We start from the raw sequence: 57,671 nt of genomic DNA, 5'->3' as shown, positions 1-57,671 counted from the left end.
GAGCACGTACCCGGCCCCGCGGATCGTGCGGATCCGCTCGGGGCCGATCTTGCGCCGCAGGTAGGAGATGTAGACCTGGACGAGGTTGGGCGAGGCCGGCTCCGACCACACCTGGGTCGCCAGCTCCTCGTGGGACACCGTGGCGCCCGGCTCGGTGAGCAGCGCGGTGAGCAGGGAGAACTCGGTGGGCGACAACGACACCGGGTTGCCGTCCACGGTCACCTCGCCGAGCTCGGTGTCGACCACGAGCTCGCCGCGGCGGATCAGCGTGTGCCCCACCGCGCCGGTCAGGCGCAGCCGCAGCCGGATCCGCGCGGACAGCTCGTCGACCGAGAAGGGCCGCAGCACGTAGTCGTCCCGGTCGCTGCGCAGCTGCGCGATCACGGCGTTGCGGCGCTCACGCGGGGTGAGCACTACGACCGGCACGCTCGGTGACTCGGCGTGCACGGCCGCGAGGACGGCGGCGTGCTCGGGCCCGGGGAGGTCGACGTCGAGCACCAGGAGGGCGGGCGGCGCGGCGCGGATCACGTCGAGGACGGCGATGCCGTCGGCGGCGGGATCGGCGCGCATCCCCTCCGCGCGGAGGGAGCGCAGCACCGACGCCGACGCGGCGGTCGGGGGCAGCGCCACGAGGACGGGGGCGTACGGGGGCACGGACGCTCGTGCCGTCGCCTGCGACGGCACGAACACGGACGCACCCCCCGGGGGAGCAGCGGGGAGCATCGCGGACAAGCTTGGCGTGAAAGCCCCTCGATCACAATGTGTCAACGGTCCGAGCGGCGCGTGCCGACCCGACGAGCGGCCTTCCCTGAGAACCGCACTGCTCCGAACGGAGCAGAGCGAGCGGCGAACCCGGCGAGGACGACACGCTCCGGCGCCTCCGGACGACCTGTCGGCGCGCTGGGGCAACCCCGGCTCTCAGCTTCGCCCGGCGCCCCTCCGGTTCCTCCATATGGTCATCGATCATGCGACGGAAACCCTCCGCCGCGGAGGACCGGCTCGATCCCCGCGAGCTGGTCGCCCGACTCTCCGCGGAGCACGGCTCCCCCGCCGGCCGACCGGGCCGTCCGGCGCGTCGGCGGCACGCCGCCGGTGCCACGGCCACGATCCCGGCGCCGCGCTCCGCCGACGGCCCCAACGACCCCGACGGCCCCGACGACCCCGACGGCCTGGACGGCCTGGACGGCCTGGAGGACGCCGACACCGGAACCGGTGCCGACGATGTTCTCCACGGCGTCGCGCGCGAGCCCGCCCTGCTGACGCACACGACGTCGCTCGGGCTCGAACCCGCGGGTGCGGGGCCGCCGCCGATCAGCCCGATGACCGGCCTGCCCGTGGTCACGGCGGCCGAGATCATCGCCGGCCCCGCGGTGAGCGGGGCGGGCGCCACCGGCGACGGCACGGTCATCGAGCGGGACGCCCCCGAGCCCCGCGTCGCCCGCGGCCGCCGTCGGGCCCCGCGCTCGACCCTGCGCCGGTTCGCCCCCGTCACGGTCGGGGTCGCCACGGTCCTGGTCGCGGCCGCGGTCGCCCTGCTGCTGCGTCCGGTGTCCGAGGACGGGCCGGACCAGGCGGCGTCGCTGACCTCGTCCGACACCGCCCAGGGGACACCGGACCCGCCCTCGACCGGGGTGGCGGCCATCCCGGCCCCCGGCGCGCTGAGCCAGGCGGTGGACGCAGCGCGCGAACACGCGACGACCACGACGCGCCCGCCCGCCGCGCCGGCGAACCCGGCGGCCGGCACGGCCCGCGCGCGCGGCCCGGCGGCCGCGGGCGACGGTTCCACGGCGGCCGGCCGGCTCGGCTGGACCCCGACCGGCGGCGACGAGTTCTCCGGCGGCCTCGGCAAGTGGGGGCTCTACGACGGCGCGGGTCACGGCGGCAACGGCCGGCGCACCCCGGACGCGGTCTCCACCTCCGGCGGGATCCTCACCATCCGCGGCGACTCGAACGGCAACACCGGCGGCATGGCGTACAACGAGAGCCGGCAGTACGGCCGGTACGAGATGCGCGCGAAGTTCCCGGCCGGGGACTCCCAGTACCACCCGGTGCTGATCCTGTGGCCGAGCGACGTCGAGTGGCCCCGCGGCGGCGAGATCGACTTCGCCGAGACGGACAGCGCGTCGGACGGCGTGTCGTTCTTCCTGCACTACGGCGCGGACAACAACCAACGATCCGCCAGCCGGAAGATCGACATCACGCAGTGGCACAACTACGCCGTGGAGTGGACGCCGAACGGGATCACCGGCTACCTCGACGGGCAGCAGTGGTTCTCCAGCACCGATCCCGGCACGCTCCCGCCGGGGAAGATGCACCCCACCATCCAGCTCGACTACTTCCCGGACGGCGGCTCCCCGCGCCCGACCGAGATGCAGGTCGACTGGATGCGCATCTACTCCTGAACGAGGGACTGGTCCCCGCGCAGGAACCGCACGACGTCGTCGACGCGCGGCTCGAGCAGCGCCCACCCGTCGCGGAGCAGGTCCAGCGGCCGACCGTCGGCGAGCTGCCAGATCACGGCCGCGGCGGTGAGCGCCGCGAGGGTGACGAGCACGAGCAGCACGCGGCCGAAGCGGGCCCGACGCAGCCGCCGCCGGCGCCGGGCGGCGGACTCGGCCCAGGTCCGGGGGCCGGCGGCGCGGAGGGTCGCGCGGGTGGCGCGGGTGGCGCGGTGCGAGGGTCCGTGCGCCGGGCGGGGCGGCATCGGCCGGAGAGCCGGACGCCCGGCCGCAGGCACAACCGGGCGCTGCACGGGGATGCGGGCGGTCGGGACGTCGTCGGTCAGGGTGGAGCTCGGCGGCAGGCTCATGGGTCGGTCCATCCGGCGGCGGGTCGGTCATCCGTCTGTCGAGCAGATCTCGGTCCGCGTTAGCCGTGCGGTTGGGCCGAACGGGCGTTCCTGCCCGCCCGTTCCACCTACGGTGACGGGTTCGTCTCACCCGGTGTGACTGCGCTACCTGGGGTAGCGGATCAGCAGCGAGGCGTGCACGTCCTCCGGTCCGACGGCGGCGTACCCGTGCGGAGCGTCGGCGACCCACTCCAGATACCCGCCGGGCCCCGCGACGCCCGGCGCGTCGAGCCGGCCGGCGCGGAGCTCGCCGGTGAAGACCGTCGCGTGCTCGGTGACGCCGGGGTGGTGCGGCGGCGAGGTCTGCTCGGCACCGGCGGGGATCCGCATGCGGTACAGCTCGTAGGTCGCCGGGCCGTCGTCGAACACCCGCAGCAGCTCCATGTCGACGGCCGCCCCGCGGATGCGCGGGCTGCCGCCGCAGGAGACCAGGGCCGTCAGCGCCACCCCGAGCGCGGCGGCGACCGCGTGCAGGGTGTCCAGGGTGGGGTTGCGGGTGCCGGCCTCGAGCCCGGAGAGCGTGGCCTTGCCGACCGACGCCCGGCGGGCCAGCTCGGACAGCGACATCCCCTGCTCCGTCCGCAGGGCCCGTACCCGCGGACCGACGTGGGCCGCGCCGCCGGGGAGCGCGGGCCCGGGTTCACGTGGCGAGCTCGCGACCACGCGCGCGTCCGTCGGCCCGGAATCGCTTGCCGCCGTCGCGTCCACGTGGCTATCGTTCCACCCCGGCTGTCGTTCCGTAAACGGAACGGCCGGGAGGAGGCACAGTGCGCGGGATCGCCCGACCGGTGTTGGCCGGTGTGGTGACGGCGATCGTCGGCTTCGGCGGCTCCTTCACGGTGGTGCTCACCGGGCTCCGCGCGGCGGGCGCCTCGGAGGGGCAGGCGGCGTCCGGCCTGCTGGCGGTCGCGGTCGGCTCCGGGATCGTCGCGCTCGTGCTGGGGCTGCGGACCCGGATGCCGGTGAGCATCGCCTGGTCGACGCCCGGCGCCGCACTGCTGATCTCCTCCGGCGTGCCGGACGGCGGGTTCCCGGCGGCCGTCGGCGCCTTCCTGCTCTGCGGGGTGCTGATCGTCGTCGCCGGGCTGGTGCGGCCCCTCGGTCGGCTCATCGCCGCCATCCCCGGACCGATCGCGGCCGCGATGCTCGCCGGGGTGCTGCTCGACCTCTGCCTCGCGCCGGTCCGGGCCCTGCACGAGGTGCCGCTCCTGGCCGCGCCGTTGATCGTCGTCTGGGCGCTGGTGGCGCGGTTCGCCCGGCAGTGGGCGGTGCCGGCCGCGCTGGTCGTGGCGATCGCGGGGATCGCGCTCACCGGGCCGGGCCTCGGCGGGGTGGACCTCGCGCCCCGGCTGGAGTGGACCGCGCCGGTGTTCACGCCGTCGGCGCTGATCGGGATGGGGCTGCCGCTGTTCCTGGTCACGATGGCCTCGCAGAACGTGCCGGGCATGGCGGTGATGGCGCAGTACGGCTTCCTGCCGCGGTTGCGCGGGATCCTCGTCGCGACCGGGCTGGCCACACTGGGTGCCGCCCCCTTCGGCGGGCACGCGGTGAACCTCGCGGCGATCAGCGCGGCACTGGCCGCCGGGCCCGACGCCGATCCCGACCCCGACCGGCGCTGGATCGCCTCCGTGACGGCCGGGCTGGGCCTGGCGGTGCTGGGCCTCGGGGCGGGCCTGGCGACCGCGTTGCTGCTGCTCTCCCCGCCGGTGCTGGTGGAGGCGGTGGCGGGGCTGGCCCTGCTGGGCGCGCTCGCCGCCGCCGTCACCTCGGCCGTCGCGCAGCCGGAAGGACGGGAGGCGGCGATCGTGACGTTCGTGGTCACCGCCGCCGGGGTGTCGTTCCTCGGCTTGGGCTCGGCGTTCTGGGGCCTGCTCGCGGGCGGCGCGATGATGCTCCTGCACCGTCGCCGCACCCACCCAGTGAGCGGCAACAGCCCTTAGGGGGCGTCTAGAGCGGCACTTGCACTCACGACCCCTGCTGACCTGCGGTTCTCAGGTGAGCAGGGCCGCGAGCCGGGCGTCGGACTCCGCGAGGGCGGCGCGGTCGAAGGTCGACGAGCCGACCAGCAGCTCGTCGGCCCCGGTGCGGGTGACGAGCGCCTCGAGCCGGGCGACGACGGTCTCCTCGTCGCCCACGATCGTGCGCCGCAGTGCGCTCTCCACCGTGACCCGTTGTCGGTCGGTCAGCGGCCGGTGCGGGTCGGGCGGCTCCAGCGCCGGGAACTCGCCCGTGGTGCGCGCGGCCGCCAGCGCCCACGCCTCGGGCAGGGCGAGCCCGGGGTCGCCGACGAGGACGTCGAGCGAGACGACGACGTACGCCCGGCCGCCGGCCCGGTCCCGGTAGTCCGCGAGCGCGGCGGCGCCGGCCTCGGTGTCGTCGAGCACCGGCCCGCCGACGACGACCGGCAGGCCGAGGTCCCCGGCCACCGCCAGCCCCTTGCCCGTGGCCAGCACGAACAGCGGGACCGGCGCGTCGAGCCGCGGGCGGGCGGTGACGGGGCCGGCGCCGTCGAGAAAGGCCCGGAGCTCGTCGAGGTCCTCGCGGAAGGTGTCGGCCCCGTCCGTCCGCAGGGCCCGCCGGACAGGCGCGGTGAAGCCGAGCGAGCGCCCGACGCCGAGGTCGATCCGGCCGGGGTGCAGCGCGGCCAGCACCCCGACCTGCTCGGCGACGACGAGCGGCTGGTGGTTGGGCAGCATCACGCCGCCGGACCCCACCCGGATCCGCTCGGTCGCCGCCGCGACGGCGGCCATCAGCACGGTCGGCGCGCCGGAGCCGATGCCCGGGACGGCGTGGTGCTCGGCCACCCAGAACCGGTGGTAGCCGAGCTCCTCGGCCCGCCGCGCCCGCTCGACGGTGTGGCGGACCGCCGCGGAGTCCGGCTCACCCACCCGGGTCCGCGAGCGATCCAGCAGCGACAGACGCACGCCCTGTCCAACACGCAGCGAGTCGGCGGTATTCGGTCACCGAGATGCACATCCCGGTCGCTCCCCCGGATGCGCCGTTCGGTACCCGGAAGTGCCGACTCGCGGGGATCAGGTGAGGTTGCGGCGCTCCAGGAGCGGGCGGATCTCGGGGTCGCGGCCGCGGAAGGCGCGGTAGGCCTCCATCGCGTCGACGCTGCCGCCCCTGGACAGCAGCTCGCGGCGGAAGTGGTCGCCGTTCTCCCGGCGCAGTCCGCCGTTCTCCGCGAACCACTCGACGGTGTCCGCGTCGAGGACCTCGGACCAGATGTAGGAGTAGTAGCCGGCCGAGTACCCGCCCGCGAAGACGTGGTTGAAGTAGGTGCTGCGGTAGCGCGGCGGGACGAGCGGGTGCGCGATCCCGGCCTTGCGCAGCGCCTCCGCCTCGAAGGTGAGCACGTCCTCGACGGTGTCGTCGACGCTCAGCGTGTGCCAGGCCTGGTCCAGCAGCGAGGCCGCGAGGTACTCCGTGGTCCGAAAGCCCTCGCCGTAGGCGCGGCTGGCCAGCAGCTTCTCGAGCAGCTCGGGCGGCAGCGGCTCGCCGGTCCCGTGGTGCCGGGCGTACCGGCCCAGGATCTCCGGTCGCTCCAGCCACATCTCGTTGACCTGGGAGGGGAACTCGACGAAGTCCCGGGGCACGGACGTCCCGGAGAAGGTCGGGTACCGGACGGCCGAGAACAGCCCGTGGAGCGCGTGCCCGAACTCGTGGAAGAGGGTGCGGACCTCGTCGATCGTCAGCAGTGTGGGCTCGCCCTCGGCCGGCTTGGCGATGTTGAGCGTGTTCATCACGACGGGCCGGGTGCCGAGCAGCCCGGCCTGCGGGACGAGCGCGTTCATCCAGGCCCCGCCGCGCTTGGACGCGCGGGCGTGGTAGTCGCCGCCGTAGAGGCCGAGCGGGGTGCCGTCGGCGTCGAACACCTCCCAGTACCGGACGTCCGGGTGGTAGGTCGGCAGGTCGTGCCGCTCGTGGAACTGGATCCCGTAGAGCTCCTCGGCCGCGTGGAACACGCCGTGCACCAGCACCCGCTCCAGCTCCAGGTAGGGGCGCAGGACCGCGGCGTCGACCTCGTACCGCTCCCGCCGCACCCGCTCGGCGTAGAACGCCCAGTCCCACGGCTCGAGCGCGTGCCCGGCCGGGGCGGCGAGATCGCCGGCCTCCGCGTCGGCGTTGCGCATCGCGGGCGGGGCCAGGTCGGCGAGCATGGCGGCGACGGCGTCGACCGAGCCGGCCGTGTTGTCGTCGATCACGTAGGCGGCGTGGCTCGGGAAGCCCAGCAGCCGGGCCCGCTCGGCCCGCAGCGCCGCCAGCCGCAGCACGACCTCCCGGGTGTCGTTCCCGTCGCCCTGCGCACCGCGCCCGATCGACGCCTCGAAGATCTCGCGCCGCAGCTCGCGGTCCGTCAGCGACTCCAGTACGGGCTGTCCGGTCGGCAGCACGAGGGTGACCAGGAAGCCGCTGCCGTGCCCGCGGTCCTTCGCCGCGGCCGCCGCGGCCGAGATCGCGCTCGGCGACAGCCCGTCGAGCTTCGCGACGTCGTGGACGTGCACCGCGGCCGCGTTCGCCCCCGCGAGCAGGCGGGCGCTGAAGGTGGTGGACAGCGAGGACAGCTCGGCGTTGATCGCGCTGAGCCGCTCCTTGTCGGCCTCGCCCAGCTCCGCACCGGCCCGTACGGCGTCGCGGTGGTGGCGCTCGAGCAGCCGCAGCGACTCCGGGTCGAGGCCCAGTTCCTCCCGCTTCCCGTACAGCTCCGCGATGCGCCCGAAGAGCCGCGGGTCCAGGGCGATCGCGTCGGCGTGCGCGGCGAGCATCGGGGCGACGGCGGCGCGCACCTCCTCGATCCGCGGGGTGGTGTGGGCACCGGCGCGGCTGAAGAAGACGCGCGAGACCCGGTCGAGCGTGCGACCGGAGAGCTCCAGGGCCTCCACGGTGTTGGCGAAGGTCGGCGGGCCGGAGGCGAGGATCGCCTCCACCTCGGCGCGCTGCTCCGCCATCCCCGCCTCGAACGCCGGCAGGTAGTCCTCGTCGGTGATCGCCGCGAAGTCCGGGAGGCCGTAGGGCAGCTCGCTCGGCGCGAGGAAGGGGTTCGCCATCCCCTCACGCTAGCCCGGGCCGCCCGGGCGCGGCCGGTGATCCGCGCCCGGCCCCGGACCGCGCGCGGATCACCAGAGCGACTGGACCACCACGCCGTCGTGCAGGGTCGAGACCTTGTTGCGCTTGCTCCACTCCATGAAGGCCGGAAGGTCCACCCAGTCCTGGATCGCCAGCCGCCAGTGCTCGGGCACGCCGGCCGGGCCCTGGTAGATCTCGTGGAGGACGAAGATCGTGTTCCCGGTCGGGGACGAGTTCGGGTCGACCGGGTCGGACAGCTCGGGTCCCTTCGAGATCTTGTAGGAGAGCAGCGCCTCCTCGCCCTCCCGCGGGTGCCCGGTCATGAACTCCGCGTGGCTGGTGAAGATCCGGTCGCCCTCGGCGACCTCGTCCGGGCCGACCGTCCACATGACGACGATGTTCGTCCTGCCCGTCTCCGACATCGGTGTCCTCCTCGGGGTCGGCCCTGCCCCGGCGGCGGGACGTCCACCCGGGATACGCGACCCGGCCCGCGCGGGCACTACGTACTTGTGCGTACCGGCCCGGCCAGCAGGTCGGCCGCCCTTTCCCCGACCATCACCGCGGTGGCGGCGGGCCCGCGGCGGGGCACCGCCGGCAGCACAGAGGTGTCCGCCACCCGCAGGTTCGCGAACCCGTGCACGCGCAGGTCGGGGCTCACCACCCGGCCCAGCGCGGCGCTGCCGCAGAGGTGCACGGAGGTCGTCAGGACGTTCCGGATCCAGCCGTCGAGCCGCACGTCGTTGCCCAGCACCCAGCCCTCCGGGGCCGCACGGTCGAGGCCGGCGACCCGCAGCAGGTCCGCGGCGATCCGGACGGCCGCGCGCAGCCGTCGTCGATCGGCCTCGGTGCGCAGGTAGCGATAGTCGAGCAGCGGCGGCGCGAGCGGGTCGGCCGAGGTGATGGTGAGGTCGCCGTGGCTCTCGGGGCGCTGCAGCGCGCACATCAGGTGCAGGTCGCCGCCCTCGCCGAACGGCCGCGCGAAGAGCAGGACCTCCAGGTCGCCGGCCGGGTCGGAGCCGGAGTCGAGGTTCAGCGCGGCCTGCCCGGCGACGGCGTCGGGGTGCGGCGGCGGGCCCGGCCAGCGGAAGGGCAGGTAGACGCTCGGGTGGTCGGACCACCCCTGGCCGACCGGCAGCTCCGCACGCAGCGGCACACCGGCCTGCTCCAGCACCGGCGCGGGCCCGATCCCGCTGTGCAGCAGCAGGTGCGGCGAGCCCACGGCCCCGGCCGCCAGCACGACCTCGCCGGCCCGGATCGTCCCCGCCGTCGTCTCGACGCCCTGGGCGCGGTCGCCCGCCAGCAGCACCCGCAGCGCCCGGACCTCCGGCCGCACGGTCAGCGTCCGTACCTCCGGCGCCGCGCCCCAGGGGGGCGGGAGGTACGCGGTCGCGGTACTGATCCGCACGCCCTCGGCGGCGTTCGACGGGACGGGCCCCGCCCCGGGCGGCCCACCGGCGTTCTTGTCCGGCTCGGCGGGATAGCCCAGCGCGGAGCAGGCCGCGAGGAAGACCGGCGTGACCGGGGCCAGCAGGTGCCCCGCCGGCCGGCGCACCCGCAACGGCCCGGCCCTGCCGTGCACCTCCCCGCCGGCGTCGAGGTCGGACTCCGAGCGCCGGTAGTACGGGAGGACGTCGTCGTAGGACCAGCCGGGGACCGCCCAGTCCGCGAAGTCCCGGGGCACCGCCCGCACGAAGTACGAGCCGTTGATCGCCGACGAGCCGCCCACGACCCGGCCACGCGGCACCGAGACCATCCGCCCGCGCACCAGCCGTGCGGCGTACTCCCAGTTCAGCGGGTGTCCGGGCGCGGTCGCGGCGAGCGAGGCGGCACTCGTGACGTCCGGCAACCGGGAGGCCGGGCCCGCCTCCACCAGGCAGACCGAGCGGTCGCCGCGCTCGGCCAGCCGTCCGGCCAGCGCGCACCCGGCCGAGCCCGCGCCGACCACCACCACGTCGTACCCGGGGTCGGTCACGGTGCGAGGATGCCGCACGTGAGCCCCCGGGACAGCAGTGCCGCGCGCGACCTGGCCGACTTCGTCTCCGCCTCCCCCACCCCGTACCACGCGGTGGCCGAGTCGGTCCGGCGGTTGCGCGAGTCCGGGTTCACCGAGCAGGTCGAGACCGAGGAGTGGGATCCCGCGCCCGGCGGACGCTACCTCGTGCGGGACGGCACGCTGCTCGCCTGGCACGTCGGCGACGAGGCCCGCCCGGGCTCCCCGCTGCGGATCTTCGCCGCGCACACCGACTCCCCCACGCTGAAGGTCAAGCCGCGCCCGGACACCGGTGCGGCGGGCTGGCGGCAGGTCGCCGTGGAGGTCTACGGCGGCGCGCTCTGGAACTCCTGGCTGGACCGCGACCTCGGGCTGGCCGGCCGGCTGGCGCTGTTCGACGGGACCGTGGTGCCGGTGAACGTCGACCGGCCGCTGCTGCGGGTGCCGCAGCTGGCGATCCACCTGGACCGGCAGGTCAACCAGGGCCTCACCCTCGACGCCCAGCAGCACCTGCTGCCGGTGTGGGGCGTCGGGGACGTGCGGGAGGGCGACCTGCTCGAGTTCCTCGCCGCCGAGGCGGGGGTCGACCCGCGGCAGATCGCGGCGCACGACCTCGTGGTCCACGACCTCACCCCGCCGGCCCGGCTCGGTCGCGAGGGCGAGCTGCTCGCCTGCCCGCGGCTGGACAACCTGGCGTCGGTGCACGCGGGGCTGGCCGCGCTGCTCGCGGCCTCCCGCTCGAACACGGGGGTGATCCCGGTGTTCGTCGGCTTCGACCACGAGGAGATCGGCAGCGGCACGGCGACCGGCGCCGCGGGCCCACTGCTGGAGACCCTCCTGACCCGGCTCGCGGGCGGGTTCGACGCCCGGGCGCGCGCCTTCGCCGCGTCGCGCTGCCTCTCGGTGGACGTCACCCACGCGGCGCACCCCAACTACCCGGAGCGGTACGACCCGGGGCACCGGAGCATCCCCAACGGCGGGCCGGCCCTGAAGGTCAACGCCAACCAGCGCTACGCCACGGACGCCCCCGGGGCCGCCGCCTGGCACCGGGCCTGCCGCGGCGCCGGTGTTCCCGGCCAGTTCTTCGTCGGCAGGAACACCGTGCCCTGCGGCACGACGGTCGGGCCGATCGTGGCGACCCGGCTCGGCATCCGGACCGTCGACGTCGGCATCCCGGTGCTGTCCATGCACTCGGCCCGCGAGCTGTGCGGTGTCGACGACCCCGGCCACCTGGCCGCCGCGGGCGCCGCCTTCCTCTCGGACCCGTCATAACGGGCCAATCGGACTCCCGTCACGCTTCCGTTTGACGCCACACGCACCGCGCGTCACCGTCGGCTCGTCTATTCCGCGACGATGGGGAGCAGACGATGAGCGACGGTGCTGTCGGCGACCGGGCGGTCGACAACGACGCGGTCCAGCGGTCCCAGCGGCGGCGGGCGGTGGTCGCCTCGACCGTCGGCACGACGATCGAGTGGTACGACTTCTTCCTCTACGGGACGGCGGCCGCGCTCGTCTTCCCGAGGCTCTTCTTCCCGGGCGAGGACCCGTACGTCGGGATCCTGCTGGCCTTCGGGACCCAGTTCGCCGGGTTCGCCGCGCGGCCGATCGGCGCGGCGATCTTCGGGCACTACGGCGACCGGATCGGACGCAAGTCCACGCTGATCATCACGCTGCTGCTGATGGGGATCGGCACCGCGCTGATCGGCGTGCTGCCGACCTACGCCGCGATCGGCCTCGCCGCGCCGATCCTGCTGACACTCCTGCGGATCGTGCAGGGCATCGCGGTCGGCGGCGAGTGGGGCGGCTCGGTGCTGCTCGCCATGGAGTGGGGCCACGCCCGGCAGCGCGGGTTCATGGCCAGCTGGCCCCAGCTCGGCGTCCCGCTCGGCCTGCTGCTCTCCACCGGGCTGATGCAGCTCATGTCCGCGACCACCGGCCCGGCCTTCCTCACCTGGGGCTGGCGGGTGCCGTTCCTGGTGAGCGTGGCGCTCGTCGGCGTCGGGCTCTACGTCCGGCTCCGGGTCCTGGAGAGCCCCGAGTTCGCCGCGGTCAAGGCGAAGCAGACCGTGGTGCGGCTGCCGATCGTCGACGCCTTCCGCACGCAGTGGCGGGAGATCCTCAGCTCGGCCTTCGTGCGGCTCTCCGAGCAGGCGCCGTTCTACCTGTTCATCACGTTCGTGCTCAGCTACGGCACCCAGCAGCTGCAGCTCAACCGGGGTTCGCTGCTCAACGCCACTCTCGTCGCCGCTGCGGTCGGCCTGTTCAGCGTCCCCTTCTTCGGCTGGCTCTCGGACCGGATCGGCCGGCGGACCATGTACGGCATCGGCATCGTGTGCACCGCGCTGTTCGCCTTCCCGTACTTCGGCCTGCTGAACACCAAGGTCGGGGTGCTGGTGCTGCTGGCGATCGTGCTGTCGCTGGTCTTCCACGACATGCAGTACGGCCCGCAGGCCGCGCTGATCGCCGAGAGCTTCGGCACCAACATCCGCTACAGCGGCGCCGGCCTGGGCTACCAGCTGGCCTCGGTGATCGCGGGCGGGCCCGCCCCGCTGATCGCCGCGTACATCCTGAAGAACACCGGGTCCAGTACGGGGATCGCCTGGTACATCGTGATCTGCTGCGTCATCGCCATGGTCGCCCTGCTGGTCATGCCGCGCCGCGCCCTCCCGGACGACCGGTCGGTGCAGGCGGCCGTGACACAGGGGTAGGACCGGGCGAACCGGTCGGCCGGGGATACGGTCCGTGACCGTGACCGACGTCTGTTTCGAGACCGCCCGCGGCATGGCGGCGGCGCTGCGCCGCAGGGAGATCTCGGCGCGCGAGCTGGTCGCGGCCCACCTCGACCGGATCGGGTCGTGCAACGGCCCGGTCAACGCCGTCGTCACGCTGGTGGCGGAGAAGGCCCTCGCCGAGGCCGCCGCGGCCGACGAGCGGCTGGCGGCAGGTGAGCCGGTCGGGCCGCTGCACGGCATCCCCATGGCACACAAGGACACCCACGCCACCGCCGGGATCCGCACCACGAAGGGCTCGCCGATCCTCGCCGACGAGGTGCCGGCGGAGGACGAGCTCGTGATCGAGCGGATCCGGGCGGCCGGCGCCATCACGCTGGGCAAGACCAATGTGCCCGAGTTCGCGGCCGGCTCGCACACCTTCAACCCGCTCTTCGGTGCCACCCGCAACCCCTACGACCTCGGCCGCAGCGCGGGCGGCAGCTCCGGGGGCGCCGCCGCGGCGCTGGCCACGGGCATGCACCCGCTCGCCGACGGCAGCGACATGGGCGGCTCACTGCGCAACCCGGCCTCGTTCTGCAACGTCGTCGGGTTGCGGCCGGCGCCCGGACGCGTGCCGTCGTACCCCACCGAGCTCGCCTACTCCACGCTCGCCGTGCAGGGGCCGATGGCGCGCACGGTGTCGGACGTCGCGCTGCTGCTGTCCGTCATGGCCGGCCCGGACCCGCGTAGCCCGATCGCGATCGAGCAGCCGGGCTCGGTGTTCGACGTGCCGCTCGGCCGCGACCTCGCCGGGCTGCGGGTGGCGTGGTCCCCGGACCTGGGCGGGTCGATCCCGGTCGACGCGGCCGTGACGGCGGCGCTGGAGCCGCAGGTCCGGGTGCTCGAGGAGCTCGGCGCCACCGTCGAGCGCGCCGATCCCGACCTGCGGGGGGCCGACGAGGTGTTCCGCACCCTCCGGGCCTGGACCTTCGCGGTGTCGATGGGGCCGTTGCTGGGCCGGCACCGCGACCGGATGAAGGCCACGCTCGTCGGGAACATCGAGGAGGGCCGCCGGCTCACCGGCGCCGACGTCGCCCGCGCCGAGATCCTGCACTCCGCGCTGTTCCAGCGGATGCGGCGGTTCTACGAGCAGTACGACCTGCTCGCGTTGCCGGTCTCCCAGGTGCCCCCGTTCCCGGTGGAGATGGAGTACCCGACCGAGATCGCAGGCGTCGCGCAGGGCTCGTACCTGGACTGGATGCGGTCGGCCTACCTGATCTCGGCCTTCGGCAACCCGGCGATCTCCGTGCCAGGCGGCTTCACGCCCGACGGACTCCCGATCGGCCTGCAGCTGGTCGGCGCCCACCGCGGCGAGGCGGCGCTGCTGCACGCCGCGCACGCCTTCGAGCAGGCCACGCGGATCGGCGAGCGCCGGCCACCGCTGGTGTCCTGACGTGCGTCGCCCCCGGCGCCCGTGGGCGCCGGGGGCGGCGAGAGTCGCGTCAGCTCCCCCTGACGCGGTGGTCCGTCTGCTCCGACTCGAGGATCCAGGCGGCGAGGTCCGGGATCAGGGCGTCCCGCGTAAAGCGGTGGCCGAAATCGGCGTAGGCCATCAGCTCGCGGCTGACCAGCTCCCCCACCCGGCTCGGGAACAGCCGGCGGGCGCGCGCGGCCGCCGTCCTGATCTCGTGCTGCTCGGTGAAGGACATCCGCTCGGTGCCGTTCACCCGTCCGTCCTCCCTCGTGCCGTGCCGGACCAGCATGAACCCGAGATGGAGCCGGGACCAGGTGGGAAATGTGCGTACACAGGATTGGGGACGCGGGCGCTACGGTGACACCTCGATCCGAGGGGGCGACCATGCTCATCACGACCATGAACGACGTTCCGGGGCACCGGATCACGCAGGTCCACGGCGAGGTCTTCGGGCTCACGGTGCGCTCGCGCAACGTCGGCTCGCAGCTCGGCGCGGCCTTCAAGTCGCTCGCCGGGGGCGAGCTCAAGGGCATGACGAAGAACCTCGAGGCCAGCCGCGAGGAGGCGATCGACCGGCTCACCCGGGCCGCCGAGGCGCACGGGGCCAACGCGGTGGTCGCCATGCGCTTCGACACCACCGAGATGGGCGACACCTGGTCGGAGGTGTGCGCCTACGGCACCGCCTGCTCGGTCGAACCCGCCTGAAGCAGCTCGCGGACGGCGTCGGCGGCCTTGAGCGCCGAGCCGGTCAGCACGGCGACCACCCGCTCACCGGGGTGCAGGGCGCCGCGGGCCCGGAACGCGCGGACCGCGGGGATCACCTGCGCGCTCGTCGGCTCGGCGTAGAGACCCCGCCGGGCCAGGGCGAGCGTCGCCGGCCCGATCTCCTCCTCCGGCACGGCCACCACGGCACCGCCGGAGGCCCGGATCGCCGCCAGCACCTCGCGGTCCCGCACGGGCCGGACGATCGCCGTGCCCTCGGCGATCGTGCGGGACCACTCCGCGGGCGCGACGGCCTCCAGTCCCGCCGCGAACGCCGCCACGAGCGGGCTGCAGTGCTGCGGCTGCGCGACCAGCAACCGGGGAAGGCGGTCGATCGCACCGGCGGCGAGCAGCTCGGAGAAACCCAGGTGGCAGCCCAGGACGAGGCTGCCCGCGCCGCACGGGAGGACGACGGCGTCGGGCGCGGCGAAGCCCAGGTCCTCCCAGAGCTCGTAGGCCAGCAGTTTGGTGCCCTGCAGGAAGAAGGGGTGCCAGTTGTGGCTGGCGTAGAAGACCTCGGCCGAGCGGCGCACCGCCTCGTCGGCCGTCGCCTGCCGGGAGCCGGGGACCAGGTCCACGACGGCCCCGTGCGCGCGGCTCTGCTGGATCTTCGCGGGTGAGGTGGACTCGGGCGCGAGGATCGTGGCCACGATCCCGGCCGCGGCGGCGTAGGCGGCGACGGACGAGCCGCCGTTGCCGCTGCTGTCCTCGAGGATCGCGCGGACACCCTGGGCGCGCAGCAGCGAGACCATCACGGAACTGCCGCGGTCCTTGAAGCTCGCGGTGGGGTTGAACCACTCGAGCTTCAGGTCGAGGTCCAGGTCGTCGACGCGATACGGCACCAGGGGCGTGGTGCCCTCGCCCAGGCTCACCGGCTCCAGCGGGAGCGGCAGGGCCGTGGCGTAGCGCCACTGCGAGCGGACGGCCGGGTCCACCCGCTCCCGGGTGAGGCCCGGCGACGGCTCGACCATCAGCGGGGAGCCGTCGTCGCCGCGCCAGCGCGGCTCGTCGAGCGGGTAGCGGCGGCCGGACCTGTCGAGGAGCATCGCCGCCATCCTGGCTCATCGTTCCCGGAGGCACCGAGCACGGGAAACCGTCGGGGTGCGTCGTGGGGCTGCTCACCGAGGGCGGGTTCGCGGTGGACCCGCGAGTCGTCCGGGGGCCGGTCGAGCGGGAGCAGACACCGCAGGGGCCTCGAAGTGGCGCGAAACCTACCCGGCTCGTAGTGGCGCGGACCGGGTCGGGCAACATAACGTCGTACCCGGATCCACGACCTCAGGGGGCCGCATGTCATCGCAGGGTTCGGGCCGGCACACGGCCGCGGCGACGGTGGTGTCGGCCATCGTGGCCGTCGGGCTGCTCGCGCTGCTGCTGTTCGTCATCACCGGCTTCGAGCCTCCGCTCGGCGCCAGCACCATCGAGGTGATCGTCGGGCTGATCGGCTTCGGGGCCCTCTACTTCCTGCTGGCGAAGCTCGTCTTCCCGCAGTTCGAGAAGCTCTACGCCGAGCGCGAGGACCGGATCGAGGGCGGTCTCGCCCGCGCCGAGGAGACCCGCGCCCAGGCGCTGGAGCTCAAGGAGCGCTACGAGGAGCAGCTCGCCGAGGCCCGGGCCGAGGCCGCGCGGATCCGCGACGCCGCCCGCTCGGAGGGCGCCGAGGTCAAGGCCGAGCTTCGCGCGGAGGCCGAGCAGGAGGCCGCGGGCATCCGGGCCCGCGCCGCCGAGGAGATCGCCGGTCAGCGCTCCGCCGCCGCGCAGGCGCTGCACGCCGACCTGGGTGCGCTCTCCACGCAGATGGCCGAGCGGATCCTGGGCACCACGCTCTCGGACCGCGGCGCCTCCGCGATCGACCGGCACCTCGCCGAGCTCGAGGGCTCGCAGCGGTCCGCCACGAACTGAGCGCCCCCGACGGCACCGACGGTCCCCGCCGCGATCTCGCGGCGGGGATCTCGCGTTCTCAGGGGCTGCGCGCCGGCTGGGCAGCCGGTTCCCGTGCCGCGAGTCCCGCGACCGCGCAGGCCAGGAAGCAGAGCGCGCCGGCGGCCGTGGTCCAGTTCGCGGCGGCCAGGTCCAGCATCGAGCCGGTGCCGGGCACGACGTAGCCGGCGATCGCCGCGATCCCGAACAGGATGCAGCCGAGCAGGTTGACGCCGGGCTGCCACCACCCCGGCCCCCGCCGCAGCGGAAGCAGTCCCCGGCGGGCGGACGCCCGGTAGGCGACGACGCCGGAGACCAGGAAGCAGATCGAGCCCAGCGCGTCCGGACGCCACACCAGCCGGTCGTACAGGGGATCGTCGAGCGCGACCTGCAGGGCGCGGAAGGTCGTGACGTTGAACGACAGCGTCCCGACCAGCTGGATCACCGCGGTCCACCAGGCCGCGCGGCCGGCACCCCGCTCCTCCCGCCCCGGCACCGCCAGCACCGTCTGCAGCGCGCCGCCGGTGGTGAAGAAGATCGACGCGACGAAGAACGTGATCCCGTCCGCGGCCGGGCCGACCAGGTCGAGGTAGCCGGGGAAGGGGCCGAGGACGAACCCCACGGACCCGACGAGGAACGCCGCTGCCATCGCCCGCTCCAGCCTGCGCACACGACGTCCGCCGGATCCCGCCGTCATGCGTCCCATCCGAGCCCTCGCCGGCGGCCGCGGGATCACCCCCCGGAGAGGAGAGGGGCTGGCCGACTCGGCCTCGCGGGTGCCGTGCGCCTGCGGAGTGTCGCCCCGCCAGGATCACCGCGAGCGCCTGGACTCGCGGTCTCGCGCCGAGCTCACGGCGGTGGAACGTGGGGAGCCAGGGTGGCACTGCTCCGGGCCAGGAAGTGCCAGCCCACCCACCACCAGCACGCGAACAGCGCCATCCGGCCGGGGACCGTCGTCGCGATTGCGGAGACGAGCTCGCCGAAGGTCGGTGTCGCGGTGCCGGGACGCCTCGCGATCAGCTCCACGACGCCGGCCAGCACGAGGACGGCGAGGTACGCGCCGATCGTCGCGTTCCACCCGGTCATCGCCGGGCCAGCCAGTAGCCGCCGCAGATCCACGCGACGTAGCCGACGAGTCGGACCGTGCGGTCGACGAACTCCGGGCCCAGCAGGTAGCTGATGGTGGGGAAGTCCGGCCGGTAGCCGTAGAGCAGCGCACCGATCTCGAGCGCGAGGACGGCGACGACGAGCACGCCCCACGGGGTCGCCGACCGGACCGTGACCCGCCTGCGTCCGCCGACGCGCCCCAGGCGGCCGGACGCTGCGAGCACGGCCCCGACGACGCCGATCGCCGCGGTCACGGCCGTCGCCTGCCAGGTCAGTGTCGGGATCGGCGAGACCAGCACGGCGACCACGACCGCGACCACGAGCACTGCCGCCCGGGCGACGACGCGCGCCGCGGTCCTGGGTTCGCCGGGGGTCGACGCGGACCCGGGATCGGCGCGGACACGGCGCGGTCGCACTCCGCCACGATGCCGCCCATCCCGGGACTGGTCCAGGCCCGTCGGCGGCGCGCATCCAGCGGAAGCGGAGGGATTCGAACCCCCGGACACTCTCGTGTCTCTCGCTTTCAAGGCGAGTGCATTCGGCCGCTCTGCCACGCTTCCGTCGGGCAGCCTAGCGGCTGGCCCGCGAGGGCGGTCGCCGCTACGAGCCCTCCCGCAGGCCGGCGGCGACGCGCTCCATGAAGACGGCGGCCTGGGCCCGCTCCTCCGCGTCGAGCAGGTCGACGACGTACTTGCGCACGCCGGTGACGTGCGTGGGGGCCGCGGCGACGAGGCGCTCGTAGCCGTGCGGGGTGAGGCAGGCGAAGATCCCCCGCCCGTCGGACACGTCGCCGTCCCGACGGACGAGCCCCGCCTTCTCCATCCGCGAGATCTGGTGCGACAGCCGCGACTTCGACAGCGCGAGCATCTCGGCGAGGGCACTCATCCGCATCCGGTGACCCTCCTGTTCGGACAGCACCACGAGCACGCCGTAGTCGCCGTGGGAGAGGCCGTGGCCCTCCTGCAGGTCGCGGTTCAGCCGGTTCTCCAGCAGCGTGGAGGAGAGGATCCAGGCGCGCCAGAACCGCTGCTCGCCCTCGTCCAGCCACGGGGTGGTGGACACCTCCGGCTCGTCCGACGCGTGATCCGACACAGCCCCGCACCCTACTGGGGGCCCCGGCGGGGTGGTCCCGTGATCCACCGGGGGCCGTCGACGGGCCACGCACACACCGTCCCGTCGGCGGCGCTCGCGTCGTGTCGACCCGATCGCCCGGGTGTGGTGGGATCTCGTCGTCGGTCCGCGGGTCATCCGCCGGGCGTCGGAGGAGGAGCACGGATGCGGTTCGACGAGAACGCGGACCTGGACACGTCGACCATCGACGACCTGCGCGGCGGCGGTGGCGGCGGCGGGGTCGGCGGCCGGGTCGCCCTCGGCGGCGGCGGGCTCGGGATCGTCGGCCTGATCCTCTTCTTCGTGCTCTCCTCCCTGGGCGGGGGCGGCGGCACCTCGGGCGGCTTCGCCCTGCCGGGCGGGCTCTCCGCACTGCCCGCGGGCCAGACCGCGGACAACACCCAGATCGCCGAGAGCTGCCGCACGGGCGCCGACGCGAACTCCAACCTCGACTGCGAGGTGACCGCAGTGGTCAACTCGCTCGACGGCTACTGGTCCGACGCGTTCGCCCGCTCCGGCCAGACCTACACCGCCCCCCGTACCAACTTCTTCTCCGGCCAGGTCAGCACCGGTGGCTGCGGCAGCGCGACCTCCGACGTCGGCCCCTTCTACTGCCCGGGCGACTCCGAGGTCTACATCGACCTCACCTTCTTCCAGGAGCTCGAGCAGCGGTTCGGCGCCCAGGGCGGCCCCTTCGCCCGCGCCTACGTGATCGCGCACGAGTACGGCCACCACATCCAGAACCTGCTCGGCACCAACCGCCAGGTCCGCTCCGGCGACAGCGGCCCGACCTCGGGCTCCGTGCGGCTGGAGCTGCAGGCCGACTGCTACGCCGGGGTGTGGGGCAACCACGCCACCACCACCCCGACGGCCTCGGGCCGGCCACTGATCACGGACGTGACGGACGCCGACGTGGCCGCCGCCCTGGACACGGCCGCCCGGATCGGGGACGACTACATCCAGAGCAACCTGGGCGGCGGCCGCGTCGATCAGAGCCAGTTCACGCACGGCAGCTCCGCGCAGCGGGAGAAGTGGTTCACCACCGGCTACCGCACCGGCGACCCCGCCCGTTGCGACACGTTCAGCACCAACAACCTGGGCTGAGGCGACCTGGGCGACCTGGGCCGGGACGACCTGACCCGCAGCCGGCCTACTCCCGCTCGACGACCTCCAAGGCCTCGCAGTCGCACCGGGCGCCGAGCGCGTGCAGGCCGCCCTCCAGCGGGTCCCACGGGACGCGGTGGGCGCGGGCCCAGCGCCGCGCCTCGCGCAGGGACCCGTCACAGCTGCGGAGCGCCAGGCACGCCGCGAGCCGGGTGCGCAGCGCTTCGACGTGCCCGGCGCACATCCCCAGCACGACGCAGACGACGCGCTGCCAGGCCGAGGCCGGGCCGGGATCGGCGGAGGGGCCCGGGGCGGAGGACCGGTCGGGGTCTGGGTCACGGCCGTGAGTGGTCATGGCCGCGACGGTCGGTCCCGGCACCGACGCTCCCGGCGGCCCGGGCCGGCCCGCGGCGGAGTTGTCCACAGGATCAGGGGGCTGTGGACAGCTGCTCACCCCGCGCCGAGCAGTCCGGCAAGCTCCGGACCGTGCCCCTCGACCTCCACGTCCCAGCCCGGCCGCACGAACCGGTCCGGTGTCAGCCGCAGCCGCACGTTCTCCACCGGCTCCCCGCGCGGCGCGACGATCGAGATCCCGTCGCGCACGTAGCCGAGCTTCTCCGACACCCGCAGCGAGGCCACGTTGTCGGTGAAGGCGTCGGAGCGGGCGTGGCGGGCGCCGAGGTGGTCGAAGGCGTAGCCGAGGATCGCCGTGCGCATCTCGGTGCCGAACCCGCGGCCCTGGTGCGCCAGGCCCAGCCACGAGCCGGAGTCCACCTCGCGGCGCGCGGCGAACTGCGTGCCCGTCAGGCTCTGCACGCCGACCACCCGGCCCTCGTGGCGGACCAGGAAGTGGAGCGCCCACGCCTCCGGCGCGAACCGGGCGCGCTCCGCCCAGAAGTACTGCAGGGTGCCGCGGCCCATGTACCGGGGGTCGGCGTCCGTCCAGGGGACGAGGAAGGGCATCCGTTCCGGTGGGTGCACGCCCGCGTAGGCGACCTCGACCAGCTCGCGCAGGCCCGCGTCGTCGTCGGGGCGGAGCTCGAGCCGCGGGGTCCGCAGGACGAGGTCGCGCTGCGGCCAGTGCCGGACCGTGTCCACCATGGCGCACCAGCCTGCCGGACTGCGTCCGCGGCCACGACGGAATAGCGTCCAGGGCCATGTACGCGATCACGGTGGCGGAGCCGGGCGGCCCGGAGAACATGCGGTGGACCGAGGTCGAGGACCCGGAGCCGGGCCCGGGCGAGGTGCTGCTCGACGTCGTCGCCACGGCGGTCAACCGGGCGGATCTGCTGCAGCGGCAGGGGAACTACCCGCCGCCGCCCGGCGCGTCGGACATCCTCGGCCTGGAGTGCTCCGGCAGGATCGCCGCGCTCGGCGAGGGCGTGACGGGCTGGTCGGTGGGCGAGGAGGTGTGCGCCCTGCTGGCCGGGGGCGGGTACGCGCAGAAGGTCGTGGTGCCGGCGGCCCAGCTGCTGCCGCAGCCCGAGCGCGTGGACCTGGAGACGGCCGGCAGCCTCCCCGAGGTGGCCTGCACGGTGTGGTCCAACGTGGTGTCGCACGCGGCGCTCGCGCAGGGCGAGACCTTTCTCGTGCAGGGCGGCAGCAGCGGCATCGGCACGCACGCGATCCAGGTCGCGAAGGCGCTGGGCGCCCGGGTTGCCGCCACGGCCAACCCCGCCCGGTTCGACGTGTGCCGCGAGCTCGGCGCCGACATCGTGATCGACTACAACGGCGACGTGCCGGAGGAGCTGAAGAAGGCGACGGACGGCCACGGCGCGGACGTCATCCTCGACAACATGGGTGCCAAGGGGCTCAAGGCCAACCTGGCCGCCCTCGCGTTCGACGGCCGGCTGATGATCATCGGCATGCAGGGCGGGGTGAAGGCCGAGATCAACATCGGCGCGCTGCTGGCGAAACGGGGCAGCGTGTCGGCGATGGGCCTGCGCGGCCGCCCGGTCGAGGGCCCGCACGGCAAGGGCGAGGTCGTCCACGGTGTGCGCGAGCAGGTGTGGCCGATGATCGGCGACGGCCGGGTCAGGCCGATCGTGCACGCGCGCTTCCCCCTGTCCCAGGCCGCGGAGGCCCACCGCACGCTGGAGGCCGGCGGCGTGGTGGGCAAGCTGCTGCTGGTCGCCGAGTAGGCGGGCATGATGGGGGTCATGACGGCACCAGAGGACAACGACGGCCAGCAGCAGGTCATGGTGATCGGGCCGGACGGGCGCCCGGTCGGGATGGCCCGCGTGCCGCAGTCGGAGATCCGTCAGGCGAACGACGGCGAGGACGGCGAGCAGGGCGGTATCGGCAGCATGGTCGAGCAGCCGGCCAAGGTGATGCGGATCGGCACGATGATCAAGCAGCTGCTGGAGGAGGTTCGCGCCGCACCGCTCGACGAGGCCTCCCGCGCCCGGCTCCGCGAGATCCACGAGAACTCGATCAAGGAGCTCGAGGAGGGCCTCGCCCCGGAGCTGCGCGAGGAGCTGCACCGGCTCTCGCTCCCCTTCACCGACGACGTCACCCCGAGCGAGGGTGAGCTGCGCATCGCCCAGGCCCAGCTGGTGGGCTGGCTGGAGGGCCTGTTCCACGGCATCCAGACCGCACTGTTCGCCCAGCAGATGGCCGCGCGGGCGCAGCTGGAGCAGATGCGCCGCGGGCTCCCCCCGGGCATCGGCGGCCAGCTGCCGGGTCAGGTCCCGGAGCCCGGCGGGCGCGGCACCGGGCAGTACCTCTAGAAGCCGTGTCCGCGCAGGTCGCGGCCGGTGGCCCACCGCTCGCGGCCGGTGGCCCACCCGTCGGTACCCTCGTCGCGTGGCCCTGACCGTGGACGACAGCACCGCCGGACGGGCGCGCCCGGTGATCGCCGACGCGCCCGGCTCGCGGAGCTGGGCGCGCGCCTTCGGCGACCTGCGCCAGGGCTGGCAGCAGCGCGCCCTGTGGGGGCACCTGGGCTGGCAGGACATCAAGCAGCGCTACCGGCGCTCCGTCCTCGGCCCACTGTGGATCAGCATCAGCATGGGCGTGATCGCGCTGGGGCTGGGCCTGCTGTACTCGCTGCTGTTCCAGGTGCCGCTCGCGGAGTTCCTGCCGCACGTGGCCGTCGGGCTGCTGATCTGGAACTTCGTCTCCGGCTGCATCCTCGAGGGCAGCGAGGTCTTCATCGCCAACGAGGGACTGATCAAGTTCCTCCCGGCGCCGCTGTCCCTGCACGTCTATCGGCTGGTGTGGCGGCAGACGCTGTTCTTCCTGCACAACATGGTGATCTGGGCGATCCTGATGATCGTCTTCCCGCACCCGCTGGGCTGGTCGCTGCTGCTGGCGGTCCCCGCGTTCGCGCTGCTGGCGATCAACGGCGGGTGGATCGCGATCCTGTCCGGCATCCTCGCCACCCGGTTCCGGGACATCCCGCCGATCATCGGCAGCGTCGTCCAGCTGGTCTTCTACCTCACGCCGATCGTCTGGTCGGTGGACATCCTCGGCGACAACCCGGCGGTGCAGGAGCGCGCCCGGCTCGTCGAGCTCAACCCGGTCTTCCACTTCCTCGAGATCCTGCGCCGGCCGCTGCTGGGTCAGGAGACCGTGTGGCGGTACTGGTACGTGGTCCTGGTGATCACGGTGGTCGGCTGGGCCGTCGGCCTGGTCTGCATGCGCAACTACCGGGCCCGCGTGGCGTACTGGGTGTGAGATGAACGAGCCGAGCATCGACCTCGACGGCGCCTGCGTCGACTTCCCCATCTTCGACGCCAAGACGCGGTCGCTGAAGAAGTCCGTCCTCGGCCGCGCGGGCGGCCGGATCGGCACCGAGGCCAAGGTACCGATCATCGAGGCGCTGCGGGACATCACGATCGCGCTGCGCCGAGGCGACCGGGTCGCGCTCGTCGGGCACAACGGCGCCGGCAAGTCCACGCTGCTGCGGCTGATGTCCGGCATCTACGAGCCGACCCGGGGCCGGGCGGCCGTGCGCGGCAAGGTCGCGCCGATCTTCGACCTCGCCGTCGGGATGGACCCGGAGATCTCGGGCCTGGAGAACATCATCATCCGGGGGCTCTTCCTCGGGATGACCCGCAAGGAGATGGAGTCCCGGGTCGACGACATCGCCGAGTTCACCGAGCTCGGCGACTACCTGTCCATGCCGCTGCGCACCTACTCGACGGGCATGCGGGTGCGGCTCGCGCTCGGCGTCGTGACCAGCATCGACCCCGAGATCCTGCTGCTCGACGAGGGCATCGGCGCGGTCGACGCCGAGTTCCTCGCCAAGGCCCGGGACAGGCTGAACGAGCTGGTCGAGCGCTCCGGCATCCTCGTGTTCGCCTCGCACTCGGACGAGTTCCTCGCCGACCTCTGCGACACGGCGATCTGGATGGAGCACGGCACGATCCGCGAGTTCGGCCCGCTGCGCGAGGTGCTGCACCACTACAAGGGCCGGGACGTCCTGGCCGACCACCCCGTCCACGGCCTGCAGCGCCAGGCCCACGAGGACGCCGCCTCGTGAGCGAGCCGCTCCCCCCGGGCTCGGTCGTCGCCGTCGTCGTCACCCGGCACCGCAGCCCGCTGCTCGTCGACTCCCTGGCCGCGATGGCCAAGCAGACGCACCCGATCGCGCACCTCGTCGTCGTCGACAACGGCCCGGACCGGTCGGCGCGCGAGGTCGTCGAGGCCTGCGGGCTGCCGGCCACGTGGTTGCCCTCCTGGCACAACCTCGGCGGCGCCGGTGGGTTCGCGCTCGGCATCCTGCACGCGCTGGCGATGGGCGCGGACTGGGTCTGGCTGGGCGACGACGACGGGCACGCCGGCGACGACACCGCCCTCGCCACCCTCCTCGACCTGGCCGAGCGGCGCGGGCTCGCCGCCGTCTCGCCCGTGGTGGCGGACAAGGCGGACCCGGACCGGCTCGCCTTCCCGCTGCGTCGCGGCCTGACCTGGCACCGCACCCGGCCCGCGCTGCTGGCCGCCGACCCGGAGGGGGACCAGGAGCTGCTGCCCGGCATCGCGTCGTTCTTCAACGGGGCGCTGTTCCGCGCGTCGACGCTGGACGTCGTGGGCGTACCGGACCTGCGGCTGTTCGTCCGCGGCGACGAGGTGGAGACGCACCGCCGGATGCTGCGCTCCGGCCTGCCCTTCGGCACCGCCCTACAGGCCACCTACCTGCACCCGCAGGGCGGTGAGGAGTTCAAGCCGATGCTCGGCGGGCGGCTGCACGCGCAGGACCCCGAGGACCCGACCAAGCGGTACTACACCTATCGCAACCGCGGCTTCCTCATGAGCCAGCCGGGGATGCGCCGGATCGGCCTGCTGGAGCTGCCTCGCTTCGCCTGGTACTTCCTCGTCACGAAGAAGGATCCGCGCGGGTTCCGGGACTGGCTGCGGCTGCTCAACCAGGGGCGCGCCGAGCGCTTCCACCGCGCCCCCTGAGCCGCCCCCTGAGCCGCCCCCTGGGCACCGGCCGCCGCGCCCGTCGCTACCCTCGACCCGTGACCGCGACCGAGCCCGAGGCCACCCCCGCCCCCGCCGGCCACGGGCTCGTCGGCCAGCTCGTCCGGTTCGTCGTGGTCGGCGTGCTGTCGGCCGCCGTCGACTTCGGGGTCTACCACCTGCTGCTGGCGCTCGACGCGCCCACCTGGCTCGCCCGCGCGATCAGCTTCCTCTGCGGCACCACCACCGCCTACCTGCTGAACAAGCGGTTCACCTTCGGCGACGCCGCCGGTGGCCGCGGCCGGCTGGCCGGGTTCGTGCTGCTCTACGCCACGACCTTCGGCATCGCGGTCGGCGTGAACGCGCTCGCGCTGTACCTGCTGCCCGAGGTCGCGTTCAAGGCGTCGATCGCCTGGGTGATCTCGCAGGGCACCGCCACCGCGATCAACTTCGTGATGCTGCGGACCGTGGTCTTCCGGGCCCGCTGAGCCCGTCCACGGCACAGTGCAGCGGCGGCGCCGCCCCGGCCTGCGGGACGACATCGGGTCAGAAGCTGTAGTTGCCCAGCCGGTAGCGGCGGCGGACCGTCACCGAGCCCATGCCCGCGCGGCCGTACACCCGGAAGTGCGGGACGCCGGGACGAGCCAGCGTGGGAACCTTGCTGCGGACCGTGCCCATGGCCGCGACCAGGCCGTCGACGTCCGCACTGGCCGCGTCCGGCACCAGCAGCCGGGCCGAGCCCGCCCCGAGCTCCAGCTCGACCTCGATCACCGGGTGGGTCAGCTCGGCGTCGGTGAAGTCGAGCAGCACCGACCCCATCGTGCTGTGCACGCGCAGCCGCGCGGGGACGACCCACCGGCCGCTGCGGCGCAGCGCGCCCATCCCGGCCCGCAGCACCAGCGGCGGACCGACCGGGGTGGAGAGCGCGGTGGGCTGCATGACGTCGAGCGGCTCGCCGGGGAGGTCCGCCAGCGGCGGGACGAGATCGGAGGCGTAGCGCGCGGCGTAGACCACGGCGAGGCGCTCCTCGAGCTCGGCCACCGTGATCCGGCCCTCGCTCAACGCCGTGTGGAGGCGGGCGGCGGCGCGCTCCCGGTCGGCGTCGGAGATCCTGATCTCCGGGCGGGGCGGAACAGTCACCTCTGCAGGGTAGCGGCCAGCGGGAACACCCATGCCCCCTCCAGCGGGACGCCCGCGGATCCGGTGACCCGACGGGTCCAGTCGAGGACCGGGGACGGGTCGTGGCCCGGCGGCGGCACGACGAGGACCACGGTCGTGCCCGTCGCGCGCAGGTCGCGGGCCGCCGCGTCGGCGTCGGGCGCCGGGAGGTGGCCGAACCCGCGCCAGGGTCCCGCCACGAGCTCGGACCACGCCGCGCCGGCCTGGTAGCGGTTCCACGGGGACTCGATGAGCACCGGGTGGTCGGCGTCCGAGCCGAGGAAGTAGCCGCCGGTGAGCCGGTAGCCGAAGCCCGACGCGATCTGCGCGCGCAGCGGGTCCGCGCCGCCGTACCAGTCGCTGGTGATCCGCGGCCACGTCTCCACCACCTGGCCGGCGAGCTGCGGGAAGGCGGGTGCGGCGGTGGCGGTGGTGCGCTGGGCGTCCGCCGGCAGCCAGGACACCACCGCCAGGATCGCGACGAGCGCGACCGGCCGCGGGAACCGGTCGAGCGCGAGCCCGACCAGCACGGCCACGGCCAGCGTGACCACCCCCTGGAGCCGGACGGGCTCGATCTCACCGAGCAGCGGCACGCCCAGGACCACCCGCCAGGGCAGCGGGACGCCGGTCGGCTCGGCGGCGACGAACAGCTGCGGGCCGAGCGCCAGGAGCCAGGCGACGCCGCCGGTCACGGCCGCGACCCGGGCGGCGGTCCCGCACGCCGGCACCGCGAGCACGATGAGCAGCAGGACCGCGACGCCCAGGTAGCCGCCCTGCTCGCCCAGGTTCCCCTGCATCTCCGGGGCCGGCACCGGACGGATCGCGGTGAGCCAGGTGGGCAGGAGGGTGTTGGCGAGGTCCGCGCTGCCGTACTCGGGCGAGCGGAGCGGGCCGCGGGGACGGGCGGGCCCGGCGAGCACCAGGTACAGCGCGTACCCGGCCAGCACGGCGAAGACGACGAGGCACGCGAACCCGGCCTTGAGCAGCGCGGGAAGCCGGGCCGCGGCGCGGTGCGGGTACCGCACGGCGAGCACCAGGGCCAGCACGACCAGCATCAGGACACCGACCGCGAGGGTCTGGGTGTAGAGCCAGGCCTGCAGCGCCAGCGCGAGCCCGGTCAGCGCGCCGAGCAGCCAGGGCCGGCGGAGGTCGCGCACGAACAACCGGTGGGCCAGCGCGAGCAGGACCGGCGGCAGCACCGCCCACACCAGGTTGAGATGTCCGGACTGCAGGTGGGCGAGCACGAACGGGGAGAAGGCGTACAGCCCGCCGGCCGTGACCCGTTCGGCCCGCGACCGCACGATCCCGCCGAGCGCGGCCGCGGCGGCCACCCCCGAGACCACCGGCCCGAGGACCATCCCGGTGTTGAACGCGGCCGCCGGGCCCGCGGTGAAGGTGATCGGCGCGAGGAGCACACCGAGCAGCGGGACGGCGGTGTTCCACAGCGCGTTGACCCCCACCGGGTAGTGCTGCAGGTCTGTGACCAGCGGATTCGTCCCCGTGGTCAGCGCGTGCGCGGTGTGGGCGAGCCACCAGGTGAAGCCGGTGGGGTCCGTGGAGAGCCGCCCGATCGCGCTGCCGTCGAAGTCTCCGAGGACACGACGCTGGAGGAGCAGGGAGATCGCCAGGTACAGCAGCGCGGCGAGGCCGAGCCACGCGCGCCCGCCCCGCACCGCCGCTTCCGTGCGGGCGGGCGCGGGAAGGGGCGGGGCGGACACGGGCGGCAGGGTGGCACAGACCGGTACTCCGGTTGCGGGGTGGCCACGGCGGGTCGGGCCCGGACTGCGCCTCGATCCGTGCCAGGCTGCCTCAATGCACCTCGCGTCGGCGGACGTCCGACACGTCGCGCCGCGGCAGCGGTGGAGGGCCCGGTCGCGTTCGCCCTGGGGGCCGGTCGGCGTCGCGCTGGTGTACCTGGGGTGTTCCCTGGCGCTGTACCGCCGCGTGCTCGGTGGCCTGTCGACCTCGACGGTCGGGTGGGCCTCGTCGGACAGCCACCAGTTCACCTGGTGGCTGGAGTGGTTCGTCCACGCGGTCTCCACCGGCGCGAACCCGCTCTACACGACCTATCAGCACTACCCGTTCGGCCTGAACGGCATGTGGAACGTGCCCGTGCCGGTCCTCGCCGCGCTGACGGCCCCCGTCACGGCGACGGCCGGGCCGGTCGTCGCCTTCAACGTCGCGATGGTCCTCGGGCCGGTCGCGTCGGGTGTCGCCTTCGTCGCCGCGACACGTCGCCTCGTCCCACGTTTGATCGCCCGCGCCGTGGCCGGGGGCCTCTACGCCTTCTGCCCGTTCGTGATCGCCCACGCGTCCGTCGGCCACCTCAACCTGGTGTGGATGGTGTTCCCGCCGCTCCTGATCTGGTTCGTCGACACTGCTCTCCTCCGGCACGACCCGAGGCCCTACCTGACCGGCGCGCTGTTCGGCCTCGGCCTCGCGCTCCAGACGGGGCTGTACACCCAGACCCTGGCGGTCGGCGCGGTGTCGCTCCTCGTCGTGGCGGCGGTGCTCGCCCTCCGACGACCCGCGCTGGTCGGCCGCAGGCTGCCTACGCTCCTCCGGTCGACCGTGTCCTGCCTCGTCGTCTACTTCGTGCTCTGTGCCTACCCGCTCTACCTGCTGCTCGCCGGACCGGGTCGGCCGCTGGAGCGCATCAGGCCGCCGGACGCGACGATGGCGGACGCGGCGAACCTGCTGTTCCCGAGCCCGCTCACGGCCGTGCGTGTCGACCCGGCCGGCTTCGGCGAACGCCTGGCCCTGCACCCGGGGGAACAGGGTGGGTACGTGGGGCCCGCGCTGCTCCTGCTGGTCGCCCTCGCCCTGACCATCGGTGTCCGCCGCCACGTCGTCCGGCCCGTCGCCCTCGTCGCCGCGATCCTGGTCGTCCTCTCCTTCGGGGTCCATCTCGTCGTCCTGAACCAGGTGCTGGTGCCGGTCATGCCGTGGCGGCTGCTCCTCGACGTGCCGCTCCTCGGGGAGATGGAACCCGTCCGGTTGCAGATCGTCATCGCGGCCTGCCTCGCGCTCATCGTGGCCGTGTGGGTGGACGACCTCGTCGGCCGGCCGCGCACCGTCGGCTGGTGGGCCGCTGCCGGGCTGATCGTCCTCGTGGTGGTCAGTTGGCTGCCCGCCCCGGACGCGGTCCGCACGGTCCACACGCCCGTCCCGGCCTTCTTCACCCGCTCGGCGGCCCAGGTCCTGGGCCCGGGCGCGGTGGTCGAGACGACCCCACGCGCGACGGGCGCCTGGGAGGGCGGCGCGGCCCCCCTGCTCTGGCAGGCGGAGTCCGGGATGGCCTACCGCACCACCGGTGGCTACTTCATCGGGTCCGGACCGGGGCGACCGCTCCTGCTCGCGGGACCCGTCAACGCCTACCAGGCCGGGGTCGACGCCATCGAGGGCGGCGCCGAGCCCGGTCCCCCCGAGGTCGCGCGCCGCGAACTGCGCCAGCTCGGGGTGTCGGCCCTCGTCGTGGTCCCCCGCGACGGGGACCCGGCCGCCTCCCGGATCCTCGACTGGACCCGGGCGGTCAGCGGGGAGAGCGGTCGGCCGGTCGACGACGTCGTCCTCTTCGACCTGGCACGCTGAGCCGCCCGACCGCCCGCGATCGCCTCCGCGTGGTGGAGGTCTCCTCGCCGTCGTCCGGGCCCGGGTCGGTCCGGGAGGTCCGGCGCCGCGTCGGTAGCCTGACTCCCGATGACCAGCCCAACGAGTGAGACCCGGACCCTGCACGGGTGGGGACGCACGGCACCCACCGTGGCCACGGTGATCACGCCCCGGACGCCGGAGGACGTCGCCGCCGCGGTGAAGGCCGCGGGGCGTCGCGGGATCATCGCCCGCGGCCTCGGCCGGTCCTACGGCGACCCGGCGCAGAACGCCGGCGGCACCGTGCTCGACATGACCGGGCTCGCCCGGATCCACTCGATCGACGCCGACTCGGGCGTCGTCGACCTCGACGCGGGCGTCTCGCTCGACACGCTCATGCGCCGCGCGCTGCCGTTCGGCCTGTGGGTCCCGGTCCTGCCCGGGACCCGGCAGGTCACCATCGGCGGGGCGATCGGCGCGGACATCCACGGCAAGGCGCACCACGTCGTCGGCTCCTTCGGCAACCACGTCGAGGCGATGACGATCGTGCTGGCCGACGGCTCGATCCGCGAGCTCACGCCGGAGGGCCCCGAGGCGGAGCTGTTCTGGGCGACCGTCGGCGGGATGGGTCTGACCGGCGTGATCGTGCGGGCGCGGCTGAAGCTGCACCACGTCGAGACCGCGTACTTCAAGGTCGACACCGAGCAGATCGACAACCTGGCCGAGCTGATGGAGCGCCAGACGCGGGACGACGAGAAGTACGCCGAGTCCGTCTCCTGGTTCGACGCCGTCACCACCGGCGAGCACTTCGGCCGCGGCCTGCTGACCCGGGCGAACCACGCCACGCTCGCGGACCTCACGCCGAAGCAGCGGAAGAACCCGCTGAAGTTCGACGCGCCGCAGCTGCTGACCGTGCCGGACGTCTTCCCGCCCGGGATGCTCAACCGCGTCACCGGCAAGCTGTTCAGCGAGCTCTGGTACCGCAAGTCGCCGACGAAGCTCGGCGCCATCCAGAACATCACCCAGTTCCTGCACCCGCTGGACATCGCCGGCGAGTGGAACCGCGGCTACGGCCCGCACGGCTTCCTGCAGTACCAGTTCGTGGTCCCGCTGGAGCGCGGCGACGTGATCCGGACGGTGCTGGAGCGGATGACCGAGGCCGGCCAGGTGTCGGCGCTGAACGTGCTCAAGCGGTTCGGCGAGGGCAACCGCGCGCCGCTGTCCTTCCCCAAGCCCGGCTGGACGCTCTGCGTCGACATCCCGATCGGGCCCGGCCTCAACGAGCTGTGCGACGAGCTCGACCGGATCGTGCTCGACGCCGGCGGCCGGCACTACCTGGCCAAGGAGTCGCGGACCACGCCCGAGGCGATCCGGCGCGGCTACCCGCGGCTCGAGGAGTGGCGCAAGGTGCGCGCCGCCGTGGACCCCGCGGGCGTGTTCGCCTCCGACCTCGCACGACGACTGGAGCTCATCTGATGACCGACACCCGGAACGAGCGGAGCGGGTCGTGATCGACGCCGTGGGCAACCCGCAGAGCATCCTGCTGCTGGGCGGAACCTCGGAGATCGGGCTCGCCACGGTCGAGGCCTTCGCCTCGGACCGGCCGATGCGCGTCGTGCTGGCCGCGCGGCCGTCCCCGCGCCTGGCCGACGCCAAGGCCCGCCTCGAGGCCCGGGGCTGCGCCGTGGAGACCCTCGACTTCGACGCGAAGGCGCTCGACACCCACCCCGCAGTGATCGACAAGGCGTTCGCCGAGGGCGACGTCGACGTGGCGATCGTGGCGTTCGGCCTGCTCGGGGACAACGAGGAGGCCTGGACGGACGCCGCGAAGGCCGTCGAGCTGGCGCAGGTCAACTACACCGCGGCCGTGTCGGTCGGGGTCACGCTGGCTGACCGGCTGAAGCAGCAGGGCCACGGCTCGCTGGTCGCCCTCTCGTCGGTCGCCGGCGAGCGGGCGCGTCGCTCGAACTTCGTCTACGGCTCCACCAAGGCGGGGCTCGACGCCTTCTACACCGGGCTCACCGAGGCGCTGCGGCCCTTCGGGGTCACGGTGACCGTGGTCCGGCCCGGGTTCGTGCACACCAAGATGACCGAGGGCCTCAAGCCCGCCCCGCTGTCCACCACCCCCGAGGCGGTCGCGCAGGTCATCGTGCACGCGGTGCGGACCAAGCAGGAGCTGGTGTGGGCCCCCGCCCCGCTGCGCTTCGTCATGTCGGTGCTCCGGCACGTCCCGCGGCCGCTCTTCCGTCGACTGCCCCTGTGAGTGCCCACTGCCCCGAGAAGGGCACCACGCACTCAAGAAGAATCGCGCCGGCTCCTGTCGGCGTCTCCGCAGCTCAGCAAGGGTCGTGAGTGGCAACTGCCCTTCCAGGGCAGTTGCCACTCACGGGTTACCAGGTGTCGACGTGCAGGACCTCGTCCAGGGGCTGGCGCGGGGCGGGCTTGAAGTCGGTGCCCTTGGTGTAGGCGACCGGGAGCAGGACGCCCTGCTTGACGGTGGGCGGGACGCCGAGCAGCTCGGCGACCTCCTTCTCGTAGCGCAGGTGCAGCGAGGTCCAGGCGCTGCCGAGGCCACGGGCGCGCAGTGCGAGCTGCAGGCTCCAGGCGGCCGGGAGCAGCGAGCCCCACAGTCCGGCCTGGTTGCCCGCGGGCAGCTCCTCGGTGCCGGTCTCGATCGCGCCGATGATCAGCACCGGGACCTCGGCCATCACCTCGGCGAGGTACTCCGCGCTCGACGCGACGCGCTTCTGCGTGGCCTCCCGCGCGGCGTCGCCCGACGGGTGGTTGGCGGCGTAGCCCGCCGAGTTGCGGTAGGCGTCGAAGGACCGGGCGTAGAGGTCCGCGACGGCCTTCCGCTTGGCCGGGTCGGTGAGCACGATCCAGTGCCAGCCCTGCTTGTTGCTGCCGCTCGGTGCCTGCAGCGCCACCTCGAGACTCTCGCGCACCACCTCGAGCGGCACCGGCCGATCCAGGTCGAGGCGCTTGCGCACGGAACGGGTGGTCGTCAGCAACTGGTCGGGATCCAGCGGGAGCAGCTCTGCCATGCCCCCGATCATGCCCCGCGGAGCGCGGAACCGGCAGCGTTCAGGTGCCCGAGTTCTCCAGGACGAAGATCGAGCTCTCGCCCTCGCCCGGGTTCAGGAACAGCCGACCCAGGCAGAACTGGACGAACGACGGCACGGCGCGCAGGTCGAGGAACCGCGGCACCCGGCCGTAGGGGACGTTCCACAGCCCGTCCGAGCCCTCCCGGACGACGGTGAACCCGGCGTGCACGAGGAACTTCCGCCACTCCTCGTGCGACTTCAGGTTGGTGTGGGTGGGATCGGCGAAGCCGTTCCACTTCTCCCCCGCGAGCGCGTGCGCCCGGCCCGCCGGGTCCGGCATCGCCAGCAGCGCCCGCCCGCCGGGGACGAGCACCCGGCGCCAGGTGTCGACGACGGCCGCGGCGGTCTCGTCGTCGAGGTGCTCGAGCACGTGGATCGCGGTGAGGCCGCGGAAGCCGTCGGTCGGCAGGTCCTCGGGCGCGGTGAAGATCGGGCAGCCGGGCGCGGTGCGGCGGGCGGTCTCCGCGGACCAGGCGGACACCTCGACGCCGGAGGCCGGGCCGTGCTCGGACAGCCGGCGGACCAGGTGGCCGGTGCCGCAGCCGAAGTCCAGGTACGGACCGCGACCGACGTACCGCAGCACCATCCGGACGTACCAGCCGAGGGCGGGACGGTCCCCGCACTGGCCGTTCTCCGTGTAGTAGGCCTCGTCGTAGTGCTCGGGGCCGAACTCGGCGTTCATCGGTCGTACTCGGTGCTCATCGGACGTACTCGGTACTCATCGGACGTACTCGGTACTCATCGGACGTACTCGGTGTTCATCGGACGTACTCAGGGCTCATCGGAAGTGCTCAGCGTCCCCTTCGCGCATGCTTGTCGAACAACACCTCGTAGGCGTCGAGCACCCCGTCGACCGAGAAGGCCCGGCGCGCCGCCTCGGCCCCGGCCGCCCGGTCCGGCGGGTCGGCGAGCAGCCGGCGCATCGCCGCGGCCAGCGCCGCGCTGTCGGCCTTCGGCGCCAGCGTGCCGAACCCGGTCTGCGCGACCGGCTGCCGGACGCCCGGGATGTCGCTGGACAGCACCGGCACACCGGCGAGCATCGCCACGGCCTGCACGATCCCGAACGCCTCGAACGCGTTGACCGACGGCAGGCTGAACAGGTCGAGCGAGGCGTAGAAGTCCCCGATCCGCTCCTCGGGCACGAACCCGAGCAGCCGGACGCGGCTGTCGTCGCCGATCGCGGACCGCACCTGCTCGACGACCGACCCGCCCGCGACGTGCGTGAAGTCCCCGCCGATGAGGAGCCGGGCGTCGGGGTCCTCGATCGTGCGGAACGCGCGGACCAGGTACTCCAGACCCTTCTCCCGGACGATCCGGCCGAGGAACCCGATGTGCGGGCCGTCCGTCTCGCGGTAGGTCGGCCGGCCGGGCGGCGGCGCGTGGCAGGGCGGCGGGATCGACTCGACGGTCGGCGCGATCCAGGGCCACATCCGGCTGTGCCGGCCGTAGTCCTCGCTGGTCACCGCGACCGCGCCGGCCCGGCGCATGGCCCGCCGGTTCGACGCGTCGACGACCGCCCGCTGCACCGTGTTGACCAGCCCGGGCGGCAGTGTGACGTCGCAGTGGTAGGTCGCCACGATCGGCGCCCTGGTCAGCTGCGCGATCGCCCCCGCCTCGAGCATCGGCAGGTGCAGGTTCACCACCCGGGCGCGGTTCGCGGTGGCGGCGGCGAGCCGCACGAACTCCGGGCTCACCACGCCGCGGCCGAGCCGCAGCAGCACCGGCGCCCGCAGCACGCGGACGCCGTTGATCTCCTCCTCGCGCGGGAGGTCGCGGTCGTACCGGCTGGTCACGACGGTGACGCGGCGCCCGCGGGCGGCCAGTCCCTCGGCGATGTCCCTGGCCATGTTGGTCAGCCCGGACACGTAGGGCGAGTAGTAGGTGAGCGCGACGACCAGGTCGTCCTCGCGGTCAGACACGGGTCAGCTCCCTGTTCCGGGTCCGGGACAGCATGAGGACGGTGCCGACGGCCCAGCCGACCGTCGAGCCCAGCACGAACGCGAGTTCCGCGCTGAGCAGCAGGTCGGGCACGACGAGCACGGTGACGACGGCGACCACGACGCCGGACAGCCAGGCCCAGGCGACGTGCGAGTGCCGGACGGATGCCACGAGCACCTGGGTGACCAGCACCATCCCCAGGTACGCGGCGACGCCGACGGACAGCAGGGCCATGTCGAGCGCGCCGAGCCGGTAGCCCTGGCCGAACACGAGCCCGACCAGCCAGGGTCCGATGGCGTAGCCGAGGCCGAAGGCCACGACGGCGAGCGCGAGCAGGCCGAGGGTGAGCCGGAGGGTGACCCTCCGCAGGACCGCCCGGTCGCCCCCGTGCAGCAGGCGGGTCAACAGCGGCAGCAGTGCGGTCTGCAGCGGGACCATGAGGAACAGCGGGATCCGCGCGAGCGTGTACCCGGCGACGAACCGCCCGGCGAGGTCGGCCTGGGCGAGGTCGCGGGCGAGCAGCGGGACCAGGATCGGCGGCCCGTTGAGCAGCAGCTGGGCGCACAACGAGCCGAGCAGCAGCGGGAGGACGGCCCGGCGCACGCCCCGCGGGGTCATCGTCGCGTCGCCGAGCTCGGGGACGCTGCCCATCCGGGTGCGCCGCCGCGCGAGCGCGAGCAGCTGCGGCCCGTGCGCCAGCAGGATCGCGAGGACCAGCGTCCAGGCGAAGACCGAGCTGTCCGGGTCGGCGATCAGCAGCGCGACCGCACCGGCCAGCGCGACCCGCAGCACCGTGTCCCACAGCATGACCAGGGCGTGCCGGTCCATCCGGTCCATGCCGATCAGCGCCCCGCGCATCACGAACTGCCCGGCCGAGGCGATGCACAGCACGGCGAGCGCGACGATCGTCCACACCTCGCCGCCGAACGCCCTGACCAGTACCGGCGAGAGCGCCAGCACGACCACGACCTCGGCCGCGGCGAGCAGCAGCGCGGTGAACAGCGAGGCGTGCAGCACCTGCCCGGGCCGGTCCGGCACCTGCATCAGCCGGGCGGTCTCCTGCTCGATCGGCAGGAACACCCCGAACCCGACGACCAGGGCGATCGACCAGAACGCGCCGAAGTAGGCGTACTCGGCGGCGGGCAGGCTGCGCGCGATGATCGCCAGGTAGCCGTTGACGAGCAACCCGGACCCGATGATGCCGAGGCCGACGAGGCCGAGCGACCGCGTACGGGAACGCGCCGTCGGAGTCAGGGCACTACCCCTTCCTGCGTCCGGCGTGCGGGCGGGTACCTGTGGGACGTCTGAGATTGGCGTGACTCTACCGGGGCGGTACCCGGCGGGCCCGGGACCAACGCCCCGGAACCGCGCCCGGTTACCGGACCGCAATCTCCCACGGACGTCTCGCGGCGGGTCCGGCGGGTGTCCTCAGGGAGGGCATGACACTCTCGTCCCCGCCCAGGACGAGCGAGGAACCGAGGACAGACGACGTGGGATCGCCGCCGGAGACCAGCGGAGCGGACACCGGGACCGACACCGGGACCGCGGCCGGGTCGACCGAGGAGAGCGCCACGCCGGTGACCCCGGAGGCCGAGGCAGCCCCCGCCCCGTCCACCGCCTCGTCCACCGCCCCGGCCGACACCCCGGCCGACCCGCGGCCGGATCGCGACCTGGGCCGGCTCGACCCGGCCGTCCGCGCGCGGCGCGCGCGCCCGGAGTGGCCGACCCGCCGCTCCCCCCGGATGCCGCTCGACCTGCTCGCCGGCCTGTTCGGGCTGCTCGCGCTGCTATGCGCGGCCGCGTTGCCCTTCGCGCCGGTCACCGTGAGCGCCCCCACCGTCTCCTGGCCGCAGCGCGCCACCGTGCCGGAACCGACCACGCTGCTGCTCACCGCGTACCGGCCGCTGACCCTGGACGTGCGGGTGAGCTGCGACGCCGTCCGCGCGGCCGCCGGCACGGGCGACCGGACCGTCGTCGCCACGATGCGGCCGGACTCGGCCGCCGCCGGGGCGTCCGGCCTCGTGGTCACGGCCACCGGGACGCCCGACGCGCCCGGCGTCCGGGTGTCCGCGGTCGGCCGGGTCCTGCTCGACGCCCCGATCCCGACCGGGAGCTGCCTGTACACCGTCCACGCGGACGGCGACGGGACCGTCCTCGACCTCGACGGCGCCCGGCTGGCGTCGGCCTTCGGCGCCACGGTGCCGGACGTCGACCTGCTCACCACGTCCGTCACCGCCCTGCCCGCGCGCGGCGACCTCGCCGTGACGATGCGGGTCGACGACGAGATGGCGAGCAGCCCCACCCCCGCGAAGACGGTCCTGACGTGGCTGGCCGGGGTGCTCGCGCTCGCCGCGCTGCTCTGCCTGGTGCTCGTCGACCGGCGGACGGATCGGGCGAGGGCCCGGTGGCGGTGGCGGCCGCCCGCGCTCGTGGACCTGCTGGTCCCGGCGGTGATGACGCTGTGGCTCTTCCTCGCCCCCAGCACGGACGACGACGGCTACTACGCGGCCATGGCGCGCAACTTCCGCGCGTCCGGGTTCGTGGGCAACTTCTACCAGCTCTACGACCAGAGCTTCGTCCCGTTCACGTGGTTCTACCACCTGCTCGCCTGGTGGCAGACCGTCGCCGGGGACTCCGCGCCCGCGCAGCGGGTGCCCGCGCTCGTGTTCGGGTTGATCGCCTGGGCGGCGGTGCGTCGGTTCACCGCGACCGCCCTGCGCGAGGCCGCGCCGGACCGCCGGTGGATCCGGTCGCTGTCCCGGACGGTGCTCGGCATCACCTTCCTGGCGTGGTGGCTACCGCAGGACATGGGTGTCCGGCCGGAGAGCGCCGTCACCGTCGGCGGCGCGCTCGCGCTGCTCGGAGTGGCCGTGGCCGTGCGCCGGTCCCGCCTCTCGGTGGCCTGGCTGGCGTTCGTCGCGGCCGCCGCGGGGTTCGCGGTGCACCCCACGGGCTTCACCGCGCTGGCGCCGATCGTCGCCGGTCTGCCCGCGCTGTGGCAGCTCGTCCGGACGCCCAGCGTGCTCGGCACGCTCGCCCGCGCCGTCGCCGTCGTGTCCGGGGCGACCGTGGCCTCGCTGCTCGCGTTCACCGACGGCGCCTTCCGCGACTTCCTGCGGGGGCAGGAGATCTTCCTCGGGATCCAGGACCAGAACGACTGGGCCGACGAGATCCAGCGCTACAACTTCCTGCTCACGAACATCGCGATGGGCTCGTACGCCAAGCGGGTCGCCGTATTGGTGACCGTCGTGGCGCTGCTCTGGTTCGCGGTGCTGGTCGCGGCCGCCCGCGCCCGGCGGCTCACGGTGCCGTGGCCGCTCATGTTCTCCGGGTGCACGGCCGCGCTGGCCTTCCTGCTGCTCTGGCCCACGCCGTCGAAGTGGACCCACCACTTCGGCGCGCTCGCCGCCACGTGCTCGGCCTTCCTGGCGCTGCTGATCGTGCTCGGCATCCCGCTGGCCCGGCGGCTGGAGGCGCGGCTGCCCGTGCCGCTGCTGGCCGCGGTCGCCGGGTCCTTCGTGCTGGCGCTGGCGCTGGCCGGCCAGGGGCCGAACGCCTGGCCGTACACCTGGCTGATCGGGATCCGGCGGCCGGAGAAGGCACCGGCGGTCAGCGTCGTCGAGTTCGGCGACCCGCTGTGGTGGCTCCTCGGCCTGGCCGTGATCGTCGGCATCCTGGCCCTGGGCGCACGCCTGCGCGGCACCCGCGACCTGCGCCTGCACCTGCTGCGCGCGGTGCCCGCGATGGTGGTGCTCGGTCTGTTGGCCAACGTCGTCTACCTGGTCGGGACGTTCGGCCTCGCGGTCGACCGGACGAGCGGGTCCTGGTCCTTCTGGGGCGACAACTTCCGCGACCCCGGCGCGCGGGACTGCAACGCCGCCCGCGCCGTCCGCGTCCTCGACCCGGCGGGGGCCCGGACCCTGACCCCGGCCACGGGGCTGCCGGAGCCCGCGGAGCCGCAGGGCTTCGCCGCGGACGGGTTCCCCCGGGGCGACGGACCGCCGCTGCCGCCGGGGCGGGGGATGTTCGCCGGGTCGTGGGGCAGCTTCGTCGCCCGGGACGGGACGCCGGAGGCGACGACCGGCCAGGTCACGACGCCCTGGTGGGACCTCCCGACGCTGCCCGCCGACGGGTCCGCCCAGGTCGCCGTCCTGGCCGCCGGCACCCTCGAGCAGGGCAACTCGCTGGTCGCGGAGTTCGGCCGGCGCGCCGCTGACGGCACCGTCCGGAGCGTCGACACGGTGCCGCTGACCGACACCGCCTCCGACACCATCTGGCGCACCTTCGCGCTGCCCGACGCCGGGGGCCGGGCCGATCTCGTCCGGCTCACCGCGGTCGACCGCAGCGGCGGGATCGGCGGCTGGCTCGCCTTCACGGCCCCGGCCGTGGCGCAGCAGGTCCCGTTGCGCGAGGCGCTCCCCGCCGGTGCGGTGGCGCTGTCGTGGCAGGTGGCCTTCCAGTTCCCGTGCCTGCCGCTGCCCCGGGTGGCGGACGGCATCACCGAGCCCCCGCGCTCGGCCGTCGTGTGGGGCGACCCGTCGCTCTCCGGGTTCGACGACGCCACCTGGCAGCCCTTCCGCGGCGGCCTGTTCGGGCAGGTCCGCCGCATCTCGACGGGCCTTCAGCTGGCCACGACCCTCGACGGCGTGCCGGAGGACGAGCGGAACCTCGAGGTCTACCTCTTCGACCCGCCCTACCCCGCCGACGCCTACGACCTCGCCCGGGGCGAGCGCGTCACCGGCGGCGGGGACGCCGGTACGGACGCCCCGCCGCGCCCCTCCACCCCGGAGGCGGAGCGGGCCGACCGCGACGACGACTCGTGACGGCCGGGGCCGACCGTGCCGGCCGCCGGCGCGGCGCCGACCGCGGCTAGTGTGCGCGGCCCTGGCGCTCCGGCCCACGCGGGCCGGCGATGTGCGGGGCGCCGTGCGGGCGGGCGTTCCGCACGCGGTGCTTGCCGCGGGCCAGCCGGGCGCCGACGAGCTGTTCCGCCAGCTCCCGGGCCAGCTCGGGGTGCGGGGAGCGGAGCTCGACGTTGCGGGCCGAGAGGAGCCGCTGCACCGGGCGGGGCTGCTCCGGCACGGCCGCCGGCACGACCGGCAGGGATGGCACCACCGGCAGGGTCGGCACCGCCGGCGGCAACGCCGCGACCGCCGGGAAGGCCTGGGTCGGGGGCTCCACCAGGGGCAGCGGGACGAGCGTCGGCAGGACCTGGGTCGCGGGGTCCCGCTGCGCGACCAGGGTGTCGATCGGCGCAGGCGCCGGATCGGGGCGGGAACGACGCGGCGGGCGTTCCGGCCAGGAGCCGGCACCGCTGAGCCCGATCGCGACCTCGGGCTCGACCGGCACCGCCGGCAGCACCGCGGTCACGGGGTCGCGCCGGGCCGCGTCCGTGTCGATGGGGACACCCAGGGCCGGGCGGTCGACCTGGGGGACGACCGGGAGCGGCGCGGTCCGCGGCCACGCCGCGGGACGGTCATCGGCGGCCGGCGCGGGGCCGGTCGGGACGGACGGCACGACGGCCACCTCCACGGCGTCGGGTACGGGGACGAACTCGGGACCGGACGGGCGCCGCGGGGCGGGCGCCACGGGCACCGGCAGGGCGACGGCGGGACCGGCCGGAAGGAGACGGGCGAGGAGCCCGGGCAGCTGCGCCCGGTACCCGGCCAGCCGCTGCGACCAGAGCGCCGGTAGTCCCTTCATCGCCACCCGCGCCGGCTCCTCGACGTGCCGGTACAGCAGGTGCGCGGCGGGCACGGTCGCGACCAGCACGCCGAGCGCGAGGACGTGCGCGAGGAGCCCGTTGGCCGCGAGGAGGGTGCTCCCCCCGTAGCTGCCGTAGCGGCGCAGTGCCAGCCAGAACACCTCGAACATCGGGATGTGGATCAGGTAGAGCGCGTAGGAGAGGCGCCCGCCGTGCACCATCGCGGGCCGCGCCAGCCACCGTGCGACACCCCGGTCGGCCAGCGCGAGCGCACCGACGAGCACCGGGAACAGCACCAGGACGACACCGCCGCGGCCCGGGGCGACCAGCTCCCCGGCGAGCAGGCCGCCGACGATCAGCACCGGTGTGGCCGACGCGACCGCGGAGGCGACGCGGCGGGCGCCGGGCCGGTGACGCAGCCGCCGTACGGCGAGGTAGGTCAGGATCCCCGCGCCGAACCCGCAGAGGATGCGAACCAGCCAGCTCCACGGGTGGTAGGGGCTCCCGGTGGTCAGGTACGCGGCGGCGAGCGGCGTCGTCAGCGCGAGCGCGCCGCCCGCCAGCACCCCGGCCGGGAGGTTCCGCATCCGGTGGAAGACGACCGCGACAAGCGGGAACAGCAGGTAGGCGAGCCACTCCGCGCTGATCGACCAGGTCGCCCCGACCCAGGAGGCGCCGTCGAGGTAGGGGTTGTCCCACAGCTGCACCATCACCAGCTGCTGCAGCCACTCGCCGGGGCTCAGCACCGGCTGGACCGCCTGGAAGGCGATGTCGGGGTCCGACCCGTAGACCGCCCGCGCGACCAGCCAGATCCCGAACATGTGGAACACGAGCGCGTAGGCCGGCCAGATCCGGCAGGCGCGCGCCCAGACGAACCGCCCGGTCCGTGCCGCGGTGAGCCGGGGACCGAGCTGCTCGAGGTACGTGTAGGCGATCACGAAGCCGCTGAGCACGAAGAACAGGTCGACCCCGAGCGCACCGTGCGTGATCACGGGCGCGAGCAGCCCGCTGACCACGGCGACACCGGGCAGCGCGGTGAAGTGGAAGTGGAACAGCACGACCCAGGCCGCGGCGACGGCGCGCAGGCCGGTCAGGGCGCGGAGCTCGCCGCCCGCTGCGGGGGGCGAACCCGGGACCGGACCCGTGGTCGGAGGGGCGTCCGACACGGGTGCGTGCTCGGCGGTCGTGGTCACGTCGACCACAACGATGCCCCCGAGTAGCCGTCACGGGCGTCCCCCACAGTGCGCCCGAATAGCCCAATGTGTTACACACAGTGGTCGAACTACATCGATGTCATTCTTGATGCCCGGACCGGATGACAGCCGGACGACAGTGTGCCGGAACACCCTTCGGGACGGGTGCCCGGCCCCGTCGGAGCGGCCAGATAGCCTCGGGCGTCGTGCTGACCACCGACACGGTGGACGAGGCACGCCGCAGCTCCCCGTCGCGGCGTGACTCCGCTCCCCCACACCACCGTCCCGGTCTGCGACGGCTCGCCGCCGGACTCGGCCTGCTGTCGGCCGTGCTGGCGATCGCGATCCCGTTCCTGCCCGTCGCGCAGAACACCGCGCAGCTCAGCTGGCCGACGGCCGGCGGGGGCACGGCCCCCGTCACGGCCCCGCTCGTCGCCCTGCGACCGGAGAGCTTCGACGCCACCGTCCCCTGCGCCGCCGCCCGCAGCCTCGACGCGCGCAGCCCGCAGGCGGCCACCGTCTTCACCACCACCGCCCCCGGGGCCCCCGACGGCGCCGCCGTGGGCATGCGGGTCAGCGTCGACGCCGGGCGGCTCGTCGTCGACGACCGCGGACGACGGATCGCCGAGACCGACCTCGTCCCGGGCGACTGCGCCCTCCTCGTCCACTCCGACTGGGCGAGCACGACCGTCACGTTCGGTGGCCGACAGCTCGCGGCGTTCGACGACGACCGCCGGCCGCAGGTCGTCGGGATCTGGTCGGACCTCGACCAGGCCCTCGACCCGGTCGCCGGTACGGAGATCCGGTTCGCCACCGACAACCGCTTCGACAGCGCCCCGACCACGCCGAAGGTGGTGGCGGCGGTGCTCGCCGTCGTCGCGCTGCTCGGCTGCCTGCTCGTGCTGCGCCGGCTCGACGACCGCGACGGCCGCCGGCTCGTGCCCACCGGCCGGTTGTCCGGCCGCCTGCGCGGACACGACTGGGCCCGCGACTCCGCCGTCGTGGTGCTGCTGGGCGGGGCGACCGTGTTCGGCAGCATGACGCCGGACGACGGCTACATCCTCAACATCGCCCGCGGCACCTGGACCTCGGGCTACGTCGGGAACTACTACCGCTGGTACGACGTCCCGGAGGCGCCGTTCGGCTGGTTCTACGAGCTGTACTCGAAGTGGATCGAGGTCAGCGACGCTGTCCTGTGGCTGCGGATCCCGGCCCTCCTCATGGGCGTCGCGTCGTGGTTCCTGATCAGCCGCGCGCTGCTGCCCCGGCTGGGCACCCGGGTCCGCCGCAGCCGCTCCGCGGGCTGGGCGGCGGCGGGCGTGTTCCTCTGCTTCTGGATCCCCTTCGACAACGGTCTGCGGCCCGAGCCGGTCGTGGTGATCGCCGCGCTGCTGTCCCTGGTGCTCCTCGAGCGCGCCCTCGTCACGCAGCGGCTGCTGCCGATCGCCGGCGCGCTGGTCTCCGGCGCCTTCGCGGTGGCCGCCACGCCGACCGGGCTGATCGCCTTCGCGCCGCTGCTCGCCGCGGCCCGCCCGCTGCTGCGCCTGCTCGCCCGGCGGGCCCGCAAGGCCGGCTGGCTGGTCGTGCTGCTGCCCCTGCTGGCCGCCGGCGTGATCGTGCTCGTCGCGGTGTTCGACGACCAGACCTGGGCCTCCGTCGCCGAGGCCACCCGGGTCCGCACCGAGATCGGCCCGAACCAGCCCTGGTACCAGGAGCTCTCCCGCTACCAGCTGCTCTTCTCGGACAGCCGCGACGGCTCGCTGATGCGCCGCTTCCCGGTGCTGCTGCTCCTGCTCTGCCTCGGGGTGAGCATCGCGGTGCTGCTGCGGCGCGGCCGCATCCCCGGCGCCGCGCTGGGCGTGTCCCGGCGGCTGATCGGCAGCAGCCTGCTCGCGTTCGTCGTGCTGGGTCTGACCCCCACGAAGTGGACGCACCACTTCGGCGCCTTCGCCGCGCTCGGCGCGGGCATGGCCGCGATCGCCGCGCTGGCCACCGGCACGAGCGTGCTGCGGTCCCGGCGGAACCAGGCGCTGCTGGTCGCGGCGCTGCTCGCGGTCACCGCGCTGGCCTTCGCCGGCCCGAACACCTGGTGGTACGTCTCGAACTGGGGCGTGCCCTGGTTCGACAAGCCGCCGTCCGTGAACGGGATCTCGGCCACCTCGCTGCTGCTGCTCGCCGCGGCCCTCGTGCTGGTCTACGCGCTGGCCGAGCACCTGCGCGGGCCCGCGATCCCACGGCCGCTGGCGATCGGCGGCCGGGGCCCGCGGCTGAACAACGCCCCGATCGTCGTGATCTGCGCGCTGATGGTGGTCTTCCAGGTCGCGTCGCTGGCCAAGGGCGTGCAGAAGCAGTGGGGCACGTACTCGCTGGCCGCGGACATCGTGGAGGACCCGACCGGGTCGCGGTGCGGGCTCGCCGGGCGGGTGCTCGTCGAGACCGACCCCGAGGCGGGCGTGCTCCCGCCGGCGGCCGGGCCGGGCGGCCCGCCGGAGACCGTGGGGTTCGCCCCGGACGGCGTCCCGCCGACCGGCCCCGGCTCCTACCGCGACTCCGACGGCGCGGGCAACCATGACCCCGGCGTCGCCGGCACCGGCCCGCACGGCGGCCGCGTGACGGGCAGCTGGAGCGCCGACCAGCAGTCCATCGGCGACTACCGCAGCGGCTGGTACGCGCTGCCGCAGCCCGCCCGGGACGGGTCCCGCCCGCTGGTCCTGGGCGTCGCCGGGGAGATCGGCGGCGGTACCTCGCTGACCCTGGAGTTCGCCCGCGGCGACCAGGTCGTCGACAGGGTTGCGCCGGACGGCGCGTCCGGCAGCGTCACGGCCACCGCCGACCCGCTCGGCACGGCCGCGAGCGGGCTGGGCTGGCGGGACGTCCGGCTGACCCTCTCGGGGGCGGCCGCCACCGCCGATGCTGTCCGGGTCGTGGCCTCGGACCGGGCCCTCGGTCAGGACGGCTGGGTCGCCGTCGCCGAGCCCCGGGTCCCGCAGCTGACCCCGCTCACCTCCGTGGTCGCGGGCATGGCCGGGTACACGGACTGGCCGACGGCCTTCCCCAGCCCGTGCCTGCGGCCCTTCGGGGTGCATCGCGGCGTCGCGGAGATGCCGGGCTACCGGATCCTGGCGGACACCCAGCAGCGCGAGGTCGGGGACAACTGGGGCTTCCCGTCGACGGGCGGGCCGCAGGGCTGGATCGACCAGGTCGCCCGGCAACGCGTGCTGCCGACCTACCTGCAGGGCCAGTGGGACTTCGACTGGGGTCAGCTGCGGATGCTGGAGCCGTGGTCGCCGACGCCGGGCGGCCCGGACGTCGAGCGGGGCACCCGCACGATGGGCGGCTGGCAGAAGGTCGGCGAGATGGGCGAGGCCCCGGACGACCCGCCCCTCGACCGCCCCTGACGCGGGAGACCGCCGATCAGGCGCCGCAGCTCGCGGCGGCGGCCGCGGCGTCCCGCGGGTACCGGTAGGACGTCCGCTCGACCGCCCCGGTGAGGTTCTGCCGGAACCGGTCGGCGGTCAGCGGGTCCCGGTAGGAGGCCAGCATCTCGACGGTCGCCGGGCAGCCCAGCGCCCGGCGGGCGTCGTCGACGAACCCCGGCCCGACGAAGCCGGTGTCGCCCCGCACGCCGGCCTCGGCCAGGAACCACTCGGGCAGCAGGTCCTTGTCGTGCCCGATCCGGCCGCCGGGGACCCCGGTGGCGTGCCCGGCGACCGGGTTGACGAGGCCGACGCCGTCGAGCACCCGGACGTCGAGCGGCGCGAGCTCCCCGGCGACGCCGAGGTTGAGCCACACCAGGGTGCTCCGCCCGCCGTCGGCCGGGTAGACGTACCAGTCCCCGTTCCCGACGATCGCGAGCGACGGCCCCGGCGCCGCCGCGAGCCGCGCCACCCCCTCGGCGACCCGCGGGTGCGTGGCGTAGTCCTCGGCGGTGACCGGGTGCGGGTGCCCGAGCAGCAGGACGTAGTAGAGCCGCTCGTTGGCGATCCAGTGCGGGCCGAGGTGCTCGCCGTAGGCCGGGCGCAGCGAGGTCAGGCAGAACGCCGCCCACACGAGCGTGCCGAGCACCGGGACCAGGGCCCAGCGCGTCGCCGGCACCGCCGTCACCGGCAGCAGCAGCGAGAACAGCGCGGGCAGCAGCATCCGGCCGTGCATGAAGTCGCCGCCGACCCGCGTGACGTAGAGCCCCAGCAGCAGCCCGGCGATCACCGGCGTGAGCGCCACGACCGCCGTCGCGACCCGCGTGCCGGACGGCGCCGGGCCGGTCCGCCCCCGGCGGCTGAGCAGCGCGACCGCGACGAGCAGCACACCGGCGCCCGCGAACCACAGCCCGTAGGTCTGGGCCAGGTCCAGCAGGTACCAGCCGCCCTGGTCCCAGCGGGCGTCGCTCGCCTCCTTCGCCAGCGCCGTCGACGGGACGAGCAGGCCGTAGTAGCCCATGCGGAAGATCTCGTAGCCGACCGGCGCGACCGCCGCCACCGCGGCGAGCCCGAGCAGCCGACGCACGCTCCGGCGCCACTCCAGCACCACGACCGCGACGGCGACGAGCAGGCCGGCGAGCGCGAGGTCCGGCCGCACCAGCGGGGCCAGCCCGACGACGACGGCGAGCGCCACGGCCGATCCCGTCCGCCCCGCGACCTCGCCCCGGCGCACCTGCAGCCGCCGGACCAGCAGCCACCAGCTCGCGCCGAGCCAGCCGGTGATCAGCCCGGTCTCCAGGCCGGACGTCCCGAAGTCCCAGAAGGGCGGCAGCGCGAGCACCACCAGCGCGCCGGCCGGCAGGATCGTGCGGGCCCGGTGCAGCCGGCGGGCGGCGTCGACCGCGAGCCCCAGCCCGGCCACGGACAGCAGCAGGCCGAGGACGACGGCGGCCCAGTTGAGCGAGATCCCGGGCACGAGGCCCGGGATCGCGAGGAGGTAGGTCCAGAGGGTCGAGGTGTTGGCCTCGACCCTCTCCCCCGCGTTGAACACCGGCCCGTCCCCTGCCAGGAGGTTGCGCACGGTCCGGAGCACGATCAGGCCGTCGTCGCTCATCCAGCGGCGGTTCCAGATCAGTGCGGCGAACGCCCCGAGGAGCAGGACCAGGACGGCGCCGTTCCAGAGGCCGGGCCGGATACGGCGGTCGGGGCGGGCGGGCGGGAGTCCGACCGGGGCGTGGTGGACCGGCGCGACGGTGTCGATGGACCTGCTCCTCATCACTCGCGTGTACGTACTCGAACGAGCCTTCCCCCGAGCAGGCTGCGACATTCTGGCCGATGGTTCGCGAATCGTGACCGACCCCCGGCCCGGGGGGCGGCGGGTCGCGGGCGGGCTGGCACTGTGTTCGCGTGGTCTCCCCCGCGCGCCCCGCCCCCGACGCGACGCGGGAGGACCCTCCGCTGCCCGTCGGCCCGCGGCGGCGGCGCGGGGTCCTCGCCGCGGTGCTCGGCCTGGTGGTGCTCGCGTGCGCGGTGGCCTTCCCCTTCGCGCCCGTGGTGCAGCCCGAGGTCCGGTACGACTGGGGCGGCCCGGGCGCGGTGGCCACCGCGCTGCCGCTGATGCCCTACCAGCCCGTCTCGCTCACCGCCGAGGCGACTTGCGGCGCCGCCCGCGCGCTGGGCGCGGGCACGCTCCTCACCACCACCCCTACCGCGCCGGACCCCCGGGCGACCCCGCTGGACGGGCTGCGGATGGAGGTCACCGGGGACGCGCTGCGCGTGACCACCGCCGGGGCGGAGCTCGACCCGCTGCCGCTGCCGACCGGGGACTGCACGGTCGGGTTCCGCAGCGACACCACGGCCACCACGCTGCTGCTCAACGGCGCGCCGGTCGTGTCCCGCCCGGGCGACCTGCGCCCCGCGGTCGCCGCGGTCCTCACGGACGCCCCGGACACCGCGGGCCTGCGGCTGCAGCTCACCACCGACACCCGCTTCCAGACCACCGCCACCCCGCTCAAGATCGCGGTCGCCGTCGTCGGGGTGCTGGCGCTGCTCGGCCTGGTCGTCGTGCTCGCCCGCGGCGAGCGGCAGCGCCGGGTCCGGGTGCTGCCCCGCGGCTGGTGGCGGCCCCGGCTCACCGACCTCGTCGTGACCGCGACTCTCGCGGTGTGGTGGGTGTCCGGGCCCGTGACCGTGGACGACGGCTACATCGCCGGGATCGTCCGGGACCGCGGCAGCAGCGGGTTCGTCGGCAACGTCTACCGCTGGCTGAACGCGCCGGAGGCCCCGTTCAGCTGGTTCTACGACCTCTACTACGCCTGGTCCCAGGTCTCGGCCTCGACGGTCTGGATGCGGCTGCCGTCGATCCTGCTGGGCCTGGTGACCTGGGCCCTGCTGTCCCGGTGCGTGGTGCCCCGGCTGCTGCCGCGAGCCGGCCGCGGCGTCGCCTGGCTGTCCGCGCTGACCTTCCTCGCCTGGTGGCTGCCCTACACGCTCGGCCTGCGCCCGGAGCCGTGGGTCGCCCTCGGGACCGTGCTGGTCCTCGTGGGCGTCGAGCGCACGATCGCGCTGCACCGGGTGACCCCGCTGGTCCTGGCCCTGCTCGTCGCGGGCGTGACGACGGCCGTCACGCCGGGCGGCCTGATGGCGTTCGCCCCGGTCGTCGCGGGCCTGGTCCCGGTGCTGCGGACACTGCGCCGCAGCGGCCTCGGCGCGGTGCCGCTGGTGCTCGTGCTGCTGGCCGGTCCCGCCGCCGCGGTGTTCCTCATGGTCTCCGACCAGAGCCTCGCCGCGATGCTCGAGGCCACCCGGGTGCGGACGCTGATCGGCGGCGGCCAGCCCTGGTACGAGGAGCTCGACCGCTACGCGCTGCTGCTCTCGCAGGACGACCTGCAGGGCTCGCTGGCGAAGCGGGCGCCGGTGCTGCTCACGGTCCTTGCGGCGGTGGCGGCGCTGCGGGCGGCCGGGCGCCGGATCCCGGCCGGACCCACGCGGCGGATCGCCGTGGTGTTCCTGCTCGGGCTCGCGTCGATGACCGCCACGCCCACGAAGTGGACCCAGCACTTCGGCGATCTCGCCGGGATCGGCGCGGCGGTGCTGCTGGTCGGGATCGTGGCCCTCGGCCGGCGGGCCCTGGCCGGCCGGACGGCGCCCTGGCTGGCCGGGCTCGGCGCGCTCGCCGTCGCCGGGTCCCTGGTGCTGACGGGGCAGAACGTCTGGCCCTTCGTGTCCAACTGGTGGGGCCTGACCTGGAGCACGCTGCCGCCGCTCGTCGCGGGCGTCGAGCTCGCCCCGGTGTGGCTGGTCGCGGGGCTGGTCGTGGTCGCGGCGGCCCTGCTGGTCCTCGCCTGGCGACGATCGGGCGGCGGTACCACCCGACTGCCGCGGTGGCTGCCCAGCCCGGCCGCCGTCACGACCGTGCTGCTCGCCGCGGTGGTGCTGCTGCAGGTCGGGTCGTTCGCGCGGACCGGCTGGCAGCACCGGAACAGCTACACGCTCGTGTCCGACGCGCTGTCGACCGCCCGCGGCGCCCCGTGCGGGCTGCAGGAGAAGCTCTCGGTCGAGACCGACCCGGCGGCGGGCCTGCTGCCCGTCCTGCCCGGCCCGTCGGCCCTCCCGCCCGTCCCGGTCGACGCCGGGGGCACCACGCTGCCCGGGATCCGGGGCGCGGGCACCGGCGACACGGCCTGGTTCGCCCTCGACCCGGCCCAGCGGGACCGCTCGCTCCCGGTCGTCGTGACGGTCGCGGGTGCGCTGCGGCCCGGGGACACCCTCGCCGCCGAGTTCGCGGGCGAGGACGGCGAGCCCCTCGCCCGCACCGCCTTGGAGCCCGGCGGCACGGACCCGCGCGACACCCGGCTGCTCGCGCCCGACGGCGCGACGCGCGTCCGGCTCGTCGTCGACGTCCGGGAACCGGTGGACACCCCCGCCGTCGCCACGCTGCCGCGCGTCCCGCGCCTCACGCCGATGGACGAGGTCCTCCCGGCCGGCACGGAGGCGATCCTCGACTGGCCCGTCGCGTTCGTCCTCCCCTGCCTGACCCCGGCGCCGCTCCCGCTCGGCACCACGGCGCTCCCGCAGTGGCGCGTCGCCCCGCCGCAGGCCGACGACTCGGCCGGGATCACCTACGCCCCGGGCTACGGCGGACCGTTCGCCGCTGCCCGGACGCTGGTGACCGAGCAGCGCCTGGCCACCTACCTCGCCGGCGACCCGACCCGCGACGCCGCGCAGGTCTACCGCTGGATCCCCCTCCGGCCGCTGGCGACCGCGACGCCCCAGGTCACCAACCGTACGGTCAGTGGGTGGGCGCACACGGGCCGTACCCGGGTGCCCGGCCTCGATCCCGTCGGCTGAGGCGCGCCCGGCCGACTGCGACGCGCGTCATACACCACAATGGGGCGCACCGACGCCCCTCGGTCCGGCCCGCCCGGGCCGGCCCCGCACCGGAGGACTGAGCCGAACCCATGCTTCGCACAGAGACGCCGGACGTACCCCTGGCCGCACCGGCGTCCCCGGGGCGTCGCCCGGAGGGCCCCGTGCGGCTGACCGCCCAGCGCGGGCTCTTCTTCGGCCCCTCCGCGCTGGCGCCCGAGGACCTCTACTCCGTGGTGGAGAAGGGGGTGGCCCGGCGCGAGCGCGGCCGCGTGCACCTCACCCCGGGCACCCGGGTCGGCACCAACACCTACTTCGGCCGGCTCTACGCCACCTACTGGCAGCGCTGGACGGCGGTCGAGCGGGTCGAGGTCACCGCGCTCGCCGGGGGGGAGGGCCGGATCCGGCTGCTCGCCTCGGACACCAACAAGGTCTCCCGCATCGTGGACGCGGTCGACGTCGGCACCCCCGCCGGCCCGGAGACCCGCGAGGTCCGGCTGTCGGCGCCGATCGACCGCTTCCTCGACGGCGGCGGCATGTGGCTGGAGATCACCACCGAGACCGGTGAGCTCACCGTGTCCGAGGTGCGCTGGAGCGTCCTCGCCCCGCGGTCCGTGCCCGCCACCGACATCGTGATCTGCACCTACAACCGGGTCGAGGAATGCCTCGACACGATGCAGGCGCTGGCGGACGACCCGGAGGCGCTCGCCGTGATCGGCACGGTGCGGGTGGTCGACCAGGGCAGCGACCCGCTGGAGTCGCGGGACCGGTTCAGCGCCGTCGCGCAGGCGCTCGGCGACAAGCTCGTCTACCTCCGCCAGCCGAACCTCGGCGGTGCGGGCGGCTTCACCCGCGGCCTCTTCGAGGCCACCGCCGGGGCACCGGAGGAGCATCACGACGTCCTCTTCATGGACGACGACGTGATGCTCGAGCCCGAGCTGCTGATCCGGCTCACCACGTTCGCGGCCTGCATGCCGCAGCCGTCGATCGTCGGCGGGCAGATGCTGAACCTGCTCCACCCGGCGCACCTTCACATCTCCGGCGAGCGGGCCGACCCCGAGAACCTGGTCAACGGCCTGCCGACGCCCGGCTCGCTGCGCGAGGCCTACCTGCTCGGCCTCGACGAGCGGCTGCTCCCGATCAACCAGGAGCGCCGCACGGACACCGAGTACAACGGCTGGTGGTCCTGCCTGATCCCGGCAGAGGTCGTGCGGCGGATCGGCTACCCGCTGCCGATCTTCTTCCAGTGGGACGACGTCGAGTACGGCTACCGCGCCCGCGCGGCCGGCATCCCCACCGTCTCCCTGCCCGGCGCCGGCGTGTGGCACGGCGACTTCGGCTGGAAGGACTGGGACGAGTGGCACCGCTACTTCAACCTGCGCAACGGGTTGATCATGGCGGCGCTGCACACCGGCTTCTCCACGAAGACGATCAACGCCCGGATCCGGCACCTGCTCTCGGTGTACCTGATCGGCATGCACTACGGGCTGTCGGCGACGCTGCTGCAGGCCGTGGAGGACTTCCTCGACGGCCCGGAGATCCTGCGCGACGGCTCGGCGGGGTCCGCGGCACGCATCCGGCGGGTGCGCGCCGACTACCCCGAGACCACGGTGCACAAGATGTCCGAGCTGTCCGAGGACTTCCGGGCGCTGACGGTGCACCGGGCCGGCGGCGAGCCGAGCAACGAGGGCCTGACCTGGGTCAAGCGCGCCGTCTACCAGCTGCTGGACCGGGTGCCGCACCGGATGGGCTTCATCCCCGCCGGGGACGCGCACTGGTGGCACGTCGGGCTGTTCGAGCGCGCCGTGGTGACGGACATGGGCGAGCAGGGCGTCCGGATCCGGCAGCGGGACAAGGCGAAGCTGATCGCGCTGGCCCGCCGTGGCCTGCAGGCGATGCGCCGGCTGCACACCGAGGGCCCGGCGGTGGCCGAGCGCTACCGGGCGGCGGTGCCGGAGCTGACGAGCCGGGAGAACTGGGCGCGGCTCTACGGGATCCAGGCGGACGCGGACTGACCCGCCCCGGCCGCCCCACCCGGGGCGGCCGGGCCCGGCGTCCTACTTGTCGAAGATCTCCTCCGACCACGCCTGCCGGCTGGTCAGCCAGGCGAGCGCGTCCCGGTAGCGGGTCCGCAGCAGCGGCCACTGCCGCACGACCTCGCGGTGGAGCTCCAGGGACTCCTTCACCATCCGCTTGAACAGCTGCGGGTCGCGGCGGCGGAAGGTGACCCCGCGGCCGTCCGGCGTCGACACCGTGGCCGAGTCGAGCCCGGCCAGCACGAACCACTGGGCCTGCTTCCACGGCACGTTGCGCTGTGGGACCTCGGCGTGCGCGGGGTTCGGCGTCTTGAGGTTGCGCAGCACGCCCTTGGCGAGCCCGAGGCCGACCTTCACCTTGCCGACCGGCGGCTCCGGGAACAGCTGCGCACCCAGCGCGTCGAGGGTCGACAGGGGCACCTCGGTGGCGGACTGCAGCGGGCGCCCGTCGTCGTACTCGACGCGCTCGGCGCGGATCTCCCCCAGCACGACCGGCAGCTTCGCGAAGAGCGCCTCGGGGCCGGCCAGGAAGTCCTTCAGACCCTTGATCTGCAGCGCGACCGCGGAGTACTCCATCAGCATCAGGTGCCGGAGCGTGCGCTTGAAGGACTCCTGCAGCAGCGCCTTGGGCGAGTCCGGGCCGTGCAGCGCCGCCGCGACGTACCGGTTGCGGTAGTGGAAGTAGGCCTGCCAGTCGCTGGAGTCGTCCTTCTCGATGAAGGACATGTGCCAGATCGCGATGCCCGGCACGGTCGCCGTGCGGTAGCCGCGGCCGCGGGCGCGCAGGCCGTACTCGGCGTCGTCCCACTTGATGAACAGCGGCAGGGGCAGGCCCAGGTCCTCGGCGACGACGCGCGGGATCAGGCACATCCACCAGGCGTTGTAGTCGACGTCGACCCGGCGGTGCAGCCACGGCGTCTGCCGCAGGGTCCGCTCGGCCAGGTCGTGGTGCGGGTGGGTGTCCGGGGCGACCCGCCACATGAAGGTGTTGCGGTCGACGACCTCGCCCATGGTGGACAGCTGCGAGCGGGCCTGCAGGGAGAGCATCTGCCCGCCGACCAGCATCGGCTCGCGCGAGAACCGGGAGAAGGCGACGGCCCGCAGGATCGAGTCCGGCTCGAGCAGGATGTCGTCGTCCATGAAGAGGATCTGCTCGCAGTCGGTCGACCCGAGCGCCTCGTACATGACCCGCGCGTAGCCGCCCGACCCGCCGAGGTTCGGCTGGTCGACGATCCGCAGCCGGTCGCCGAGCACCGCGGCGGCCTGCTCGTAGCCGGCCTGCTCACGCACCTTCTGCGTGCCCTGGTCCGGCAGGATCACGGCGGTGACGGCCGCGAGCACGGCCGGGTCCTCGCCGATCGCGGTCAGGGTGGCGACGCAGTCCGCCGGCCGGTTGAAGGTCGGCATGCCGATCGTGACGGCCGCGCGCCCGGGTGCCGCGGTCGGCGCGTGCCAGCCGCCCTCGTGCAGGACCAGCTCGCCGTCGTCCGTGGTCAGGTCGAACCAGTACCACCCGCCGTCCTCGAAGGGGCGCAGGTCCAGCGGGATGTCGAGCTCCCGGCGGCCGTCGACCCGCTGCCCGGTGACGTAGATGTGCGAGCCGTCGGCCTTCGAGCGGTAGACGTCGACGCGGCCCGAGCCCTCCAGCGAGAGCGTGAGCCGGATGTCGGTGAGGGTCGACCAGGCGCGCCAGTAGCCCGCGGCGAAGCCGTTGAAGTAGGCGCCGAAGGACACCTCGCTCTGCGCCGGCAGCACGGCCGAGGTCCGCGAGGTGACGCGCAACGCCCGGCCGGTGCTCGCCGAGACCGTGAGGGTCATCGGCTTCTCCTGCGACCCCGGCGCCGGCTCGGTCGGCGCCAGCGTGGTGCCGGTCCGCTCGTCGACGTAGAGCGCGCGGACGGCCAGCGGGTCCGCGGGGCGGGGGAGGATGATCCGCTGCAGCAGCGTGTCGGCGGACCCCCCGCGCGTGGGCACGGAGGCGGGCTTCTCAGCGGTGGTCGTCACTGGGTCCTCGGTGTCTCGCTACCGGTGGGGGCAGTGGCCGAGGGTAGCCACGACGCGTCAGGACGCCGACGACCGGGTGCCGGCCGCGCCCGGGCTCAGTCCTCCGACTCGGTGCCGGAGAGCGCCTTGCCGTCGACGAAGTGCGGGGTGATCCGGTTGTCGAACATGGTCAGAGCCGAGCCGATCGCCATGTGCATGTCGAGGTACTTGTAGGTGCCGAGGCGGCCGCCGAACAGCACGTTGCGGTTCGCGGTCTCCTTGCGCGCCAGCTCCCGGTAGCGCTCCAGCTTGGCGCGGTCCTCGGGCGTGCCCACCGGGTAGTACGGCTCGTCGCCGGACTCGGCGAAGCGCGAGTACTCGCGGACGATGACCGTCTTGTCCTTCGGGTAGTCCCGCTCCGGGTGGAAGTGCCGGAACTCGTGGATCCGGGTGAAGGGGACCTCCTCGTCGTTGTAGTTCATGACGGAGGTGCCCTGGAAGTCACCGGTGTCGTGCAGGACCTCGGTCTCGAAGTCCAGCGTGCGCCACGAGAGCTCGCCCTCGCTGTAGTCGAAGTAGCGGTCCAGCGGGCCCGTGTAGACCGTCGGGACCCCGGCCGGCAGCTCGTCGCGCACCGCGAAGTAGTCCGTGTCCAGCCGGACCTCGATGTTCGGGTGGTCCGCCATCCTCTCCAGCCACGCGGTGTACCCGTCGACGGGCAGCCCCTCGTAGGTGTCGTTGAAGTAGCGGTTGTCGAAGGTGTAGCGGACCGGGAGCCGCGTGATGATCGACGGGCTCAGCTTGGTCGGGTCCGTCTGCCACTGCTTCGCCGTGTAGCCCTTGACGAACGCCTCGTAGAGCGGGCGCCCGATCAGCGAGATCGCCTTCTCCTCGAGGTTCTCCGCCTTCGCGGTGTCGACCTCGGACGACTGCTCGGCGATCAGCGCACGCGCCTCGTCCGGCGTGTGCGACCTCCCGAAGAACTGGTTGATCAGCGCCAGGTTCATCGGGAACGCGTAGACCTGGTCCTTGTACCGCGCGAAGACACGGTGCTGGTAGTTCGTGAAGTCCGTGAACCGGTTGCAGTACTCCCACACGCGCGTGTTCGACGTGTGGAAGAGGTGCGCGCCGTAGCGGTGGATCTCGATCCCGGTCTCCGGCTCGGGCTCCGAGTAGGCGTTGCCGCCGATGTGGGACCGCCGCTCGAGCACCAGGACCTTCTTGCCCAGTTCGGCCGCGGCCCGCTCCGCGATCGTCAGCCCGAAGAAGCCCGAGCCCACCACGACCAGATCGAACTGTGCGTCAGTCACGGGCACCGAGGGTAGCGGCGCGGTGATCGGCGCCCGTGACAGGGCCGACGACCGACCGACCGGCGGCTCAGAGATAGACCGCCAGGGTCAGCATCGCGATCCACGCGACGGCGAGGACCTGCAGGACCCGGTCCCCGAGGGCGATGTCCTCGGGCTCCCCGCCGTCGCCGTTGTCGACGTCGACGGAGTAGCGCAGCACCGCGACGACGAACGGGACGATGGAGATCACCGACCACACCGAGTTGTGGTGCGCCTCGCGGATCTCGAAGGCCCACAGCCCGTAGGTCATGATCAGCACGGTAGCCGAGAGCGCCCACACGAACCGCAGGTAGGACGGGGAGTAGGACTCCAGGGACTTGCGGATCTTCGCGCCGGTGCGCTCGGCGAGCATCATCTCGGCGTAGCGCTTGCCGGCGACCATGAACAGCGAGCCGAACCCGGCGGCCAGCAGGAACCACTGCGACAGCGGGATGGCCGCGGCGACACCGCCCGCGATCGCGCGCATGAGGAAGCCGGAGGCGACGATGCAGATGTCGAGCACCGGCTGGTGCTTGAGCCAGAAGCAGTAGGCCAGCTGCACGGCGACGTAGACGCCCAGCACGATCAGCAGCTGCGGCGAGGCCAGCAGCGACAGCGCGATCGCCGCCGCGAAGCACACGACCGCCACGACGTAGGCCACCGGGACCGGCACGACACCGGCGGCGACGGGCCGGTTGCGCTTGGTCGGGTGGGCGCGGTCGGCCTCGACGTCCTTGGCGTCGTTGACCAGGTACACGCCCGACGCGGCCAGCGAGAACGCCACGAAGGCGATGGCCAGCTTGACCGCCACCGCACCCTGGAACAGGTCGCCGGAGGCGAACGGCGCGGCCAGGACCAGCACGTTCTTGACCCACTGGCGCGGGCGCATGGTCTTGACGACGCCGGCCACCAGACCGATCGGGGTCCGCTGCGGTGCCTCCACCGCCGGGGGTACGTCCGTGCTCGTCATCAGCGCTTCTTCCTGTGGATCAGGCGCGGGATCACGCGCCGGGCGGCGAGGGCGACGCCGGCGCCGAGCGCCGATCCCGTCGCCACGTCGGTCGGGTAGTGCACGCCCAGGACCAGCCGGGACAGCGCCATCACCGGGACGACGGCCAGGGGCGTCCGGGACCGCAGCAGCCCGCCGTAGAGCACGGCGGCGGCGGTGGTCGAGGTGGCGTGCGAGGAGGGGAACGAGAGCCGGCTCGGGGTGCCCACGAGCACCTCGACCGAGGGGTGCACGGGACGGGGCCGGCGCACGACGCGCTTGACCCCGATGGACGCCCCGTGGGCGAAGGCGACGGCCGCGGCGGACCAGAGCCACTCGCCGCGACGACGGCGGTCGACGGCGGCGCCGACGAGACCCAGCGCGAGCCAGCCACCCGCGTGCTCGCCGAAGTGCGACATGCCGCGGGCCACGGACACCGCGCGCGGCCGGGCGACGCCCCGCTGCACGGCGGCGAGCACCCGGAGTTCCGGCGAGGCCGGTGTGGTGGCGGGTTCGGACGGCACGACGGCGGGTACGACGGGGACCGCGGGTGCGTCCGGCACGGCCGGTACGTCGAGCGACCGGTCGGTCACGGGCAGGCCTCCTCGCGCGCGCGGCGGGGATTCCGCGGGCGCCGATCTGCGGGGTGTACGGCGCAGCCATGCTACGCGGGCGCCCCCCGCGCCACGGTCCGGCGTGCCGGGGCGGCCCGTCGACGCTGGTCAGCTGCTCAGAACCAGCGTTCCAGCACGAGCGCGACGCCGTCGTCGACGTTGGTCGCGGTCGTCTCGTCCGCCGCGGCCACGACCTCGGGGTGCGCGTTGCCCATCGCCACGCCGTGCCCCGCCCAGCGGAGCATCGCCAGGT

Annotated in this window: 49 protein-coding genes and 1 tRNA gene (2 of these 50 running past the window's edge); 21 read left to right on the top strand and 29 right to left on the bottom strand. The window is 74.3% G+C overall.

The annotated features are described in order from the left end of the window. A protein-coding gene (locus ABD990_RS13225; protein ID WP_345380746.1) for a response regulator transcription factor crosses the window boundary here: on the bottom strand, positions 1-654 show its 5' portion. It extends 9 nt beyond the left edge of the window; 654 of the gene's 663 nt are visible here — the first part of the coding sequence; its start codon is at positions 652-654; the stop codon falls past the left edge of the window. A 311-nt stretch (positions 655-965) separates the two neighbouring features. Here ABD990_RS13225 and ABD990_RS13220 point away from each other — a divergent pair, with 311 nt between their 5' ends. Next, the gene (locus ABD990_RS13220) at positions 966-2,402 is read left to right on the top strand and encodes a glycoside hydrolase family 16 protein (RefSeq protein WP_345380745.1); all 1,437 of its coding nucleotides are present in this window, start codon (positions 966-968) and stop codon (positions 2,400-2,402) included. Here the strand turns inward: ABD990_RS13220 and ABD990_RS13215 are convergent. After that, a complete protein-coding gene (locus tag ABD990_RS13215) occupies positions 2,393-2,809 on the bottom strand; it encodes a hypothetical protein (RefSeq protein WP_345380744.1) in 417 nt (138 codons plus the stop codon). The two genes, ABD990_RS13220 and ABD990_RS13215, sit on opposite strands and share 10 nt — an antisense overlap. Before the next feature lie 144 nt (positions 2,810-2,953). Then, positions 2,954-3,511: a helix-turn-helix domain-containing protein gene (locus ABD990_RS13210; protein ID WP_425569593.1), complete on the bottom strand. Its 558-nt coding sequence runs from the start codon at positions 3,509-3,511 to the stop codon at positions 2,954-2,956. Between the two features lie 104 nt (positions 3,512-3,615). Here ABD990_RS13210 and ABD990_RS13205 point away from each other — a divergent pair, with 104 nt between their 5' ends. Continuing rightward, positions 3,616-4,788 (top strand): benzoate/H(+) symporter BenE family transporter, encoded by a 1,173-nt coding sequence (locus ABD990_RS13205; protein WP_345380742.1) that lies wholly within the window; start codon positions 3,616-3,618, stop codon positions 4,786-4,788. A gap of 51 nt (positions 4,789-4,839) precedes the next feature. Here the strand turns inward: ABD990_RS13205 and ABD990_RS13200 are convergent, their stop codons facing one another. The 4 genes from ABD990_RS13200 to mftG all read right to left on the bottom strand — a co-directional run bounded on the left by ABD990_RS13200 (position 4,840) and on the right by mftG (position 9,890). Continuing rightward, positions 4,840-5,772, bottom strand: coding sequence for an MsnO8 family LLM class oxidoreductase (locus tag ABD990_RS13200; RefSeq protein WP_345380740.1), 933 nt, complete (start codon positions 5,770-5,772; stop codon positions 4,840-4,842). A gap of 108 nt (positions 5,773-5,880) precedes the next feature. Next, positions 5,881-7,899, bottom strand: coding sequence for a M3 family metallopeptidase (locus tag ABD990_RS13195; RefSeq protein WP_345380738.1), 2,019 nt, complete (start codon positions 7,897-7,899; stop codon positions 5,881-5,883). 69 nt (positions 7,900-7,968) lie between these two features. Next, positions 7,969-8,340, bottom strand: a complete 372-nt coding sequence (locus ABD990_RS13190; RefSeq protein ID WP_345380737.1) for a hypothetical protein — start codon at positions 8,338-8,340, stop codon at positions 7,969-7,971. A gap of 77 nt (positions 8,341-8,417) precedes the next feature. Continuing rightward, positions 8,418-9,890 (bottom strand): mycofactocin dehydrogenase MftG, encoded by a 1,473-nt coding sequence (mftG, locus tag ABD990_RS13185; RefSeq protein ID WP_345380736.1) that lies wholly within the window; start codon positions 9,888-9,890, stop codon positions 8,418-8,420. Positions 9,891-9,908: 18 nt separating this feature from the next. Between mftG and ABD990_RS13180 the strand changes: the two genes are divergently transcribed. The 3 genes from ABD990_RS13180 to ABD990_RS13170 all read left to right on the top strand — a co-directional run bounded on the left by ABD990_RS13180 (position 9,909) and on the right by ABD990_RS13170 (position 14,072). Continuing rightward, positions 9,909-11,180, top strand: a complete 1,272-nt coding sequence (locus ABD990_RS13180) for a M18 family aminopeptidase (RefSeq protein ID WP_345380735.1) — start codon at positions 9,909-9,911, stop codon at positions 11,178-11,180. A gap of 95 nt (positions 11,181-11,275) precedes the next feature. Next, entirely contained in the window at positions 11,276-12,616 is a 1,341-nt protein-coding gene (locus tag ABD990_RS13175) for an MFS transporter (protein WP_345380734.1), read from the top strand. 40 nt (positions 12,617-12,656) lie between these two features. Then, positions 12,657-14,072 carry an amidase gene (locus tag ABD990_RS13170; RefSeq protein ID WP_345380733.1) on the top strand — a complete coding sequence of 472 codons (1,416 nt, stop codon included), beginning with the start codon at positions 12,657-12,659 and terminating at the stop codon, positions 14,070-14,072. A gap of 49 nt (positions 14,073-14,121) precedes the next feature. Here ABD990_RS13170 and ABD990_RS13165 read toward each other — a convergent pair whose 3' ends face one another. Then, positions 14,122-14,346, bottom strand: coding sequence for a hypothetical protein (locus ABD990_RS13165; RefSeq protein ID WP_345380732.1), 225 nt, complete (start codon positions 14,344-14,346; stop codon positions 14,122-14,124). A gap of 131 nt (positions 14,347-14,477) precedes the next feature. Between ABD990_RS13165 and ABD990_RS13160 the strand changes: the two genes are divergently transcribed. Then, entirely contained in the window at positions 14,478-14,798 is a 321-nt protein-coding gene (locus ABD990_RS13160) for a YbjQ family protein (RefSeq protein ID WP_345380731.1), read from the top strand. On the opposite strand, the gene ABD990_RS13155 is transcribed toward ABD990_RS13160, so the two are convergent. Beyond that, complete coding sequence (locus ABD990_RS13155) at positions 14,765-15,910, bottom strand: pyridoxal-phosphate dependent enzyme (protein ID WP_345380730.1); 1,146 nt, start codon at positions 15,908-15,910, stop codon at positions 14,765-14,767. The two genes, ABD990_RS13160 and ABD990_RS13155, sit on opposite strands and share 34 nt — an antisense overlap. A gap of 232 nt (positions 15,911-16,142) precedes the next feature. Here ABD990_RS13155 and atpF point away from each other — a divergent pair, with 232 nt between their 5' ends. After that, complete coding sequence (atpF, locus tag ABD990_RS13150; protein WP_345380729.1) at positions 16,143-16,754, top strand: F0F1 ATP synthase subunit B; 612 nt, start codon at positions 16,143-16,145, stop codon at positions 16,752-16,754. Between the two features lie 58 nt (positions 16,755-16,812). Here atpF and ABD990_RS13145 read toward each other — a convergent pair whose 3' ends face one another. From ABD990_RS13145 to ABD990_RS13125, 5 genes are all read right to left on the bottom strand, one after another. After that, positions 16,813-17,421 carry a hypothetical protein gene (locus ABD990_RS13145; protein WP_345380728.1) on the bottom strand — a complete coding sequence of 203 codons (609 nt, stop codon included), beginning with the start codon at positions 17,419-17,421 and terminating at the stop codon, positions 16,813-16,815. Positions 17,422-17,621: 200 nt separating this feature from the next. Beyond that, complete coding sequence (locus ABD990_RS13140) at positions 17,622-17,858, bottom strand: DUF6186 family protein (protein WP_345380727.1); 237 nt, start codon at positions 17,856-17,858, stop codon at positions 17,622-17,624. Beyond that, positions 17,855-18,295, bottom strand: coding sequence for a hypothetical protein (locus ABD990_RS13135; RefSeq protein WP_345380726.1), 441 nt, complete (start codon positions 18,293-18,295; stop codon positions 17,855-17,857). Before ABD990_RS13135 ends, ABD990_RS13140 begins: the two co-directional genes overlap by 4 nt. Positions 18,296-18,354: 59 nt before the next feature. Continuing rightward, a tRNA-Ser gene (locus ABD990_RS13130) sits at positions 18,355-18,439 on the bottom strand. 40 nt (positions 18,440-18,479) lie between these two features. Continuing rightward, positions 18,480-18,941: a MarR family winged helix-turn-helix transcriptional regulator gene (locus tag ABD990_RS13125; RefSeq protein WP_345380725.1), complete on the bottom strand. Its 462-nt coding sequence runs from the start codon at positions 18,939-18,941 to the stop codon at positions 18,480-18,482. Between the two features lie 213 nt (positions 18,942-19,154). Here ABD990_RS13125 and ypfJ point away from each other — a divergent pair, with 213 nt between their 5' ends. Further along, complete coding sequence (gene ypfJ, locus ABD990_RS13120) at positions 19,155-20,093, top strand: KPN_02809 family neutral zinc metallopeptidase (RefSeq protein ID WP_345380724.1); 939 nt, start codon at positions 19,155-19,157, stop codon at positions 20,091-20,093. Between the two features lie 46 nt (positions 20,094-20,139). On the opposite strand, the gene ABD990_RS13115 is transcribed toward ypfJ, so the two are convergent. Beyond that, on the bottom strand, positions 20,140-20,448 hold the full coding sequence (locus ABD990_RS13115; protein ID WP_345380723.1) for a DUF2695 domain-containing protein: 309 nt from the start codon (positions 20,446-20,448) through the stop codon (positions 20,140-20,142). A 95-nt stretch (positions 20,449-20,543) separates the two neighbouring features. Further along, on the bottom strand, positions 20,544-21,194 hold the full coding sequence (locus ABD990_RS13110; RefSeq protein WP_345380722.1) for a GNAT family N-acetyltransferase: 651 nt from the start codon (positions 21,192-21,194) through the stop codon (positions 20,544-20,546). A gap of 56 nt (positions 21,195-21,250) precedes the next feature. On the opposite strand from ABD990_RS13110, the gene ABD990_RS13105 reads away from it, so the two are divergent. The 6 genes from ABD990_RS13105 to ABD990_RS13080 all read left to right on the top strand — a co-directional run bounded on the left by ABD990_RS13105 (position 21,251) and on the right by ABD990_RS13080 (position 25,987). Beyond that, positions 21,251-22,234, top strand: coding sequence for an NAD(P)H-quinone oxidoreductase (locus ABD990_RS13105; protein WP_345380721.1), 984 nt, complete (start codon positions 21,251-21,253; stop codon positions 22,232-22,234). 18 nt (positions 22,235-22,252) lie between these two features. Beyond that, positions 22,253-22,822, top strand: a complete 570-nt coding sequence (locus ABD990_RS13100; protein WP_345380720.1) for a bacterial proteasome activator family protein — start codon at positions 22,253-22,255, stop codon at positions 22,820-22,822. A 76-nt stretch (positions 22,823-22,898) separates the two neighbouring features. After that, the gene (gene wzm / locus ABD990_RS13095; RefSeq protein WP_425569587.1) at positions 22,899-23,771 is read left to right on the top strand and encodes a galactan export ABC transporter permease subunit Wzm/RfbD; all 873 of its coding nucleotides are present in this window, start codon (positions 22,899-22,901) and stop codon (positions 23,769-23,771) included. Position 23,772: 1 nt separating this feature from the next. Then, positions 23,773-24,579: a galactan export ABC transporter ATP-binding subunit Wzt/RfbE gene (gene wzt / locus ABD990_RS13090; protein ID WP_345380719.1), complete on the top strand. Its 807-nt coding sequence runs from the start codon at positions 23,773-23,775 to the stop codon at positions 24,577-24,579. Continuing rightward, on the top strand, positions 24,576-25,499 hold the full coding sequence (gene glfT1 / locus ABD990_RS13085) for a galactofuranosyltransferase GlfT1 (protein WP_345380718.1): 924 nt from the start codon (positions 24,576-24,578) through the stop codon (positions 25,497-25,499). The genes wzt and glfT1 overlap by 4 nt, the downstream gene beginning before the upstream one ends. Positions 25,500-25,558: 59 nt before the next feature. Beyond that, on the top strand, positions 25,559-25,987 hold the full coding sequence (locus ABD990_RS13080) for a GtrA family protein (protein WP_345380717.1): 429 nt from the start codon (positions 25,559-25,561) through the stop codon (positions 25,985-25,987). 58 nt (positions 25,988-26,045) lie between these two features. Here ABD990_RS13080 and ABD990_RS13075 read toward each other — a convergent pair whose 3' ends face one another. Together ABD990_RS13075 and ABD990_RS13070 are read right to left on the bottom strand one after the other, a co-directional pair. Further along, the gene (locus ABD990_RS13075; protein ID WP_345380716.1) at positions 26,046-26,639 is read right to left on the bottom strand and encodes a DUF1707 domain-containing protein; all 594 of its coding nucleotides are present in this window, start codon (positions 26,637-26,639) and stop codon (positions 26,046-26,048) included. Next, positions 26,636-28,375 carry a hypothetical protein gene (locus tag ABD990_RS13070; RefSeq protein ID WP_345380715.1) on the bottom strand — a complete coding sequence of 580 codons (1,740 nt, stop codon included), beginning with the start codon at positions 28,373-28,375 and terminating at the stop codon, positions 26,636-26,638. The genes ABD990_RS13075 and ABD990_RS13070 overlap by 4 nt, the downstream gene beginning before the upstream one ends. Positions 28,376-28,469: 94 nt before the next feature. Here ABD990_RS13070 and ABD990_RS13065 point away from each other — a divergent pair, with 94 nt between their 5' ends. The 3 genes from ABD990_RS13065 (at position 28,470) to dprE2 (ending at position 32,508) form a co-directional block, all read left to right on the top strand. Beyond that, entirely contained in the window at positions 28,470-30,248 is a 1,779-nt protein-coding gene (locus tag ABD990_RS13065; RefSeq protein WP_345380713.1) for a hypothetical protein, read from the top strand. Positions 30,249-30,356: 108 nt separating this feature from the next. Next, positions 30,357-31,721 (top strand): decaprenylphosphoryl-beta-D-ribose oxidase, encoded by a 1,365-nt coding sequence (gene dprE1 / locus ABD990_RS13060; RefSeq protein WP_345380712.1) that lies wholly within the window; start codon positions 30,357-30,359, stop codon positions 31,719-31,721. A gap of 31 nt (positions 31,722-31,752) precedes the next feature. Next, complete coding sequence (dprE2, locus tag ABD990_RS13055) at positions 31,753-32,508, top strand: decaprenylphospho-beta-D-erythro-pentofuranosid-2-ulose 2-reductase (protein ID WP_345380711.1); 756 nt, start codon at positions 31,753-31,755, stop codon at positions 32,506-32,508. Positions 32,509-32,635: 127 nt separating this feature from the next. Here the strand turns inward: dprE2 and ABD990_RS13050 are convergent, their stop codons facing one another. The 4 genes from ABD990_RS13050 to ABD990_RS13035 all read right to left on the bottom strand — a co-directional run bounded on the left by ABD990_RS13050 (position 32,636) and on the right by ABD990_RS13035 (position 36,472). Further along, positions 32,636-33,289, bottom strand: a complete 654-nt coding sequence (locus tag ABD990_RS13050) for a nitroreductase family protein (protein ID WP_345380710.1) — start codon at positions 33,287-33,289, stop codon at positions 32,636-32,638. A 40-nt stretch (positions 33,290-33,329) separates the two neighbouring features. Beyond that, positions 33,330-34,031 (bottom strand): class I SAM-dependent methyltransferase, encoded by a 702-nt coding sequence (locus tag ABD990_RS13045; protein WP_345380708.1) that lies wholly within the window; start codon positions 34,029-34,031, stop codon positions 33,330-33,332. 109 nt (positions 34,032-34,140) lie between these two features. Beyond that, on the bottom strand, positions 34,141-35,268 hold the full coding sequence (locus ABD990_RS13040; RefSeq protein WP_345380707.1) for a glycosyltransferase family 4 protein: 1,128 nt from the start codon (positions 35,266-35,268) through the stop codon (positions 34,141-34,143). Beyond that, entirely contained in the window at positions 35,261-36,472 is a 1,212-nt protein-coding gene (locus tag ABD990_RS13035; protein ID WP_345380706.1) for a lipopolysaccharide biosynthesis protein, read from the bottom strand. The genes ABD990_RS13040 and ABD990_RS13035 overlap by 8 nt, the downstream gene beginning before the upstream one ends. Before the next feature lie 305 nt (positions 36,473-36,777). On the opposite strand from ABD990_RS13035, the gene ABD990_RS13030 reads away from it, so the two are divergent. Further along, the gene (locus ABD990_RS13030) at positions 36,778-40,110 is read left to right on the top strand and encodes an arabinosyltransferase domain-containing protein (protein ID WP_345380705.1); all 3,333 of its coding nucleotides are present in this window, start codon (positions 36,778-36,780) and stop codon (positions 40,108-40,110) included. A 46-nt stretch (positions 40,111-40,156) separates the two neighbouring features. Here ABD990_RS13030 and ABD990_RS13025 read toward each other — a convergent pair whose 3' ends face one another. Beyond that, positions 40,157-42,184 carry an acyltransferase family protein gene (locus ABD990_RS13025; RefSeq protein WP_345380704.1) on the bottom strand — a complete coding sequence of 676 codons (2,028 nt, stop codon included), beginning with the start codon at positions 42,182-42,184 and terminating at the stop codon, positions 40,157-40,159. A gap of 206 nt (positions 42,185-42,390) precedes the next feature. Between ABD990_RS13025 and ABD990_RS13020 the strand changes: the two genes are divergently transcribed. Beyond that, positions 42,391-45,582, top strand: a complete 3,192-nt coding sequence (locus ABD990_RS13020; protein ID WP_345380703.1) for an arabinosyltransferase domain-containing protein — start codon at positions 42,391-42,393, stop codon at positions 45,580-45,582. 16 nt (positions 45,583-45,598) lie between these two features. Here the strand turns inward: ABD990_RS13020 and ABD990_RS13015 are convergent, their stop codons facing one another. Next, positions 45,599-47,377, bottom strand: coding sequence for an arabinofuranosyltransferase AftB family protein (locus ABD990_RS13015; RefSeq protein WP_345380702.1), 1,779 nt, complete (start codon positions 47,375-47,377; stop codon positions 45,599-45,601). Positions 47,378-47,508: 131 nt separating this feature from the next. On the opposite strand from ABD990_RS13015, the gene ABD990_RS13010 reads away from it, so the two are divergent. Then, positions 47,509-50,451: an arabinosyltransferase domain-containing protein gene (locus ABD990_RS13010; protein WP_345380701.1), complete on the top strand. Its 2,943-nt coding sequence runs from the start codon at positions 47,509-47,511 to the stop codon at positions 50,449-50,451. A 182-nt stretch (positions 50,452-50,633) separates the two neighbouring features. Continuing rightward, the gene (locus ABD990_RS13005) at positions 50,634-52,484 is read left to right on the top strand and encodes a glycosyltransferase (RefSeq protein ID WP_345380700.1); all 1,851 of its coding nucleotides are present in this window, start codon (positions 50,634-50,636) and stop codon (positions 52,482-52,484) included. Positions 52,485-52,526: 42 nt separating this feature from the next. Here the strand turns inward: ABD990_RS13005 and ABD990_RS13000 are convergent, their stop codons facing one another. The 5 genes from ABD990_RS13000 to ABD990_RS12980 form a co-directional block, all read right to left on the bottom strand. Next, complete coding sequence (locus ABD990_RS13000; RefSeq protein WP_345380699.1) at positions 52,527-54,509, bottom strand: glycosyltransferase; 1,983 nt, start codon at positions 54,507-54,509, stop codon at positions 52,527-52,529. 95 nt (positions 54,510-54,604) lie between these two features. After that, positions 54,605-55,798, bottom strand: coding sequence for a UDP-galactopyranose mutase (glf, locus tag ABD990_RS12995; protein WP_345380698.1), 1,194 nt, complete (start codon positions 55,796-55,798; stop codon positions 54,605-54,607). A 67-nt stretch (positions 55,799-55,865) separates the two neighbouring features. Continuing rightward, positions 55,866-56,786 carry a decaprenyl-phosphate phosphoribosyltransferase gene (locus ABD990_RS12990; RefSeq protein ID WP_345380697.1) on the bottom strand — a complete coding sequence of 307 codons (921 nt, stop codon included), beginning with the start codon at positions 56,784-56,786 and terminating at the stop codon, positions 55,866-55,868. Next, the gene (locus ABD990_RS12985; RefSeq protein WP_425569586.1) at positions 56,786-57,397 is read right to left on the bottom strand and encodes a phosphatase PAP2 family protein; all 612 of its coding nucleotides are present in this window, start codon (positions 57,395-57,397) and stop codon (positions 56,786-56,788) included. Before ABD990_RS12985 ends, ABD990_RS12990 begins: the two co-directional genes overlap by 1 nt. A gap of 137 nt (positions 57,398-57,534) precedes the next feature. After that, on the bottom strand, positions 57,535-57,671 hold the final stretch of the coding sequence (locus ABD990_RS12980; RefSeq protein ID WP_345380696.1) for an HAD family hydrolase. It continues 688 nt past the right edge of the window; only the last 137 of its 825 coding nucleotides appear in the window; its start codon lies off the right edge, out of view — the gene reads right to left on this strand; the stop codon is at positions 57,535-57,537.

The sequence above is a fragment of the Pseudonocardia yuanmonensis genome, from assembly GCF_039542425.1.
Taxonomy (GTDB): Bacteria; Actinomycetota; Actinomycetes; order Mycobacteriales; family Pseudonocardiaceae; genus Pseudonocardia; species Pseudonocardia yuanmonensis.
Note: the sequence above shows the minus strand (reverse complement) of the source record. Positions and strands in the feature narration are given on the sequence as shown.

Coding starts and splice junctions, on each gene's coding strand:
- ABD990_RS13220 (WP_345380745.1), top strand. CDS start 966: ATGCGACGGAAACCCTCCGCCGCGGAGGACCGGCTCGATCCCCGCGAG.
- ABD990_RS13215 (WP_345380744.1), bottom strand. CDS start 2,809: ATGAGCCTGCCGCCGAGCTCCACCCTGACCGACGACGTCCCGACCGCC.
- ABD990_RS13195 (WP_345380738.1), bottom strand. CDS start 7,899: ATGGCGAACCCCTTCCTCGCGCCGAGCGAGCTGCCCTACGGCCTCCCG.
- ABD990_RS13190 (WP_345380737.1), bottom strand. CDS start 8,340: ATGTCGGAGACGGGCAGGACGAACATCGTCGTCATGTGGACGGTCGGC.
- ABD990_RS13175 (WP_345380734.1), top strand. CDS start 11,276: ATGAGCGACGGTGCTGTCGGCGACCGGGCGGTCGACAACGACGCGGTC.
- ABD990_RS13160 (WP_345380731.1), top strand. CDS start 14,478: ATGCTCATCACGACCATGAACGACGTTCCGGGGCACCGGATCACGCAG.
- ABD990_RS13155 (WP_345380730.1), bottom strand. CDS start 15,910: ATGGCGGCGATGCTCCTCGACAGGTCCGGCCGCCGCTACCCGCTCGAC.
- atpF (WP_345380729.1), top strand. CDS start 16,143: ATGTCATCGCAGGGTTCGGGCCGGCACACGGCCGCGGCGACGGTGGTG.
- ABD990_RS13145 (WP_345380728.1), bottom strand. CDS start 17,421: ATGGCAGCGGCGTTCCTCGTCGGGTCCGTGGGGTTCGTCCTCGGCCCC.
- ABD990_RS13140 (WP_345380727.1), bottom strand. CDS start 17,858: ATGACCGGGTGGAACGCGACGATCGGCGCGTACCTCGCCGTCCTCGTG.
- ypfJ (WP_345380724.1), top strand. CDS start 19,155: ATGCGGTTCGACGAGAACGCGGACCTGGACACGTCGACCATCGACGAC.
- ABD990_RS13115 (WP_345380723.1), bottom strand. CDS start 20,448: ATGACCACTCACGGCCGTGACCCAGACCCCGACCGGTCCTCCGCCCCG.
- ABD990_RS13110 (WP_345380722.1), bottom strand. CDS start 21,194: ATGGTGGACACGGTCCGGCACTGGCCGCAGCGCGACCTCGTCCTGCGG.
- ABD990_RS13105 (WP_345380721.1), top strand. CDS start 21,251: ATGTACGCGATCACGGTGGCGGAGCCGGGCGGCCCGGAGAACATGCGG.
- ABD990_RS13100 (WP_345380720.1), top strand. CDS start 22,253: ATGACGGCACCAGAGGACAACGACGGCCAGCAGCAGGTCATGGTGATC.
- wzt (WP_345380719.1), top strand. CDS start 23,773: ATGAACGAGCCGAGCATCGACCTCGACGGCGCCTGCGTCGACTTCCCC.
- ABD990_RS13065 (WP_345380713.1), top strand. CDS start 28,470: ATGCACCTCGCGTCGGCGGACGTCCGACACGTCGCGCCGCGGCAGCGG.
- dprE1 (WP_345380712.1), top strand. CDS start 30,357: ATGACCAGCCCAACGAGTGAGACCCGGACCCTGCACGGGTGGGGACGC.
- ABD990_RS13050 (WP_345380710.1), bottom strand. CDS start 33,289: ATGGCAGAGCTGCTCCCGCTGGATCCCGACCAGTTGCTGACGACCACC.
- ABD990_RS13045 (WP_345380708.1), bottom strand. CDS start 34,031: ATGAACGCCGAGTTCGGCCCCGAGCACTACGACGAGGCCTACTACACG.
- ABD990_RS13015 (WP_345380702.1), bottom strand. CDS start 47,377: ATGAGGAGCAGGTCCATCGACACCGTCGCGCCGGTCCACCACGCCCCG.
- ABD990_RS12990 (WP_345380697.1), bottom strand. CDS start 56,786: ATGACGAGCACGGACGTACCCCCGGCGGTGGAGGCACCGCAGCGGACC.